Genomic DNA, 50,032 nt, shown 5'->3' on the forward strand with positions numbered 1-50,032 from the left:
ATTCTGCCCCTGACGCACGTGGGGCCCGGCCAGAAACAGGCCCGGAAACAGCGTCGAGCCGTCTTCCGGCGTCAGTTCCGGGTAGCCGGCCTCGCTCCAGCGGAAGAAGGCCGACAGCTGGACAGCGCCGCCGCCCGGGTGAAAGCCGGTGGCCAGCACCGGCGGATGTGGGCTGGTCCACTCCCGGCCGTCTTCGGCGCGTACCGTATAGCCCTGCTGCGGAGCTTTCTGGCGGCTGACGCCGCAAATATCGGCGTCCTCATAAATTTCCAGACGCGGATTTTTCATCGCGTCGTTCAGGCGCATGCGGGTGTAGGGCGACAGCGAAATGCTGGGATCGCTGATGTGGTTAGCCGACCACGGCGCGGAGCGGGTCAGCATCTTCACGCTGGCGCCGTTTTCCAGCAGGTTGACCGCGGCGTCAACGGCGCTTTCGTAGCCGCCGATCACGATATGCTCGCCGGGAGGACAGCTTTTCCAGCTGCTGACGTCCGCATAGTGGCGGCACAGGCTGGCTCCGGAAAAGCCCTGACGATCCGGGAACTGAAACTCGCCGGTGGCCCACACCAGGGTTTTGGTTTCCAGCGTTTCGCCGGTGTCGGTGGTTAAAAAAAAGTGCCCGGAGGCGAGCAGGGCGACATTGACCACCCGCGCCGGGGCCAGCACCGGGATGCGGTATTCGTCCACCACAGCCCGCAGGTAGCCTGCGTAGCTTTCACCGCCGGGATGCTCTTCGCCGCTGAACAGTGCCGGCGAGCTGTCGGGCGTGACGGCGTTGAGGTCCACCGGACCGAAGGGATTGGAGAAGAAAGAGGGCGTAATAAAACGCGTCTCCTGCGGCCAGCGCAGAAACGAGGCGCCGATGTCGGCACTGTCGATCACCAGCAGATCCTGAACGGCGGTGCGCCGCAGCATGGCGGCGATGCCGATACCCGCCGGACCGGCGCCGACGATAATCACTTCACGAGGTTGATTCATAGCGCTCCCTGAGGTTTTACCTAATGTTATAATATAACGATTGTTGATGGAAAGCGTTTTACCCCGCGCTGTCAGGGCCGCAGGCGCGCGTTTCCGCGCGGTGGATACTCAAGAAATTTGAAACATTGTGTTAAATAAATGATATTTATTCTCATTTTCAGCAGTGTAGAGTGAAGGATTGCGGTGCAGCTTTCCCTGCCGCCCGTTTCTGCGAACAGGAAAAATATCTTATGAAAAAGATCGGTTTTCTCTCCTTTGGCCACTGGACCCCGTCTCAGCAGTCCGGCACCCGCTCCGGCGGCGACGCGCTGCTGCAATCCATTGATTTAGCCGTTGCTGCCGAAGAGCTCGGCGCGGACGGCGCCTACTTTCGCGTGCACCACTTCGCCCGCCAGCTGGCCTCGCCGTTCCCGCTGCTGGCGGCGATCGGTGCAAAAACGAAGCGCATTGAAATCGGCACCGGGGTGATCGACATGCGCTACGAGAATCCGCTGTACATGGCCGAGAGCGCGGGGGCTGCGGATCTGATTGCCGGCGGCCGCCTGCAGCTTGGCATCAGCCGCGGCTCGCCGGAGCAGGTTATCGACGGCTGGCGCTATTTTGGCTTTGAGCCTGCGGAAGGCGAAACCGATGCCGATATGGCCCGCCGGCATACGGTAGAGCTGCTGGAGGCGCTGCGCGGAGAAGGTTTTGCGACGCCGAACCCGCAGCCGATGTTCCCGAATCCGCCGGGGCTGCTGCGCCCGGAACCCTATTCCGCCGGCCTGCGCGAGCGCATCTGGTGGGGCGCTATCTCCGACGCTACCGCGGTGTGGGCGGCGAAGCTTGGCATGAATCTGCAAAGCTCGACCCTGAAAAGCGACGAAACCGGCGAGCCGTTCCACATTCAGCAGGCGAAGCAGATCCGCGCCTACCGCGCCGCGTGGGCGGAAGCGGGGCACAGCTTTACCCCGCGAGTATCCGTAAGCCGCAGCATCTTTGCCCTGATGGACGATCGCGATCGCTACTATTTTGGCGCCAGCAGCGATTCCAGCGATCAGGTGGGCAACATCGACGAGAAAACCCGCGCCGTCTTCGGGCGCAGCTATGCGGCGGAGCCGGATAAGCTGATTGAGCAGCTCAATCAGGATGAGGCCATCGCTGAAGCGGACACGCTGCTGCTGACGGTGCCTAACCAGCTGGGTGTTGACTATAACGTTCACGTGATTGAGTCCATCCTCAAGCACGTCGCCCCGGCGATGGGCTGGCGCGATTAACCCTGTTTTAAAAGCGGCTTTGCTTGTGATTTAGCCAAAATCCTCGCAGGATAGGGTAAACCACAGGAGATAAGCATAATGAATTCAGCAGGTAGCGAACGTATTCTTTCCGCCAGTGAGTTACAGCAGTTTGTAGAACGCCTCTGGCGCTGTGCGGGCAGCGAAGAGCGCGAAGCCCGCCTGATTGCCGACCATCTGGTGTCGGCCAATCTGTCGGGACACGACTCCCACGGCGTCGGCATGATCCCCACCTACATCCGCTCCATTGCGGGCGGCTATCTCAAAATCAACCAGCACGCGCGCCTGACCAAAGATGCCGGCGCGGTGCTGACCTTTGACGGTCAGCAGGCCTTTGGCCAGGTAGCGGCGCGCGAGGCAATCGACGCCGGTATCGAGCGGGCTGCAAAACTGGGCCTCGCCGCCGTCGGCCTGCACAACGCGCACCATATCGGGCGGATCGGCTTCTGGGCGGAGGCCTGCGCCAGGGCCGGATTTATCTCTTTTCACTTCGTTAACGTTACCGGCGATCCGATGGTGGCGCCGTTCGGCGGCAGCGACCGCCGCTTCGGCACCAATCCCTTCTGTGCGGTATTTCCCCGCCCCGGACAGGCGCCGCTGCTGCTGGACTTTGCCACCAGCGCCATCGCTTTTGGTAAAACCCGGGTCGCGTGGCACAAGGGCGCAAAGGTCCCGGATAACGCGCTGATCGACAGCGAAGGCCGCGGCACCCGCGATCCGGCGGTGATGCACGAACCTCCCTACGGCGCGCTGCTGCCCTTCGGTCAGCACAAGGGCTATGCGCTGGCGGCGATGTGCGAAATTCTCGGCGGCGCGCTCTCCGGCGGCCGAACCACCTATACTGAAACCCTGCAGGGCAGCCACGACGCGATTTTTAACTGCATGACGACCATTATTCTCGATCCGCAGGCCTTTGATGCGCCGCAGATGCAGGACGAGGCGCAGGCCTTTATTGACTGGGTTAAAGCATCACCCCAAAGCGGCGAGCAGGCCATTCAGGTGCCCGGCGAGTGGGAGGAGGGCAACCGCCGCCGCCGTGAGCAGCACGGCATCCCCATCGATCACAGCAGCTGGCGCGAAATCCTCGCCGCGGCGCTGGAGGCGGGGATGCCCGCCGACGAGGTAGAACGCTACCGTTAATTTTTTCATTCAACAGGAGTGACAGATATGAGTACACGTCAACTGGGCAACACCGGATTTTCCATCGTGCCGCTGGTGTTCGGCGGTAACGTTTTCGGCTGGACTATTGATGAAAAAACCAGCTTCAGCGTGCTGGACGCCTTTCTTGACCACGGCTTTGACAGCATTGATACCGCCGACGTCTACTCGGCGTGGGCGCCGGGCAACAAGGGCGGAGAGTCAGAAACCATTATTGGCCGCTGGCTGAAGGCCAATCCCGGCAAGCGCGAGCGCATTAAGCTGTTTACCAAAGTGGGGGCCGATCTCGGCGCTCCCGGCCACAAGGGCCTGTCGAAAAAGTGGATCGAGCAGGCGATTGAGGATTCACTGCGCCGCCTGAATACCGACTATGTCGACCTCTATTTCTCCCACTGGCCGGATCCCGAAACCCCTTACGAAGAAACGCTGGACGCCTATCAGGCGCTGCTGAAAGCCGGGAAAGTGCGCGCTATCGGCGCGTCCAATCTCGACGCGCAGCAGCTCGGCGATTCGCTGGCGGCGGCTAAAAAACACAATTTACCTGCCTACCAGGTGCTGCAGCCGGAGTACAACCTCTACGATCGCGGCAGCTTTGAAGGCCCGCTGCGCGATCTGTGCATTGAAAACAATATCGGCGTCGTGACCTATTACAGCCTCGCCTCCGGCTTCCTCGCGGGCAAATATCGCACGAAGGCGGATCTCGCTCAGAGCAAGCGCGGGGAGGGCATTGAAAAATACCTGAATCCGCGCGGGGAGCGCATCGTGGACGCCCTGCGCAGCGTGGCGGAGGAGCACGGCGCGAAACCGGCAGAAGTGGCGCTTGCGTGGCTGATTGGCCAGCCGGGCGTTACCGCGCCTATCGCCAGCGCCACCAGCGTCGCCCAGGTTGAAAGCTTTGCGAAGGCCATCGCGCTGGCGCTGAGTCCGGCGCAGCGTGAGGCGCTGGAAAAAGCCGGTACGCAGGCGTGAGTCCGGACTACCGATGGCTCAACGAGCCCGACCGCTGGCAGGCTGAGAACGGCGTGCTGTCGGTTATTACCGATGAAGGCACCGATTTCTGGCGCACCACCTGGTACGGCTTCGAACGTTTCTCCGGCCACTTCTACGGCTGCGATGTCGAAGGAGATTTCACCTTTCAGGTTAAAATCTCCGCAGAGTTCAGCAAGCTGTACGATCAGGCTGGGATCATGCTGGTGCAGGACGAGCGGCACTGGCTCAAGGCCGGAATCGAGTACAACGACGGGGCGCCGGCCATCGGCAGCGTGCTGACGCTCGGGCATTCGGACTGGGCCACCGGTCCGTTTCCCGGCCGGGCGGACACCTTCTGGATGCGCCTCACCCGCAAAGGCGAGAGCCTGCGGCTGCAGTACTCAGCCGACGGCAAAAGCTGGCCGCTGCTGCGGCTGGCCCACTTTCCGGACGCGGGGCCGTGCCGGGGCGGCGTGATGTGCTGCACCCCCGAGCGCGCGGGGCTGGCGGTGCGCTTTGAGGATTTTGTGCTGGGCGAGCCGCTGGATAAGGCGCTGCATGATTTAACGTGACCCGTTTGAAGAGACAAGCCTGCGGCAGCGCAGGCTTTTTTATGCCAGCGTCGCAACGATGAAGCTAGCTGCTGGGCCGACAGGCCCTGAATAATCCAGGGTTGAGACGAATTGATGGAGTTTTTTAAAAGGGCAGGATTAAGTCTTATTACACCTGACTCCGGGCTCCATTATCTTTTAAATTACATGCTGCGCTGTCCGGCAGCGGCCCGGTGCATCTGGCGGCGTCGATATTGCATCTGAGAAAGATGACAAAATCACCGCTGTTGGCTCTATGGTGAGCGTGCAAGTAGTGTTGCTTAATGAATACAGGGCGATGATAGCAATGGTTATGAAGGAGAGCTGACTTTATATCGCTTTGAGCTATATAAAACGATCTGTATTACCGGATAAGAGGTTGGCTTGAGCGAGGTCGCGCCTGTTGCTGGGCGTATTACGGATAACCTTCCCCCGCTGAAAACCGGGAGCTTAGTGTTTCATCCGGTACATAAATCGAAGATCCGATGTCAATTTTCCTGGTGATTCCGAATGAAATTTTCTTGCCATTTGATAGAATTCATTATTCTATTATTTATACATTGATCGAGTGAGTGCCGCATGTCTAATCATCAAACGCAACTGTCCCTGTTGCAGGACGATATCCGTAGTCGTTACGACACATTGAGCAAACGTCTCAAGCAAGTGGCACGTTACATGTTGGATAACAGCAATAGCGTGGCGTTTGATACCGTGGTTTCCATTGCCGAACATGTTCAGGTACCGCCTTCCACCCTGATCCGCTTTGCCAATGCGTTTGGTTTCAGCGGATTCAATGAAATGAAGCAGGTCTATCGCCAGCATCTGATGGATGAAACGGTCAGCTATACTGAGCGTGCACGTCTTTTCCGCGAGGATCCAGCCAATGGCCCGGAGAAGCCGTCAGAAATTCTTAACATGTTCTCTATGGTCAATGTTCAGGCCTTGCAGCAGCTTTCCGCCCAGATTAAGCCTGAAGCGCTGGATAATGCTGTCGCGCTGCTATCTAAAGCTGAGACTATCTACGTTGTCGGCCTGCGCCGGTCATTCAGTGTGGCCTGCTACCTGACTTATGCCTTACGTCATCTGGAGCGTCGTGCATTTCTGATTGATGGACTCGGCGGCATGTTCACCGAGCAACTCAGCATGGTAAGCCCCAAAGATGTGGTGATTGCCATCAGCTACTCTCCTTACGCGCAGGAGGGCGTAGAGCTCGTGGAACTCGGTGCCAAACAGGGAGCGCGCCAGATTGCCATCACCGATAGCCAGGTGAGCCCCCTTGCTGCTTTCAGTGACGTGTGCTTTGTGGTTCGCGAGGCACAGGTAGATGGTTTCCGCTCCCAGATCGCTTCAATGTGCCTTGCCCAGACGTTAGTGATGTCATTAGCACTCAATGGTGCGGGAATGGCTACAGTGCAGGGGCCGGAGGTCGGGTAGGTACTGTGCATGATCTGTAACAATTTCAAAGAAATTGCCGCAGCGCCCTAACTGGCGTGAAGTTTCCTTTATTACACCGCTCCTGAGGCTGTCACCAGGTAACACTACGCTGGCCAGCCTTCATTTCGTTATATGTAATCGCGTTGTTGGAGTTATTGTTTCATGGTAGTATAAATTGGAATTTATATTTCAAATATGCCCTGCATTGACACATTTAATGACAGGGCGATACAGCGATTTCGTTTTACAGCGATGCAGGAGTATCTATGTTCAATATTGCGCTACTGGGGGCAGGCCGTATCGGCAAGCTCCATGCTGAGAACGTCGCAGCAAATAATGCCTCACGGCTGTATGCTGTGGTGGATCCGAACGAAGATAACGCCTGTAGCGTTGCACACCTGTTCGGTGCCCGCGTTCAGACATTGCAACAGGCTCTTGAGGATCCCAAGGTTGATGCGGTACTTATCGCTTCTGCTACTAACCAGCATGCCGAACAGATCGAAGCTGCTGCACGTCACGGTAAAGCTATCTTCTGTGAAAAGCCGATTGATTTGGATCTTGGGAGGGTGCGTGAGTGCCTGGCGGTAGCCGCACAACAGCAGGTTCCATTATTCATAGCATTCAATCGGCGTTACGACCCCCAGTTCGTCCAGCTCAAGGCGCGCTTTGATGCCGGTGAAATCGGAAAAGCCGAGTTGTTACTGATCGTCTCCAGGGATCCGTCACCACCACCAATCGGCTATATTGGTGTCTCGGGAGGCTTGTTCCGCGACATGATGATCCACGATTTTGACATGGCTCGCTTTATTTTGTCTGAAGACCCCGTCAGTGTTTACGCGCAGGGGAGTAACTTGGTCGATCCGGCGATTGGTGATGCAGGGGACATTGATACTGCGACTGTGGTGATGTCATTTCCTTCCGGAGCGCAGGCGACGATCGTCAATAGCCGTCGGTCAGGCTATGGCTACGATCAGCGCATTGAACTTCACGGCGCCAGAGGGCTGCTACGGGTGGACAATGTCCGCGAGGATACCGTAGAGCAGTGGAGCGCGGAGGGATGCATACGATCGACACTAAAGGAATCCTTCATGGAGCGTTATCGTGCCGCGTATCAGGCTGAATGGAAACACTTCGTAGACGTGCTGGCCAACCGCAGTGCAATTGGTTGCACGGGCCGCGATGGCGAAATGGCCTTATTTCTGGCTGAAATGGCGGCAGAATCGCTGTCTACCGGTCGAAAAGCGATCATCGCATAAGACTCTGCAGATCCGGGCGCACCCTGGTGTTCCCGGAATGAAGGGGCTGAACATAGGGAGCGTCAACAATCGCGCCTGTGCTTTGGCTGATCTCGGTTTCAACATCTTTTTCACTCCAGTGGCCGTCTTGCCAACACACTCAAAACAACAGAAAACCAGCCATTCCTGCAGCCGGATGTGGCCCATGCTGCCTATGATATCGAGCCTGGAGTATAAGGCGGCTACTTTTGACACTGCAGAGAGTCTGGACCAAAAAAACGCAGCCTTTTGAGGCTGCGTATGCCGATGGCGCTTTTATCTTTCTGGACGCGGATACTTATCTGAATTAACCCAGGCGTGATCCTTCTCCCAGGTGAATTGCCACTGGCGTACCGGGCCTGCCATCACATTGAGATAGTAGTTGTCGTACCCGGCGATAGTGGCGACCGGATGGTAGCCCCGGGGGACTTTAACGACATCACAATTATAAACGGCCATGCATTCATCCAGCGAGCGGTCGTCTGTGTAGACGCGCTGCAGGCAGAATCCCTGGGGTGGATCGAAGCGATGGTAGTACGTCTCTTCAAGTGCCGTTTCACATCCTGCAATTGCTGTATCGTGCTTGTGGCTGGGATATGAGCTGGTGTCTCCCTCGTTGGTATATACCTCCACCACCAGCAGGCTGTCTGCAGGGCTATCGTCGGGCAAGATATTGTGTACCAGGCGACGATTTCGCCCTTTGCCGCGCTGCTCAACACCCACCAGATCCGGTGAAATCAGGCGGGGTGGAAGGTTGCCGAATCCCGGAGCGCTACATACCGCCAGCTCCAGTTCACTTTCTGCCTTCACCCGGGCCGGGGAGTGGTGCGGGACATATACCGACCAGGCAGGAATGCGTTCAAAAGGACTCATGCGCTGACCGATACGCTCAAATGTCCCGGCGGTGGTTACCACAGTGGCAAGACCTGATACCAGCACCAGACAGCGCTCCAGATCGTCAGAGGGCAGAGTGATTTCCTGCCCGGGTTGTAGGCGGAAAAGATCGAATCCCACATATTTCCAACCGGCATTGGCTGGGGTAATGTGCTGGATCTGACCGTTGTCTTGCGTGGCGCATTTACTCAGCAAGGTAGCCATACTTTTCTCCTGCTATTTAATTCATGGTCCGGCGATTGCACATCATGCCGGACCATGATTGGTTTTAGCCCAACGTCGGCATGCTGAATTCCGAAACGGTCTGCTGACCGCTCGGCCAGCGAGTGGTAACCGTCTTCATGCGGGTGTAGAAGCGTACTCCATCCGGCCCATGGGCATTGAGGGCACCAAAGACAGACCGTTTCCAGCCTCCAAAGGAGTGGAACGCCATAGGGACGGGAACCGGAATGTTAACGCCAACCATTCCTGCCTCGACTGTCTGAACGAACTCCCGTGCGTAATGGCCGCTGGTGGTGAAAATGGCGCTGCCGTTGCCGAACTCATGCCCGTTGACGGTGGCGATGGCGGTTTCATAATCCGGCACTCGTACAATCCCCAATACTGGCCCGAAGATCTCTTCCCGATAAATGGTCATGTCTGGCGTGACGCTATCGAATAAGGTACCTCCGACGTAAAAGCCGTTGGGATGGCCTTCCACCTTATAGTTGCGGCCATCAATGATTAGCCTGGCGCCTTCCGCCACGCCTTTGTCGATATAGCCCAGCACCTTCTTCTGATGGGCCCTGGATACGACCGGCCCCATCTCGTTTTCTTTGTCGCCTTTAATGTTGCCAGGGCCCACGCGCAGGGCGGTAATCAGCGGCGTCAGTCGCGCGATGAGCTTGTCGGCAGTGTCGTCACCAACCGCGACCACCAACGGCAGCGCCATGCAGCGTTCCCCGGCTGAACCAAAAGCACCGCCCATAATGGCGTTGACTGTCGCATCCAAATCCGCATCCGGCATAACAATCGCATGGTTCTTCGCTGCGCCAAAGGCTTGTACACGTTTACCGTGGGCGCTGGCGGTTTTGTAGATATGCTCAGCAACACCGGAAGACCCGACGAAGCTGACCGCCTGAATGCGCGGGTCGGTCGTCAGTAAGCTGGCGACATCGTTGTTACAATGGACCACGTTAAAAACGCCATCGGGCAAACCGGCTTCTGTGAGCAGCTCAGCCAAACGTAGTGAGGCCGAAGGCACCGGAGCTGGCGGTTTCAGAATAAAGGTGTTCCCGCAGGCCAGGGCAACCGGGAACATCCACATGGGCACCATAGCGGGAAAATTGAAGGGAGTAATGCCCGCAACCACGCCCAGTGGTTGCATCAAGGAGAAGCTGTCGACCCCTCCACCCACGTTAGCGGAGTACTCGCCTTTAATGAGGTGGGGTATACCGCAGGCGAATTCGACGACTTCAATGCCGCGTGTCAGTTCACCGAGAGCATCAGAGTAGACCTTGCCGTGTTCGCTGACGATAAGTTCGGCCAATTCATCCCGGTGTTGCTCCAGCAGCGCCTTAAAGTGAAAAAGAATACGCGCCCTGCGTAACGGGGTGGTTTTCGCCCAGGCCGGAAAAGCGTTATGTGCAGCGGCAATGGCCCCCAGCATTTCTTGCTCTGTACTTTGAGACACTTGCCGGATGACTTTGCCCGTTGCCGGATTAGTGACCGGCAGCGTTTCACTATTGATGCTTTGGCAGATTTTGCCGTTTATGAAATTACCGACTGTTTCCATTTGTATTTACCTTAATAAAACGTTTTCCGAAGTGGGATGTATTTTTCGAGCATGGATAGTCAGGCCCCTCACCGTTCACTGCTCGTCAGGCCTGATGCGAATGTGACCACTCTAAGATTTTGAACTTAATATTTCAAATTAAAATGCATAAAATTTTTATTTAGTTTGGGTGGAATCTGTTTTTTAAGAAGGGAGCGATCGATATTTCCAGAGATTCACTTGTGAAAATAACAATCAAGATAATGAATTTAAAGGATATTTAATTGTTGCTCATGGTGTTTAGTGAAGTTTTTAGCCTACATAATATTTTTGATTTTATGATCGACATCTAAAAAACAATGCTCTCTAAATGATAAAAGAATTCTAGTTTTAAAAAATTAGAATCAAAATATCAGTCATTCTATGACTATCTATCTTTAGTAACAGCCCATGTCATTCGACATGATGGCGCGGAGGGGGCTCCATGTCTTACGATCACAAGTACAATTCCTGGTATGTGTACGCGCTATGCTGTAGCGCGGCGCTGGGTGGGATTATGTTTGGCTACTCCACGGGCGTTATTGCGGGTGCAGTGGATTCGATACAGAAGTTTTACAATCTCACGTCTTCTCAGATGGGGTGGGCAGTATCGAGCATTATTGTCGGGGCGGTCCTTGGCGCACTGTCAGCAGGTAAAATAGCCGATCGAATCGGTCGCAAGCCGGCGTTATTGGTGGCTGCGGTCATTTTTGTCATCGCCTCCTACATCCTGACAATCACGCCGTCATTTGCAATATTTTCGACCGCCCGCATTGTCAGTGGATTTGCCATCGGCCTGGCCGGCACGGTGGTTCCGATGTATGCGTCGGAAATCGCACCTGTGCCAATCCGCGGTAAAGCATCTGGTATATACAATCTGTCTGTAGTGGCGGGACAGCTGGTGGTTTTCATCGCTAACTTCTTCATCGCCAGGGGAATGACCGAGAGCTGGATGGTAACTGAGGGCTGGCGCTGGATGATGGGGGCGCAATTGGTACCATCGATCTTGATGCTTGTCGTTACCCTGTTCCTTCCTGAATCCCCCTATTGGTGCATCAAAAATGGACGGGGTGATAAGGCTGTGCGGGTGCTATCCCGAATTTATCCCGAATTCAATCAGGAGGAAGCCCGTCAGCTTTTCGAGCAAACGCCCTCCCAGAAGGGCCGAGCCGGATCTGGCAGGAAATCCCGTACCGCCATAGATACACCCGTGCTGAAATATATTCTGGTTGTCGGGGTGCTGATCGCGGTCCTGCAGCAGTTCACGGGCATCAACGTGATGAATTATTATGCGCCTGTCGTTTTGCAAAGCGCCTCCAGCAGTAAGGACGCGGTTCTGTTTCAGACTATTTTCATTGCGTTGTTCAACGGCATCGGCTCCTTGATTGGCATGAACCTCTTCGATCGCTACGGTCGGCTGCCGGTTATGAAAATCGGTACGGTAGGGGCGATTGTTGGTTTACTGCTGGCTTCATGGGGCATGTATTCCCATGACACCGGCTATATCACTATCTTTGGCATCCTGTTTTTTATGCTTCTGTTTTCTATGAGCTGGGGTGCAGGTGCATGGGTCCTGATCTCAGAAATCTTCCCGGAAAAGATCCGGGGTTTTGGCATGAGTCTCGCGGTCAGTATGATGTGGGTCGCCAACTTTCTGATCACCCAGTTTTTTCCCACAATCAACGACAATGCGTATCTGCAGCAGCAGTTTAATGGGGCGTTCTCGATGTGGATATTTGTAGTCTTCAACATCATTTGCTTCTGGTTCTTGCATCGTTACGTACCGGAAACCAAGGGCGTGGCGCTGGAAAATATCGAACAGTTAGCTCTGGAAAAAATGAACACACTGCAAGGTGAAGCTAAGCCAATCACAACGCCTAAATGAGTGACGTTTCTAATCCTCCCCGCGCGGCAGGCCGTATGCCGGGCTGCGGTGGACGGATTATATATTGATTAAGGCAGTATGCTCTGCCCAGGGCTCGTTCCATGTAGACATCAGGAGGGAAATGATAATGCGAATGTGTTTCTGTCGGCCCGATCACCTTATGACCGATCGACCCTCTCTGGCGTATGCCAGCAGAGTCGATCAGCATCAGGGCCCTTTTTCCCGATTTATGCATATGCATCCGGAAACCGTGGAACTTATTCTGATCACTGAAGGGGCAGGAGACTATTTTATCGGCAATCGGATATATCGCGTCAAACGTGGTGATCTCGTCATTTATAACAGTCTCGTGGTGCATGATGAATATCTTGAGGATGGTACATCTGTTGGCACGCTGTGCTGCGGTATCCGCAATATCGTCAAACGAGGTATGCGCCCGGGCGCGATTATTACGGACGGTACGATACCGGTATTCCCACTGTATCAACACTACGACAATGTATTCTCGCTAATGAATACCATCTTTGTCATGCTCAACAGTGAGACAGCGCAAAAGTACTCTATGGCACAGGCTCTTACGCAGGTACTGCTTGAGTATGTAAGCAGCAACATTCTGACAAAAGTTGATGACTGTACCGACCTCATGAACGGCACGCTGCCGGCCAGCATCAAAGATTTTATCGATTTACATTTTCATGAACCCATCCAACTGGGGACCCTCGCGCAGCAGTTTCGCGCAAGCCCTTTTTATATTTCGCATGAATTTAAAAAGACCTTTAGCTACTCGCCGATAGACTACTTAATAAAACGGCGGCTCGGCGAGGCCCAGACACTGCTTACTACGGCAGAGGAGCTGGGGATGGAAAATATTACCGAAGTTGCTTATCGGGTAGGCTTCGCCAACCTCAGTCATTTCAACAACTATTTCAAAAACAAGGTGGGGAAAACACCCGGGCAGTACCGCAACGAGTACCTGACGAAAAACCAGCGTCAAGTGCCGAGCAGTACGTTTTCCTGACGCGGCGTCCCCAGGGGGCATCATGGAAGAGAGCCCTGGGGGGATAAAACAATATTATGGGTAAGCCGAGAGCAATGTGTGACGGCGATCGGCATTTAAGGCGTAAATTAAACCAAGATCCATAAAGAATTACTGGTCTGTAAGAAATATAATTCTTCCATCTTACCCGCCATCACGAATTTCTTATTCAGCATCTGCGATGCATAACAATAAATTTAGATGATTACGATGAATAGAGAGGTAAAACATTATGTCTGATGTGCTTAAAAATATAAAATGGGGCATTGCGCCTATCGGCTGGCGCAATGATGATATTCCCGAGATCGGCAAAGAAAATACGTATAAACAAATTTTGAGCGATGCAAAAATTGCGGGTTTTGCAGGTACTGAAGTGGGAGGGTGTTATCCACAGGATCCTGCGGAGTTGAAAAAAGAACTGGATCTGCGGGATATGAAAATCCCAGGTCAATGGTTCTCATCTTTTATTATCAGGGATGGCATCGAGGCAGCTCGAAAGGCATTTGAAAAACATTGTGCCTATCTGGAAGCTGTGGCAGCAGACGTGGCGGTCGTCTCTGAGCAGACGTATAGCATTCAGGGCACGGAAAAATGCGTCTATACAGAAAAACCCTATTTCAGTGAACAGGAATGGGCGCTGTTATGCAATGGATTGAATGAATTAGGTCAAGTAGCTCAACAGCATCATCTTAAATTGGCCTTCCACCATCATATGGGGACAGGCATACAGACTCTGGCAGAAGTGGATCGCCTGATGGAAGCAACCAATCCAAAATATGTCCACCTGCTCTATGACACAGGCCATATTTATGTCTCAGACGGCGTAACCATGCCGCTGCTGACACGGCACTACGGGCGTATTGCTCATGTGCATTTTAAAGACGTTCGCAACAAAAACTTACGTAGCTGTCGGGACAGCCATAAATCATTCCTCGATTCGTTTCTGAATGGCGTATTTACCGTGCCTGGTGATGGAGATATTAATTTTCATGAAATCTTTTCCTCTCTGGTAGAACACGATTATAAGGGATGGATTGTGGTTGAGGCCGAGCAGGATCCTAAAATATACAACCCGCTGGAATATGCGCTGAAAGGTCGTAAGCATATCGATCTTTTACTGAAAAGATATATTTAATTTTATCAGTACGTGAAAGATTAAATTATTAAAGGAGAATATCACCATGGTATTAAAAGCAGGTGTTGTTGGTATTGGCATGATTGGCTCAGATCATTTGAGAAGGCTGTCAAATACCATTTCTGGCGTCGATGTGGTTGCCGTTTGCGATATCGTCGACGGAAAAGCAAAGGCAGCGTTGAAAAAATTTAATTTGGAGGCGCGCGACTATAAAGATTACCACGATCTGATTAAAGACAAGGAAGTCGAGGTAGTAGTAATCACGGCATCCAACGAATCGCACGCGGATATTGCCGTGGCGGCGCTGAATGCCAATAAGTACGTATTCTGCGAAAAACCACTGGCCATTAGTGCCGCTGATTGTGAAAGAGTCGTTGAGGCAGAGCGCAAGACCGGCAAGCGCATGCTTCAAGTCGGTTTTATGCGCCGCTACGACACAGGCTATATGCAGCTTAAGCAAATCATCGACAGCAATGAAATTGGTCAGCCGCTGATGGTACATGGCCGTCACTACAATGCCGGAACCGTCCCGGGGTACAAAACGCCGCAGGCCATCTATGAAACGCTGATCCATGAAATTGATGTGCTGCACTGGTTACTCAATGACAACTATAAGAGCGTTAAAGTCTACTTTGCGCGGCAGACCAGCAAAGCGGACGGCAGCGTGCTTAAAGATCCTCAAGTTGTCGTGTTGGAAACCGTCAAAGGGATCAACATCGTGGTGGAGGTGTTCGTCAACTGCCAGTACGGCTATGACATCCATTGTGACGTAACAGGGGAGCTGGGTATGGCGGAGTTACCGACCGTGGCTAGCGTTGCCGTGCGTAAAGGTGCCAAATACAGCACCGACATCCTGACGGACTGGAAGGAACGTTTTATCGATGCCTACGATACCGAATTTCAGGACTTCTTCGATCGCCTTAACGCGAAGCAACCTCCTGCTGGGCCCAGCGCATGGGACGGCTATCTGGCGGCAGTAACAGCAGATGCTTGCGTGAGGTCGCAGCAGAGCGGTAATACAGAATTCATAACGCTGCCAGCCAAGCCTGAACTGGCTTAAAAGTCACTAATACTGGTACTGGATGGGCATAAATATGCCCATCTTTTTTTTATCCTCAAGCTGAGGTTACACCTATGAAAGGCAGATGTTTTACCTCGGATCCGCAAGAGCAGTGTTATCACATCGAGAGTCAGGTGACATTTACTGACCGGGCGGATGGTGGTGAGCGTACGATTAATGTTTTCCCGCACCATCAATTCCAGCGCGTCGAGGGATTCGGCGGCAGCTTTACCGAGGCGGCAGGCGTGGTCTACAACACGATGCCAGAAGCAGTACGTGAAGAACTGCTCGAAGACTATTTCAGTGCGCAGGGCAATTGTTACAATCTGGCCCGCTTACCCATCCAAAGCTGTGATTTCTCGCTAGGCAATTACGCTTATGCCGGAAGTGCCGAAGATATCAAATATGGACGGCTGAACTTTGCGCGTGACCGACAGAATTTGATCCCATTTATTCGCGATGCGCTGGCGGTAAACGCCAACCTGGTGCTGATGGCCTCGCCCTGGAGTCCGCCGGCATTCATGAAAACCAGCGCTAATATGAACGGTGGCGGGCAGCTGCGGTTAGACGCCTATCCGCTATGGGCGGAGATGATCGTCCAGTTTCTGCTGGAGTATCGCCGGCAGGGCATCAATATACACAGGCTTTCAGTGCAGAATGAGCCCGTGGCGGTCAAACCGTGGGAATCGTGCCTCTACAGTGCGGAGCAGGAGACAGATTTTGCCGTGAATCATCTGCGACCGCTGCTGGAACGCCACGGTCTGGGAGATACCGAACTGTATATCTGGGACCACGACAAAGATGGGCTGGTGGATTGGGCCGAACGGGCCTTTGCCAATGAGGCGAGCCGTCGCGAGATTGATGGCCTTGCATTTCACTGGTACACCGGCGATCACTTCGCGCAAATCCAGCATCTGGCACGGCATTACCCGGAAAAGAAACTGTTGTTTACTGAAGGATGCGTGCCAATGGAGGAGGGCGCAGGGGGTCAAACGCGCCATTTTGATACATACCTGCACGATATGATTGGTAATTTTAAGGCGGGGTGTATGGGGTTTATCGACTGGAACCTGCTACTGGACGGCTCCGGCGGGCCGAACCATCCAGGCAACCTGTGTGAAGCTCCGATTCAGTTCGATTTGGACCGCGGTCAGCTGCGCCGCAACAGCAGCTACTATGGCATCGCACATTTCAGCCGTTATGTCAGGCCCGATGCACGAGTGATGCTGTCATCATCCTATGACGCTACCCTGGAGGAGGTTGGTTTTGTCCATCCTGATGGCGAGCGTGTCCTGGTGGTTTACAACCGCAGCGGTGAGATTCGCCAATGTCGGATAGTGGATGGTGCCCGGGAAACCATGTTGACGTTGAACGCGGGTAGCGTTTGCACCCTGGTCTGGCCTACACGAGAGGAGACAGATTATGAAACTTGGCTTTAACCAGGCCACTTGTATGATGAACTCTACGCTGGAGCAGGATATTCGCCTGGCGGAAGCCTGTGGCTATGATGTGATCGAGTTGCGTCTGGACATGCTGGCAGACTATCTGAAACAGCATGATATTAGCGAGCTGGCCGCTTTCTTCGCCACTAGCCACCTGAAGCCTTACGGCTACAACTCTCTGGAAAATATCAATTTCTGCGATGCTCGACGCTGGCAGGAAAAGCGCGCCCAGCTGGCTTTTGCCTGCAACGTAGCCTCAGCCATCGGCGGCGATTGTCTGGTCGTCGTACCCACCGTTCAGGCTGGCCTGCTCCCCTCACAGGCTGAAGTCATCAGCGACTCGGTGAAACGGCTGCGGGAATTGGCAGACTATGCTGGCGAGCATGGGATGCGGCTTGCCTTCGAGCCCATCGGCAGTGCGGATTGCTGCGTGCGCAGCCTGCCTCTGGCGATGGAGATCGTTGATGCCGTTGACCGTGACAATGTCGGTCTGGTAGTGGATGCATTCAACCTCTTCCTGTTTGATCAGTGGCAGGATCCAACGATACTGCGCCAGGTGCCGACAGAAAAAATATTTGTCTACCATATTGATGATGCTGACGATTTGCCGGCAGGCAAGTTAGATCACTGCCACCGTTTGTTTCCCGGTAACGGGGTCATTCCCCTGGCGGAGATTTCCCGGCAACTGATATCGCAGTGCTATACGGGGCCTTGCTCGCTGGAACTTTTCAATCCGGGATACTGGCGTATGGCGGCTCAGGATGTGTTTGCGATCGGCGCAAGCAAGACCCGCCCATTCCTCGGCGTGGACGCATAGCGCGGCTCTAAAATCGACCCTGGCAAAGCCAGGTGGGCGGCAGAGGGCCGCCCTTTGGCATTATCGGTTATCGTTATGGGACATCAGAATATGTACGGCTGCGGCGCCAAGCAAGGCGCAGGCCGCAGCACCCAGGAATACAGCAGGATAGCCGGCAAAGGTCGCCAGAATGCCCGCCAGGGGCCCGGTCAGTCCATAGGCGATGTCCTGAAAAGCGGAGTAGCCTCCCAGTGCCGTGCCGCGCGCCTGGGGATCGACGCGGCGTACGACATCGACGCCCAGCGCGGGGAAAATCAGTGAACACCCGCAGCCGGTGAGGCCGGCTCCCACCAGCGCCAGCCCGGCGGTCGGCGCTGCCCACAACAATAATAATCCTCCTCCCTCCAGCATCAGTGAATGGGTGGCCACCCTGACGCCGCCATACCGGTCTGGCAAGTGACCGAAGAGTAGGCGGGTGATGATAAAGGCGCAGCCGAAGGCCGTCAGTGTAAAGCCAGCATTACCCCAGAGTCGGGAGCTGAAGTACAGGGAAATAAAAGCGCCGATTGCGGCAAAGCCAATACCCTGCAGCGCTAATCCCAGTCCGGGACGCCAGATTTGCCCGATGATGCGCTTCAGCGCTACACGTTGTCCCCCGTGTGCGGCCACCCCGGGCACCCCTGCATTGAGCAAAAGGGCCAACACCGGAAGCAGTACAGTACTGATACCGAGGCAAGCAAGTCCCCAGCGCTGGTAACACAGCAGCCCCAGCGGTGCGCCTGCTGCCAGCGCACCGTAGGTTGCCATTCCGTTCCATGACATTACTTTGCCGGCATACGGTTGCCCTACCAAACCCATCCCCCAGGTGAGATTTCCGGTTAGCAATTGGCTTTCCCCCAGCCCCAGCAGCAGCCGGCCGGCGATAAGCAGCGAAAAGGCCAGCACGATACTTGTGGAGGGCACGAGGGCCGAAGCCAGATAGGCTACTCCTGCCAGCGAACAGCATCCAAGACCGAGGTGCGTAGATCGTTTTGCACCACGCCGATCGGCGCTTCGACCCGCCGGTCCGCGGGTAAGCAGCGTCGCCAGAAACTGGCTGCCGACCGCGACACCCACCAGGGTATCGTTGAGGCCCAGCTTTTGATGAACATAGAGTGGAATGACGCCCAGCGGCAAACCAACGGTCAGATACGCCAGGAACATGGCAATGCTGATACGTAACAGCTGCTGCTGCGGATGGACTGGCGCCTGAACAAGGGTATTCATGGTTCATCCTTATGCGCAGACTGAATACAGGGGGGCGTTTGCAAGGTATAAATCGGCACTGCCGGTAGCTCTTACGCGAGCGTACCGGCAGCGGCCTTGATCAGAGTGCTTATCATGAAAAGCACCCGGCTTGCTGGCGGCTTAGGCCTGTTTGGCTGGCCTATACTCGCGCCAGAATTGGATCAACGTCAGGTATTTCTGTTTCACGGCGTCGATAAGCTGCTCGTCGGTTATCTGCTGGGCCAGCCATTGGCGAGAAGGTTCACCGAAAATTGTCCGGCCCACGGCGAACCCTTTAATCCAGGGAAAATCTGCCGCGGTGGCGAATCCTTTTTTCAGCTCGCTTTCCGATGCGTCCAGCCCGAGGATCAGGATCCCCCGGCAGTCGGGATCGTATTGTTCGATCAGATGACTGATGATCTGCCAGCTTGATGCACTCTGCGCCGGCAATTTCCACCAGTCCGGTTGAATGCCCAACTGATAGAAATGTTCGATGATTTGCGCATAGTAGCGCTCATCCTTGTCGGGGACGTCACTGGGGAGGATCACTTCCAGCAGCAGTTCATGACCGGACTTGCAGCAGGCATGATAAATTTCATTAATCAGAGCGTCTTGTTCCAGGCGCAGCGCTTCTTCATCGTGAGGGTGATAAAAAACCAGACACTTGACCACGTGCTCCAGTGGCCAATCGATCAACTGCGAGCCGATATTGCCGTGCTCCAGGCGCAGGGGGCGAGAGTTAGGCAGTTCAATGGGACGTCCAATCCAACTGCCCTGGCCGGTGATGGAGTTGAGCGCTTCCTGACCAAAGGTCGTATCGGCTAAAATGCCGCTGCGATGCACCAGGTCAGTTTCCTGCGCGGTCTGTCGGGCGGCTTCGAGCAGCAAGTTCTTCAGTTGCGGGATCTCTTCTTCGCGGGCAGCCACCTCGTGCGCCATATCGACTAGCTGCTTACGATGATCGAAGGCGAATATGCACAGCTCCGGCCACTGTTGTTTGCGGGTGGTGACACGGTGCAGATGATTGAGGCGGGCATCCCGGTCCGGTTGTTTTACCGATTGTTCCCGTGACAGGTAGTCATCAAGTTCTTTTCTGGTGGGCATGGCTGGGGCGCAGCCGTGGCGGGAAACTACCAGCGCGCCGCAGGCGTTAGCGTAGCGGCAGGCCTGGTCCCAGCCTTCGTCATTGAGATAGCCACGCAGCAGGCCGGACATGAAGGCGTCGCCGGCACCCAGCACGTTAAGCACATCCACCCGCACGCCGCTATGTAACGCTACGTCGTCCCATGTACCGGGAATATCCCCTTCGAATACCGAACAGCCCAGGGCGCCGCGCTTGCACACCAGCGTCGCCTGGCTGACTTGCCGCACATTGCGCAGGGCGGCCAGCGTATCGGTGGTACCGCCGGCAATGTGAAATTCTTCTTCGGTGCCGACAATCAGATCGAAATGATGCAGGACGTCCTGTAGTTCGCGCGTCACCTTGTCAGAGGCAACAAAGCGGGTTTCGCCATCCCCAAGCGAGGTAAGTCCCCACAAGACGGGGCGATAATCGATATCCAGAGCCCGGCGCAGTCCATGCTTCTCTGCGTATTTCAGGGCAGTAAGCACTGCCGCGCGCGTATTGGGGTGCGACAAGTGGGTTCCGGTAATGGCCAGGGCGCGAGACGAAGCGATGTAATCCTCGCTGATGTCTTCGGGGGTCAGCGCCATGTCTGCGCAATTATCACGGTAGAAAATCAGCGGGAAGGTCTCCTGATCCTTGATGCCCAGCAGGACAAGGCCAGTGAGGCGAGTCTTGTCGGTGATGAGGTGGCTGGTATCGGCCCCCGCCCGCGTTAACTCCTCGCGTAAAAAACGGCCCATATGCTCATCGCCTACCCGGGCCAGCATCCCCGAGCGTAGTCCCTGGATAGCGGTCCCATAGGCTACGTTACCTGAAGATCCCCCGAGGTATTTGGCGAAGGTACTTTCGTCCTCAAGCCGCGCGCCAATTTGCTGACCGTACAGGTCTACAGCGATCCGGCCCAGACAGATGACATCCAGAGTTGGTTGAACCTTGCTCATAGGTAATGTCCTTAATAGGAATAGATGAATTTATTTTTCACATCGTAAGCTTTGTTATTTTCATTTTCAATGAAAATGGAATTTTTATGTGGATCTTTTTGTTGACCAAAATCACATATGGGCGTTAAACAGAAGCGGAACGAACATTGTTACCTTTAACAGAGGTGCTGGCTGACGGCACGCATGTTCAGGCATCGTTAGTGAGACAAAAGTTTCTCATCAAATATTGATCTCCTTCGCAATAAATGAAATATTAATTTTATATATTGTCCTTATGAAAAATATTGGCTGTAGCATGTTCACGGTATGCAGCCTTTACCCAGGCGAGGCTCCCGGAAAGGCTGGGACCAGGCTGAACGGCCAAAATGACAGGTGAAACTCAATGAAAACAATTCGGTTGACCATGGCGCAGGCTTTAGTGCGCTTTCTTGATAATCAGTACATTGCCGTTGATGGCAACGAGATAAAGTTCGTCAAAGGCATTTTCGCGATTTTCGGCCATGGCAATGTTTTGGGGCTGGGTCAGGCGCTCGAGGAGGACTGCGGTCAACTCAGCGTCCATCAAGGACGAAATGAACAAGGCATGGCCCACATCGCCACCGGTTTTGCTAAACAAAAGCTGCGTCAGCAGATTTTTGCGTGCACCTCCTCGGTCGGTCCCGGCGCGGCCAACATGATCACCGCTGCTGCTACCGCTACTGCCAACCGCATTCCCCTGCTGCTTTTACCGGGTGATGTATATGCCAGCCGACAGCCCGATCCGGTTCTGCAGCAAGTGGAACGGGACCACGATCTCAGTATCAGCACCAATGATGCGTTCCGTCCGGTAAGCAAATATTGGGATCGTATTAGTCGACCCGAGCAGTTAATGAGTGCCTGTCTCAGCGCGATGCGGGTACTGACGGACCCGGCAGAAACCGGTGCGGTTACGCTGTGCCTGCCGCAGGATGTGCAGGGCGAAGCATACGACTACCCGGACTATTTCTTTAACAAACGCGTTTACAGGTTTGAGCGGCGCAAGGCGACCGATGCGATGCTGGCGGATGCGCTCCAGCTCACCCTGACCCGGAAGCGTCCTCTTCTCATCTGCGGTGGCGGGGTGAAATATTCTCAGGCTGAGGCTGCTCTGCTGAAGCTGGCGGAACGTTTCCAGTGGCCGATCGCGGAAACTCAGGCAGGTAAAGGGGCGCTGGCTTCCGACCATCCCCTCAACGTCGGTGGCATTGGCGAAACAGGGTCGCTGGCCGCCAATATGTTAGCCAGAGAAGCCGACCTGGTCATTGGCGTTGGTACGCGTTATACCGATTTCACCACCTGCTCGAAGTGGGGATTCCAGAATCCTTCCGTGGCCTTTCTGAACATCAATATTAATCGCTTCGACGCCTTCAAGCTGGATGGTGTACAGCTACTGGCGGATGCGCGGGAGGCGTTATCTGCGCTGGAGTCTTGTCTTCATCAGCAGGGGTATCAATCGGCCTGGGGTGGGCAGATTGAAGAAGCCCGGCAGCAGTACCAGGCGGAAGTCGCGCGGGTATACGGCGTGGAGTACACCGGCGACGACTTTGTGCCGGAAATTGACGACCATCTCGATCGGGAGCAGGTGTTTAGCGAGTTCAAGCGATTAACGACATCCTTCCTGACCCAGACCCGCGTACTGGACATCATTAATCGGTCACTGCCGGCTAATGCCGTAGTGGTGGCGGCCTCGGGCAGCCTGCCAGGGGATTTACAGCGTGTCTGGCAGAGCCGTGGCGATAACGATTACCACGTAGAATATGGATACTCCTGCATGGGCTATGAGGTCAATGCAGCGCTTGGCGTCAAGCTGGCCCAGCCGGAGCGAGAGGTGTACACCCTGGTTGGCGATGGTGCTTTCATGATGCTGCACTCCGAGCTGATCACTTCTCTGCAGATGGACAAAAAGATCAATGTGTTGTTGTTCGACAACATGACCAACGGTTGTATCAATAATCTGCAGATGGAACACGGCATGGACAGCTTCTTCACCGAGTTCCGTTACCACAGCGAGGAGAGCGGTCGTCAGGAGGGTGGTCTGATTGCGGTAGACTTCGCAAAGATCGCCGAAGGGTATGGCTGCAAGAGTTACCGGGTTACAACTCTGGAACAGCTGCATGCTGCGCTTGAGGATGTGAAGCTGCAAACGGTATCGACCCTAATCGACATTAAAGTGTTGCCCAAGACGATGGTACACAATTATTTAAGCTGGTGGCGCGTGGGCGGAGCCCAGGTATCCCGCAGCGAGCGTATACAGGCAGTGGCGCGCATGTTGGCTGACAATATCGATAAAGCCCGACAATATTAATGGGCCTGAGGGAATCGAAAATAATACAAATTACGTTCGGCGTGGACGTGCCCGAGAATATACCGATTGGCAGAATAGTGTATCAGATAGTGAGTTAAGACTATCGGTATATTAAGAAATGACAGCATCTGCAGATTATTCCGCTCTACCAGCATCCAAAGGTAAGTCGGGTGAATGTGGCGGAATACCAGCGCGTACTGCATAAGGTCAGATAGAAATAGCGCATTCATTGCCGTGTACCGGTGGCCGGCGCCGGATGAGCAACACCGTCAGACGGCCGTAAAACGGGACGCGGCTGCTTGAAATGAAGATAGAGCGGGGCAGGCATTAATACCGAATTATCCGGTATTTCAACCGACTTGAATTCATCGGGAGATGCAGCGCTGCTTCTGAGAGAATTGCTACTCGTTATCGAGCGGTAGGCATCCATGCGAAGGTTAATCCTGCCCTGGGATTTTCACCAATGCAGGGATTGAGCGTTATAAATAAAACAGGAGACGGTTATTCATAACCGTAAACGGTACGCCGCACGCTGCGGCGAAGATAGATGAGCAGGCTAAGAGCCAAAGGATGGGATATGACATCTTCGACAACTGCTGTACCCTTGACATCGCTGTACGCGCCGGTAAGCGGGATCATATTGGAGCTTGAAAAAGTCAACGACGTGATCTTCTCCGAAAAGCTGGTAGGTGTCGGCATCGCTGTTTGCCCCGACGAGGGAGAATGCAACATCCGGGCGCCGGCTGACGGCACCATTGTCAATATTTTACCAGGCAATCATGCCTTTTTCATGAAGACCGACCAGAATATTGAGCTGTTAGTGCACTATGGCCTGAATACAGTTTCACTCAATGGTGACGGCTTCACGCGGGTGGCTGGCCCCGGTCAGCGAGTCAGGCGTGGGGATGTTATTTTACAGGTTGATCCCGAACGCTTAAAAAAGAAAGGCATCTCCACAGTGACGCCCGTAATTATCATGTCGCCGGAGCACTATAGCTACACAATGCAAGTGGGTAAGGTATGCGCCGGTGTCGATCCCATAATCTACGTCCGAACGCTTTAAGTGCTCAAAGCCAGCCGAAATCTATGGTCATCAGATTGTGCGAATGATAAGGACACCGCTTATATCTCTTAGCCTGAAACCTTATTTCTTTTTATCTCATTATCAATCAGTAGCATAACGATATCCCCCATTTGTTCGTAAATGAATAATTGAATTGTTATTAGCAAAATTTTACCCGCGAAAGACGTGACTTCGATTGGTTTTTGGTACATGAGGGTGAACGACTGATTAAGATGAGGTGTATTAGCCGCAATCCGATCGGGCAGGTGCCGGGAGTATGTCTATATTATGAGGGGAGAAGTACTTCCTCTTGAGAATCGCCGCCCCGCGGCGTTCAAACTGGTAAGGTTAATTTATCCCGCACCCCGGTCGCTTAAATCATTCAAGCTACCGGGGATCCACTCTCGTGCCGCCTGAAAGCAACTCGAATGATTTAGGGTATCAAACGCGTAATGTCATTACTCGTCGACGCCCTGCTCCTGGATTACGCGTAATCCGTTATCCGGCAGTTTAGTGGAGGTAAATGCCACTTTTCCGTTGCAGATGTCGACACCATAGGCTTCATCCACTGCGCCCTCATAGATCTTGTCATCGTTTTCAACCCGCCCGATTGGTTTACCAAACGTCGCCGTGGTCGCGGGGATATCTGCGCAGCTCCTGATACCCACATAGTCTTCGATGAAGCCGATAGCGTTACCGCTGGGATATCCGATGGAGGCGGGTGTGGCCCAGGAGCCAATCTGCGTTTTTTTACCGGTTGAGGTATCTTCAACTTCACCCAGCCAGATATTCTCGGTTTCGCTATGCTGCTGCAGCGAAGCTGTAAAATTATAGGTCACGCCCTGATGATAGGGGATTGAGACTGTATTACAGGTAATGCCGCCGATAGCAAGGTTGTCGGCACCTCCCGAGCAGTGTTCTTTATCAATAATGCGTGAACCTTTGCCGCCAAACAGTGAAAATACCACAAGCGCCTTACCACCAACCCGAGGCTGAATTCCATAGTAATAAGCTTCCCCATCTTTTGTCTGATGCTTGAAGGGGATGTACTGCGCATAATAGAAAGATTTTTTGCCATTGTCTGACTCTACCGTAATAGGATAGGTCAGCGTGGTGAATCCGCTCTTGCTACCGGGAATCGAGCTGGTGAAGTTTGTTACGTGAACGGCAAACTCTGTTTTCTGGAATGCTGCAGAAGCGCTTCCGGACAGCGCAAGTCCGGCAACCACGGCGGCGCCTGTGATAATCCTGTTCATTTTCATCTGTTTCCCCTGCTATAAATAGGTTAAATTTGAATAATCATTGAAAAAGAGTAAGTATATACAGCGTGCTTATGCGCACGCGCTATAAAATATAGTCGTACTGCTCTTATTTACAAGGGGGTTAATTAACCTGATATTTACTGCGGTTAATATCAACGATAACCAGAACTCCGATATTAATGCTATATCAGGATTGCATTAGTTATCCAGCATTCGAAATATTATATCTTTAGCGCTAATTTTTGCGATATTCTTACTTTTAAGGCGATTTTAACCCTAAGTTATCTACGGGATATAATAGGTACGTTTTGTCTTTAACGATTCTTTTATAAGATAATGACCTGTCATATGCATTATCGATATAAATATATTCGGTAGGATTATTATGTTAATTCACGAGTGTAGCGTTGTGAACATCGGGGGAATGGGGTTTTAACCTTGTACAGCGGTCTTAGCCGACAGTAAAAAAACCGGGCGTAAGCGCACTGAAAAAAGAGAGGTGGTTGAAGAAGCAAAAAGCCCGCTCGAAAGCAGGCTTTTTCAAATTTGGCTCCTCTGACTGGACTCGAACCAGTGACATACGGATTAACAGTCCGCCGTTCTACCGACTGAACTACAGAGGAATCGTGTGAACGAGGCGCATATTACTGTCAGCCCATTTTGGTGTCAACACTAAATTTAACCTGCTGATTCAATTGGCTAAATTTAGCGCATCCTGTGTTTTTAGTGAACTACGCGCGGATCAGGATTCATACCGCCGGAATTATCACGGATCCTCGCCAGCGGATCTTGCTGGTAAAAGTGGCAGAAACGCTGCCACAGCGCGGGAAAGCGCGGGGCGAAGAGCGCCGGGGCGCTGAAGAAGTATTCTGACAGGACGGCGAAACATTCAGCAGGATCGGTGGCGGCGTAGGCGTCAATGCTGGCGGCACTTTCGCCCACCAGCTCAATCTCTTCCTGAATATTGTCCATCGCCGCGTGCAGATCGTGCTCCCAGCCGGCGACTTCGCGCAGTGGGATCAGGGGAATGCCGCTGGCGCGGTCGCCGTTGCGCAGATCCAGCTTGTGCGCAACTTCGTGGACCACCAGATTAAAGCCGGACGCATCGAAGGAGTCCTGAATGTCCAGCCAGTTGAGAACGATAGGGCCCTGTTGCCAGCTCTGCCCGGACTGCACCACCCGCTGGCTGTGTACCAGCCCGATGTCGTCTTCCCACTCGTCATCCACCACGAAAGGTGCCGGGTAAATCAGTACTTCGTGAAAGCCATCGAGCCATTCGAAGCCGAGCTGCAGCACCGGCAGGCAAAAGAGCAGAGCGATACGGGCGCTCTGCACGGGTTCAAGAACCAGTCCCTGCAGCGGGACGAGACGCTTTTGCTGTAAAAAGCGGGCTGCCAGCTGCGTTAAGCGCGCCTGTTCGTCAGAAGAGAGGTTAATCAGAACGGGAATGGCCAGCGCCTTTTCCCACTCCATCTCCGCTTCCCGGGATGTTTCCTGTGCTTTCCACGGCCATTTAATCATCGCTTTGCTCGCAAACTCGTCACTTAAACGTAAATAGAACAACAGGGTCTGTTAAAACAGGAAAGAAGGCGTCATTATAGCAGCCGCTTCATCGGAGAGATGCCGGAGCGGCTGAACGGACCGGTCTCGAAAACCGGAGTAGGGGCAACTCTACCGGGGGTTCAAATCCCCCTCTCTCCGCCAATTTTTTTCTGCATTAACAAAATTATCTCATACCGTTATTTCGCATTCGACGCTGCCATTTTTACCATGTTACCTCGCGGCAGGCATCCTCTTTTATCCTTCCGGCTTCACACTATCAACAACATTACAGGCAGTTCCGTATCGGCGCACGGGCATGGCGTAAAAGCTGTTTTTTCATATGCATAACACCGGATGCAAAAATGACTCTTGACGGATGGCAGCGTGAAGGTACTGCGGCGTGCAGGCCTGTACCAGGTCGACAGGCACTGTTTACCGCCAGCCCACCCTAAATTGCCAGGTTTCGGCACAAGCTCACCTGTGCCCCGGGGATGAGATAATCGCCGTTACTCCATTGTGGAAAGCATATTGCTTAAAAAGAGCTTTTTAAACGCTCTTTTGATCTTCTTAAATCTAATTAACTTCTTAATGGTTTTAATCAGTGATTTATTTTTCCCGGCATTTTTAACCGGCGTCACCGTGCTCTCAAACTGGAAGTTGACACGGTTATTTTTTATGACGTCCTGAATACAGATCGCCGGCTCTAACTGATAAAAATGGCCAAATTTATTTAAATGGTTCAGGAAAAGTTCATCATCAATTGCTTTCAACGATTTTTTTCCGGCAAAGCTAGCTTTTAGCATCTCTGCGGTCTCTTTCTTGATGATATAACCCGCGGTGCCCCAGTTAGCTTCCCCCAGCCGGAACAATATCCGATTGTTAAGTGTATTACGCTGGCCGCTGACTTTAAAATTAATATCATTATATTTTTCGAGCTTAATAAGCCCGGCATCGTCGGGGATCCAGTCATCGCTGGAAAGATATAATCCGGCATCAGCGCTCAGGTGGATGTCATCTTCGAAAACGGCAATGTAAGGGAGATTTTCATCGATCATGATATCCCATACAGCGATGTGGCTAAGAAAACATGCTTTTTCGCTGGGTCGAATAGCAAAGCAGCCGTCGGACAGGCTCAGCGGTTTATCCTTTGCGTCAAAGTCCGCCGGAGTGACCGCATCAAAAAACTCAAATGCTACCGCGGCTTTTTTGAACTCTTCCTTTACAAAGCTTCGCCGCTCTTCGCTTTTATTCTTTAAGCTGATGACAATATTGCGCATGTAAATTTATCCATTCCGTTTAATTTGCTATCCATAGATCAAGAGCTGACAAGGCAGCCCGCGCTGTTGCGAATACCGGGCGCTATCTTAATTTATAAAAGGAGGAAAGAGAATGAGCGGCTGCAGCAGGCTAAAAAGGAAGAGTGTGTGATTTTGTTAATTTATTGTTTTATATGTTAAATGCGGTGATAAAGGATCGGCATACAGTCGGGGTAACGCCTCGCGCTCGCGGTGTGTAGCCTGCAAATCCTCGCCATCATGGGCGGACAGCGGTGCGTATCACCACTGTCGCCGGGCTTCTCCAGGTGGGTTCCGTTGCCGTTGAGGCTCTACTGTCCGGGCGCGCCCTACGGATAAACCACATTCAGCGTCGCCGTCGTGTTAATGGTGCCCTGAGTGAGCGTTTTGGGTGCCCAGGTGTAGTAATAAACCCCCATTGGGATTGAAAAGTTGTTCGATAGCGGCCCGCCTGCCTGGGCGATAAACAGCGCAGTGGCGTTACCCCGGTTGGTGGTTGAGCTGGAGATAGTGAGCGGATGCTGCGTGGCCTCACGTTTAACCAGCCGCAGCCCCACGCCTTTTGCCGACTGAGGAGAACTGTCAATAAGTACGGTAGGATCGCCTGAAAGCAGGGTATTACTGGATAAAAAGATCTCAATATTGCGATCGGTGGTACCGCCAGCAGCCAAATTGTCGCAGCGTATATTAAGTGTGAAGGGCGTATAGCCAGGACGCACCTGCGTCAGTACCTGATTTCTCCCCATGGTAGGCAGCACCACTGACATTCCCGGATTGGTGAAGGTACAGGTGGTTTGTTTCGGCGCGTAGCGGATGGTCATCGGCTGACCGTACATATCCCGGTCGTCGTAGGGCCAGTGGAAGCCATTGGTTAGCCACTGCAAAATTTTCCCCAGCTGTTTTAATGGCCACGTTAAGATCTCCCCAATATTCATGCCACTCAGATCGGTAACGAAAAGGACGTCGTTCATGACGATGCTATCGCCGGTGATATTTGTAATGTTTCCGCCTTTGCTCACCAGCGAGAAACGTATGGTCATCGGCGTATTCAGCTCGCTCGCACTGTGGCTGGAGCCTTTCAATTCCTTATTATTACTCAAGTCGTTAGTAATTTCGGCACGTACATAATATTTGCCGTTGCTAAATCCCAGGATGGTGGCGTAGTTACTTTGATCGCTCAATATTTTGGTATAGCCAAATTTGCTTTTGCCCGTGGTGCAGGTGAAAGAGCCGCTGTATTGCGTACTGATGTTATCTGTCCACTCCGGCGTCGCCGGGGTGAGTTTCTCTGATAAATCCACGCTGATCGGCGGCGCGTACTGAATACTTTTGCCGTGGCAGGTGGCGTAGCTGGCGCGGCTGAACGCCGCCAGGGCAAATATCATAAGAAGTCGCTTCATTTTTCTCCTCATAAATGTCAGGTGGCGCCCGTTATTTAGCTCCATGCCCTAAGGGCGAGGTGCTGCAGGCGTCCGTGCAGGTGGATGACGAGGAACTCCGGTCAGTATTCTTCGGGTAGAGAATTTACGGATACACAATGTTCAGTGTTGCCGTAGTGTTGATGGTGCCCTGGGTCAGCGATTTGGGCGCCCAGGTGTAGTAATACACCCCCATCGGGATCCCGACGTTGTTCGACAGCGGCGCGCTGGCGTTAACGCTAAATAACGAGGTAGCGCTGCCCCGGCTGGTGGTTGAGCTGGAAAGGACGACGGGGCTTAGCGGCGTATCGCGTTTCACTATCCGCAGCCCGACGCCCTGCGCCGATTGCGGTGAGCTGTCGATCAGCACGCTCGGATCGCCAGAGTGCAGCGTATTGCTGGATAAGAACACATCAATGGCGCGGTTGGCGGTGGAGTTGATATTCAGATTGTCGCAGCGCAAATCGATGGTGAAGGGCGTATAGCCGGGGCGGTTTTGCGTCACGATCTGCTTAATCCCCATTGTCGGCAGCACAACCGACACGCCGGCATTAGAGAAGGTACAAGTGGTGGGTTTTGGCGCGTAGGTGACGGTCATCGGCTGGCCGTACATATCCTGCTTTTTGTAGAAGACCCACTCATAGCCAGAGGCTAGCCATGAAATAATCAACATCTGCTGCATATTGCGCCATGAGGATTTATCACTAGCGCTTCGGCCGCTGAGGTCGGTAACGAGGAAAATGTCGCCAAGATTGTTAGTGTTCCCGGCCGCACTTTTGCTCATCCCTTGCTTATCCACGAGCGTAAACTGCACATTAATCGTTTGGCCCAGCTCTGATGCATTATGCAATCCCTTGCCGTTGAGGGTTTTATCACCAATATTGTCGGTGATTTTCGCTCTAACGTAATATTTACCATTATTGAATCCCAGGACCGTGGCGTAGGAATCGTTTGAACTTAGTAGTTCGGTATAACCAAATTCGCTGCTGGCGCTGCTGCAGGTAAATGAGCCGCTGAACTGAACGGGATAAGTACCTGTCCAGGTTGGTGAGGTCGGCGACAGCTTGTCGGAAAGATCGACGTTTATCGCCGGTGCGTGTTGAATCGCGTTGCCATAACAGGTGGCGTAGCTGGCACCGCTAAACGCAACCAGCGAAAATATCAGGTAAAATCGATACATTACTCTTCTCATAAATGGCAGATATTTGTCTGTCCATCCAGCCTCATCGCCGGATGATGTATCACGCACTGGCGTCCGTGCAGGCGCACTACCAGCGTCTCCGGGGCGCGGTCAGCTTTAATAAACAGGATCCCGGCCTGGCCGACGTAGCCCACCGGGCGTCCTGCGTCGTCCTGAACTTCTGAACCAAAGGGCAGGGGAGCGCCGTCCGACAGGACCGCGCGCAGCAGCCAGGACTGGCGGGCGTCGGTATCAAAGTGGACAACGTTAACAGCGCCGTCGTACGGCGCGGTGTTGGCAACGTTGCCAATCACGTCGGCCCCGGAGGCGCTATCGGTATTAGAAAGAGTGATGGCGTTTTTACGGTAAGGCGTGGCGTAAGGCACCAGCGCCAGGCCGTCCTTATTGGTGATGATGCTGGCGTCGCCGTTAATCATCAGCCCGCTGGCTTTCGGTGCGTCGACAATGGTTAAGGTGCTGCCCATTTCGTTAGACGCCAGCAGGTGCCAGGGGATTGCCACCAGGCTACCGCGGGCGCTCAGGCTGCCCTGATGATATTCATTTGATTCGCTGAATGAACCGCCCAGCGTCGAGAAGCTGGAACGATAGTTGGCGCTGGCACTGGCCATATTCTCGCCGCCGGTCTGATTAGAGCCGGTAAATGAATAGTTCAGCCGGTTTGAGTCCATCGCATTGCCGCTGACGGTGACGTTCGACTGCTGATAGTGGCCGTTATTGCTGGATACGCCGGTGGTGAGCCAGGCGTCACGGTCGAAAATCTTCAGCGGAATGTTCAGCGACAGATACAGACGCGTATCCTCCGGACTGTCACCGCTGTGGGTCCGGCTCAGGGAGAAGGAGTAGCTGGTGCGGCGAAACTCGTTCGAGTAGCCCACCTGAAATTCGCGGCTGGTTTGCGATTCGGTCCAGTAGTCGCGCTGGGTGCCGGAAACATAGAAGGTGCCCCAGTCGTTATTGAGCCGCTGGTTAAGGTTCAGCGTAAAGGTGTTTTTCGGGCGCGCCGAGCGTAGCGAATCCCGGGTATTTAAATCCAGCGCCGGGGCATTATTATCATCGCTGTCGTCGCCCCGATTGCCATCGTCGCGTCCATCGTGGGTCCGGGACCAGTCATCCTGATAGCGCCGGTAGTTATCGTGCGAGTAAATGGCGTCGCTAAAGCTGTAGTAGCCCCGGGTCGAGTAGCGGTAAGCGGCGAGCGTAAAGTTAGTGCCGGTATCATTGACGAATTTACTGAAGGCGACGCGCACGCTCTGGCCGGATTCGCTGCGGTCCTGCAGCTGGGTATTCGCCTGGGTCACGTCCAGCGAGACGGCACCCACCGGAAAGTTCCAGCCGGTGCCCAGCAGCCCGGCGCGGTAGTTGTTGCTGATAATGGTGCCGGTATAGCCGGTAACCAGGTTATTAAAGCCGTACTGCAATGTGCCCTGCACGAATTCGGGCTGGTAGCTGGTGTTGGTTTCGTGAACTTTCGCCGCCAGCAGGCTGTATTTGCTGACGCCTTCCTTCAGCATATTCGGCACGGCGGAGAAGGGAACGGTGAACGACTCCTCTTTGCCATCGGCGCCCTTGACGATCACCAGCAGATCCCCCGCCGAGCCGGTGGGCTGGATGCTGTCGATGGTAAACTCGCCCGGCGGCACGTTTTCCTGATAAATGATATTGCCGTTCTGCAGCACCTTCACCAGCGAGTTGCTGCGGGCCACGCCGTGCACCACCGGCGCAAATCCCTGCTGGGAGTTGGGCCGCATGTTAATGTCCGAGCTCAGAGAAACACCCCGTACGCGCAGGGAGTCAAACAGCGTGCCGGGGGAGTAAATATCGCCGATGAGCAGGTTCGATTTAATGGCGGCAATTGGCCGGCGAACGTAGCGGGTGTTGTTTTGCCAGTCGGCGCGCTGGCTGGAGTGTTTGCGGAACGTGCTGCTGTCGCGAAACTGCCAGCCGAAAAAGTTAAATCCCGAGTCCAGGCCGGTATAAAAATCATCGTCCGTATCGTGGTTGGCCCCTTTCTGCTGGGTGCGGTAGTAGGTCGAGTTGTAGGAGAGCATCAGCGCCGATACGCCCGGCTCCCACAGCTGCGGCGCGACGTAGCCCTCTTCGGAGTGCACCACGTGGGTCTGGGGCACGTGCAGGCGCACGCTCAGGGTGCCCGGATCGACCTGGTAGCTGCCGCCCTGCACCAGCGCGGAAAGCGTGAACTCCTTCGGCAACGCCCCTCCGGCGGCGGGCAGATCGATACCCAGCAGTGCGGCATCGCGCCGCTGCATGCGGATATCGTCTTTCGAAGTGCCGAACGCCAGCGCATAGTGGCCTTTCCACTCATCGTTAACGTAGATATCCATCTCCTGATTACCGGGCGGCATATCCAAATCGAGATTGAAGCGGGAAAGGTCTGACTCCGCAGACTTCCCGGCAAGCAGCTGGGGGTTAAACGTCACCGCGGCACTTTTTTGCTCCAGCAGGCACGAGCAAATCGCCAGCAGCATTAATTTGTGGCCTTGCAATTTCATTGCGCGTCATTCTCTTTATTGGCTGATGTCCCCGTCATAGGTCAGGCTGAATCCGGGCAGGCTCCCTCTATCCCGGTCACGGCTCCTGAAAGCGTCCGGGAAGCCGCTTATTTGCGCCTTGGTGCAACCCGAAGTATTCAGGGTATAAACCGGTGCGTTTTATAAGCGCCTAGATCATCCACGTAGAGCAGGCTGTATTTATGGCCGCTGTTGACAGGCATCAGCGAGGGCACATCAAGGCTTGAGAAGGGCGCCACCATCACCGAATCCTTCAGCAGCTTGTTGTCCTGGGCGTCCATAATGTTGGCGATGGTGATGTAGTAAGCGCTGGCGTTGCGCAGCGTAAACGTTCGGGCACCGTGGTTGACTTTCATCAGCTCAATCCCTTTATCCGCGCCGGCGGACAGCGCCTGGGGGCGATAAAAGAGCTTGATGCGAGATTTAACCGCGAGCTGAATGGTGTTTTTGCCCACCATATTCTCGGGCACCGGCGGAATATCCAGCACGTTCAAATAAAAAACCGATTCGCGATCGGCAGGCAGCGACGAAGGCAGTTTTTTTATCAGCAGCTGCTGTCCGCCGCCGCCGGCAACCTTAATAACCGGTGGGGTAAGCAAAAACGGCACGTGGGCCGTTTCGGGCGTTGAATCCAAGTCGCCATCATCGATCCACGACTGAACTAAAGACGGAGAGGTGCCGGTATTAATAAGTTGCACGCTGGTTTCTTTACTACTGCTACGATAAATAACACGCGTGCCGTTTATGACGATATTTGCGGATGCCGAATGACATACGGCAAATAGCAGGGCTAAAGTTGATAATACTCGCATTGTTAGCCTCAGGAAAAACCAGACCCGCAGCGGGTCTGGTGATGTTGTAATAGACAACGTTTAGATATAAGAGATGGTATAAATAACGTTGGAGCTCAGCTCGCCCACTTTTGCCGCGTCAGCGTTAGTTTTGTAGTAATAAACATCCAGAGTTAAGGTCTCGGAGTCCGGCGAGGCCTTATCGCCTTTCAGACCAGTATCAAAAACCTGGTTAAGCGGGATTGGCGTGGAGGAATCGGTCTTCGCCAGCGAGAAACCGACGTTGCGCGCCACGCTTGGGTCGTTCTCATTAACGGTGGTGTTCATCAGATATTTCCCGTCCGTGGAAATATTATTGGCGGAGGAAAAATACATCTTCAGGTTGGTTCCCGCCGCCCCGGATGCAGGCGTGCAGCCGGAGAAGGTCATGGAAATTGATTTTTTGTTTTTGGTAATTGGGCCGACGACGGTTCCCGCATCGGTGACGGAGATAGGACTCAGCGCGACGGTAAAGTCAGCGCTTTTACCGCCGTTAATGGTGCAGGTGGTATCAGTGATCGCGCCGCTGAAATTAATAACCCCACCCGCCGCGTTATCTTCCGCCGCTGCATAACCTGACAGGGCTAAAGAGGAAAATACCGTCGCGATAAGCGTTTTTTTAAGCATGATAGCTCCATTTGCATGTGACAAGTCAACGCACTTATTTGGCGTTAACAGGGTTGAGTAATTTATTAATGCGTAGCTCAGCGCTGAGCCCGTATTCATTAATGTGTTTGTAAATGATAAAGGCTGCCACCAAGTTTATTTTTTAACGAGCGAATGACGTTATAGATAGAATTCCGGTTGGCTTCCAGTTCATGGCAGATATCTTTAACGGCTATACCACGCAATAACCGCTGCAAAACCGACATTTCATATTCTGTAAGTTTTTTTCGACAGGTCTCTTTTGTTTGTAGCCCTATAATGGCTTTCTTGATCTTCCCGAAAATAACATTACGGTCATTATCACTATATAATACGGTAGTTATTGCCGGGCAGTGCCGCTGCCAGTAGGTTGCCAGGGCTTCCATCCGGCTGTCGGTAACCAGAGCCAGCCTTAGCGTGGACTGGCTCAGGTACGCAATCCAGTCGCTGTTGGAAAAGAGTGCAAGGTTGTGGAATGAAAAGTCCACAAAAATAAAACCACTGCCTAATACATTAATATCAGGACTAAGCAGTAGTGACGCAACGCCCTCATTAAGAAAATTGTTGTCATTGGGCCAGATGCAATATTGCCGCTCCAGACATTGATGTGAATGCAAAGTAGGAACGGGAAGTAGCTCACAATGTAATTGACAGCTTATGCAACGTAATTTTTTGCATTCAGGATTACACATTTTATTCTCACTTTAACTTCACGACAGTATTGCGTTCCAGGCATTGCCGCCGGATGCATATGTTAAGCTGAGTTCATTCATCATGGCAATGTAATCATATTTTGTTTACATGTGCGAGTTAGCACAAAAATTCCGAGAGCGTTCTTAATTAACAAAAAGAGCGATTGATTAAATCTCATTGTATTTACACAGGAAAAAGATAATGACGCTAAATTTAACCCATGATTTTTAAAACGTTCCAGGAATATTACACGGTCTTCTAAGAATATTACATGCGATATCAGCGGGCAGGCTTGGTTAAAATCAGCACGAATCGTCAAAAATATGTTACGGACCGGTAATATCGGCTAATGGAAGCAATGGCTGAAAAGCGGATGGGTTTTAGACACCTAATGAATAACTATGCGTGATATTCTAAGCGGATTTTTTCGCAGGTTATGGAGTGCTATAAGATAAATATTGATGGGATTTATAAAATCCCTGTGGAACTCCTTATTGGGAATTACCGTAATTATGCAGATAAAATTATGAAAGGTAATAAAATAACACTCTGCGGCACCGTTAAGTCGGGTACGCGCGGCAGCCTGCAACCCCGCAGGCTGCCGCCGTTAATTACAGCTCGCTGCGGCTCTGCCAGCGGGCCAGCCGGATCCGACTTCTGACGCCGAGCCCCAGCAGCGGCTCGGGCGGATTAACCGACGGCAGGCCGGTGACGTGCTGAATATCCTGCAGCAGCCCGGAGTCGTGCCCCTGGACGAAGTCCGCCAGCAGCGTGCCGGAGACGGTTCCCCAGGCCGCGCCGACGCCGTTATCGCAGGCGCAGGCGTAAACCCCGTCGTCGAGCTTGCCAAAGTAGTTGGTAAAGTTGCGCGAGATGGCGTACACCCCGCCCCAGGTGTGGCTGAACGGCACATCGGCCAGCTCCGGATAGCGGGTGAGAAACGCCGCCCGGTGATCCCGGCGCACCCGCTGGCGAACGGCGTCACTCACGCTGCGGCCGTAGCGCGGCACGTATTTGTAGGTATTGCGGATCATTAGCCGCCGATCCTGGGTCATCCGCACCGTAGTGCCGGCGTGGTCGGCGGGCGTCAGGCCCCAGTTGAGCTGCCCGCCGTAGCGGCGCATCTCGTCGTCGCTGAGCGGGCGGGTCCAGCTGGCGAAGGTCATTACCGGCAGCAGGCGGTTTTTCAGCCAGCCGAATTCGCGGGTAAAGACGCTGGTGCCGAGCAGCAGGACAGGCGCGGTAACTGAGCCGTTATCGCACTGCACCGTCCAGCGCCCGTTCTCCTTGCTGAGCCCGCGTACCGCCGTGTTTTCGCACAAGCGGACGTTCTCCGGCAGGGCGTCTGCCATACCGTGCACCAGCGCCGCCGGCTGCATCAGGTAGCAGCCCGGGGTGAAAATAGCCCGCTGGTAGTGTTTTGTACCCAGCACTGCTGCCAGCGTCTGGCCCTCCACCGCGTGCCAGGGCTCGCCCAGATCGCGCATCAGCGTTTCGAAATGATCCAGGTAGGCCATCCCGCGCTCGCCCACCGCGCCCTGATACTTGCCGGTGGCGGTCCACTGGCAGTCAATATTGTGCCGGGCGATGCGGCTCTCCAGCAGCGAAATGGCATAGCGGTTAAGGCCGAGGATCTTCTGCTTGTGCGCCGGATCCGGATGTTCAAGAGAGAACTTGTGCGGCAGATCGATAACAAATCCCGAGTTGCGCCCTGACGCGCCCTGGCCGACACCCTGGGCGTCCAGCAGCATAATTCTCGCCTGCGGCTCCTGCTCCGCCAGGCGGCGGGCAATCGCCAGCCCGGCGAATCCCGCGCCGATCACCACATAATCGGCGCGCTCCCGGGTGGTCAGTGGTGCGGTCGGCGCGCGCGGGCCCAGCGCCTGATACCAGCCGCAGTCGCTATCGTCGTTCGGTAAATGGATCATAAAAGTTCCTTGTCGGTTACAGAGGTTACGCTGTCGGCGCCGAGCAGCGCGGCCATCCACGCGCCGCGGTGCTGCTGTACGCTGCTGCCCAGCAGGGCGAAGCCGGTCACGGTGCCGCTGTCGTCATAGTGGAATGCCATCAGCTCGCTGCCGTGGCGCTCGCTGTGCCACTGGCCGGGCCGGGTCGCCGGGTGAAACGACAGCGGCATGCAGGGGGTTTTAACTATTGTCGGGCTCCAGGCGTGAGCGACCGGCGTCAGCAGGCCGGTGAGGCTTTTCGCCAGCGCCGGCACTACCTGATTTATTGGCGCGATATAGGGCCGCCAGCCGCCGGGAAACTCGGCGCAGTCGCCGAGGGCAAAAATAGCTTCGTCGCCGGTCTGGCCGCAGGCATTAACGCGGATCCCTTTGCCCACTTCCAGCCCGCAGCCGTCGGCCAGCGCGGTATTCGGCCGCAGACCCACGGCGCTGATGACCGCGTCGGTCAGCAGCCGCTGGCCGTTGCTCAGCGTCAGTTGCCAGGCGTCATTTTCGCCGCAGCGGGCGACGGCGGTGGCGGTAGTGTTCAGGCACCACTGCACCCCGAGCGCGCTCAGCGACTGCTGCAGCGCCTCGCCGACGTCCCGCGGCAGCTGGGTGGACATTGGCCAGCGCCCCAGCCCGACCACGGTGACGTCGTAGCCCGCCTGGGCCAGATCGTGGGCGAACTCGCAGCCGATAAGCCCGTCGCCGAGCAGGGTCACGTGGCGCTTGTCCGCCAGCGCCGTGCGAAAGCGCCGGTAGTCCGCCAGATTATTAATGCTGAGCAGGGCATCCGCATCGCCGGCGATTGCCGGGCGGATCGGGTCCGCGCCGGTAGCCAGCACCAGCCGACCGTATGGATATGCGCCGATGCTGGTCTCAATCTGCTTCGCCTGGCGATCGATGGCGTGAACCCGGGTGTGCGGATAGAGGCGCACCCCGAGCGCCTGCTCCCACTCGAGGGCGCTGTACTGCTGCAGGCCCTGCGCGGTCTTATTTTTCTCCAGCGCGCAGGAGAGCATCGGCTTGCTGTAAATTGCCCCGTCGTCGGCAGTGAAGACGGTGACGGGCAGCGTCGGCGACAGGGCGCGCAGGGCGGCGGCGAGCTGGTAGCCGGCGTGGCCGCTGCCGATTATCACTACCGGCTGCAGATCATCTGCCGGCGAAGGCGCAGCGGCCACTGCCGTAAGGGTTTGCGCCACTTCGTCGCTGATTTCAATCATCTCAAAGTCGGCCTTGCCCACCAGGCACTCCGGGCAGGCCCACGTCTCCGGCACGTCTTCCCAGGCGGTGCCGGGCGCGATGCCGTCTTCGGGCCAGCCCTGTTCCTCGTCGTAGATAAACCCGCAGATGATGCAGAGCCACTTTTTATGTGCCATGAAGATCTCCTACTGCTTTAGCGCCTGGCTCAGCAGGCTGATTTACTTGCCCTTTAAGCGCCGGGCAGCGCTTGAAAACCTGACGTACGCCAGTACGCTGCGCTGGCCGGCGTAAAACTGACTGCGGCATATACGCCCGTTGAGACAGGCTCCTGGAGCCGCCCCGGCTGCGGGCGGCGTAACAGAATCCGGCGCTATGTCCGCAGGCGGATAGCGATATTGCAGGTTTGCACGTAGCTGTAGATGGCTTCCTGGCCCTTTTCGCGCCCGAAGCCGGAGAGGCCGGTGCCGCCGAACGGTGTCTCTATGCCGCCCGCGAACCACTCGTTGATAAACACCTGTCCGGCCCGCAGCTGCCGGGCCATCCCGAGTGTCGCGTCCATGTTCTGGCCGAATACCCCCGCCACCAGCCCGAAGCAGGTGCCGTTGGCGATGGCGATTGCCTGTTCCGGGCTGTCGTAGGGGATAAGTACCAGTACCGGACCAAACACTTCCTGCTGGGCGATGGCCATCTCCGGCGTGGCTTCCAGCACCGTGGGCGCCACGAAGTAGCCCGGGCGATCCGGCGCGTAGCCGCCGGTAAGGCGGGTTGCGCCCTCGGCGCGAGCCATTTCGATCATTGACAGCACCTGCTGCTGCTGCCGGGCGGAGACCAGCGGCGTCAGGTCGGTGCCGGGCTCGTCGCCGCTGCCGATAACCAGGGACTCCGTCATCGCCACCACGGCTTTTTTCACCTCGGCATAGCGGGAGGCGGGCACCAGCAGTCTCGACATCGCCGAGCACACCTGCCCGGCGTTGAAGAAAATTCCCGTCCGCACGCTGTCCAGCAGCACGTCGAGATCCGCGTCCGGCAGCATCACCGCGGCGGATTTGCCTCCCAGCTCCATCACCGACGGCGTGGCTTTTTCCGCCGCCGCCCGCAGGATCGACTGCCCGGTCGCCACCGAGCCGGTGAACACAATCTGGTCCACCTCGGAATGGGTCGCCAGACAGTGGCCGACGGTTTTGCCCTCGCCGCACAGCAGCTGTACGCTGCCCGCCGGGAAGCCCGCATCGGCCACCGCGCGCACCAGCAGCGTCATCGCCAGCGGCGACAGCTCCGGAGACTTGATAACCACCGCATTGCCCGCCGCCAGCGCCGGGGCCAGGGAGCGGGCGCAGATCGACACCGGAAAGTTCCACGGCACGATCTGCACCGACACCCCGTGCGGCCGGTATTCGGTGAAATCAAGATACGCCTTGCCCAGCGGAATGGCGGTGCCCTCCAGCTTGTCGGCGATCCCGGCGTAATACTCGAAGTAGCGCGCCGCCTCGGTAAACTCGTCCCGGGCATCCTGCAGCCGCTTGCCGTTTTCCATGCAGCACACCCGCGCGCCCTCGTCGGCAATCTCGCGGATGGCGCGGGCGGCGTTCAGCATCCAGCCCACGCGCTCGGCGGGACGCACGTCGGTAAGACTGCGGCGATTAACGCAGGCGCGGGCGGCGGCCATGGCGCGATCCGCATCGGCCAGCTCTGCCTGGGCGACGGTGGCGCAGGGCTGGCCGCTGGCCGGGTTGTGTACCGTCAGCGCGCGCCCGGCATCGGTCCAGGCGTCGGCAATGTAGTTGAGAAAATGTTCCATCGATCAGGCCTCCAGCGCCGTTTTCACCTGGGCCGCCAGCCACTGCTGGAAGAAGTGGGTCGGGAGGTCCATCTCCGGGGAGAACACGCCGCCGCCGAAGCCGGGGGAGCGGCGTCCTTTCTGCATTCCTTCCACGGCGTCGATGTCCTCGCTGAACACCAGCTGCCAGGAGTCGATCACCGCCTTGCGGGATGGCGCAAATTCCGGGCCGCCGGCGGCGTCGCCGACGTAGAACAGGCGCAGATGCTCGATGCTTTGCTCGGCGCTGACCGGCTCAATCATCATCGCAAAGGCGTGATCGGCCTGAATGCCGAGCAGCACGTTGGGGAAAATAGCCACGTATTCGGCGTGGCGCAGCTTGTCCGCCGGCCACGAGGGGAACTGCGGCAGGCGCGTGCCGGCGGTTTCCGCCAGGTTATAGGCCCGGCTGCCCTGGCCGGCGAAGCGCTGGTCAAACAGGATGTTGTAGTGGTCTTCCAGCCGCGAGTAGCTGTTGAGGCTCGGGTGAACCCACGGCAGATGGTAGGCTTCGCAGTAGTTTTCCACCGCCAGCTTCCAGTTGCAGGCAACATCGATTTGCAGCCGATCGTGGCTCTGTGCCTGGCGCATCAGGCCGAGTCCCTCTTTGCCGAGGAATGTCTCCCAGCGCTGCTCCAGCGGGGCGATGTGCTGTTCGAAGCTTTCCGCGTCGCCGGAGAGGTTAACGAAGATCATCCCCATCCACTGGGCCGAGCGCAGCGGCTTGAGGCCGTGCTTTTCGCAGGCGAAGCGCGCATCTTTGTGGACCCCGGTGCCGCCGATGTGCGGCGTGCCCTTCAGGTTGCCGTCCAGATCGTACGTCCAGGAGTGGTAGGGGCAGCGGATCATTCCCTGAATGGTGCCCGCTTCCTGCACCAGCTTCATGCCGCGGTGGCTGCAGACGTTGTGGAATACCTGCAGCTCGCCCTGGCGGTTGCGCATAATCAGCAGCGGCAGATCCATAAAGTCCACCGGCTTGACGTAGCCTTTTTCCTGCACGTCGGCGCTAAAGCCGATGCAGGCCCAGGTGCGGCTGATGACGTTATCCCGCTCGAAGTGGAAATACTCTTTACTGACGTATGCCTGATTCGGCATGCCGGTGGACTCACTAATAGGCTGTAATACGCGATCGATAACGTTGACAGGAATAATATTGCGGTCGGGATTGCTCATAAAAAAGTCTCCATAAAAATAGTATTGCGGGCGTTTTTTACAGCTTGAGCACGCTGTTTTCATGGATTCTGTTTAACATTTCATTAGCATTCAACCGATTTATTTCTCGCTATTCATGAGAAAAACTCATGCAGCGCTTTTAATTAATTAGTGTTTATTTATCAGTTGTTTATTTGTAAAAGCTGCGGTTTTAGATACGAAATTGTCATTTCTGCATGAGTTATTATCGGTTGAAAAGGGGCAGGGCAATACTTAATCTCTGGTTGTTTTTAACATAAATATAACAATATGGTGAGCAACGTGAAGAGGGGTTAGCTATGCAAATTAAAACCGGTGGCGCAAACGGGATAAATCCTGTCGTAACCGCGACATCAATAATACTGGTTATCGCATTTGTCTTATTTTGCGCGATCGCCGCCGAGAGGGCGCTGGCCTATTTTGAAGCGGCTTCCGCGACGCTGCTTTTTAGTATGAAGTGGTTTTATATCGGCAGCGTGTCGGCGGTGGTGCTGTTTTTGCTGTATATGATGATGAGCCGCTACGGACACATCCGGCTGGGGAAAGATGATGAAAAGCCTGAGTTCAGCTACGGCGCGTGGATTGCGATGCTCTTTTCCGGCGGCATGGGTATCGGCCTGATTTTCTGGTCGGTGGCCGAGCCCATCTGGCACTACGCCAGCAATCCCTTTACGCCGCCGCTCAGCGACAGCTCGGCAAGCATGGCGATGCAGCTCACTTTCTTTCACTGGGGCCTGCATCCGTGGTCAGTGTTTATTATTGTCGCGCTGGCGCTGTCATACTTTTCCTACCGCAAGAACCTGCCCCTGACCCTGCGCTCGGTGCTCTATCCGTGGATCGGCGACAGGATCTACGGCCCCATCGGACACACCATTGATATTCTCACCGTGGCGGTGACGGCGTTTGGCATTTCGCAAACCCTGGGCATGGGCGTGCTGCAAATCAACAGCGGGCTGGGCAAGGTGTTCGGCATTCACCTGGGCAACGGCGGGATGCTGGCGATTATTGTGGTGCTCAGCACGGTCGCAGTGTCGTCGGTACTCTCCGGGGTGGGGAAAGGTTTCAAGCGGATGGCCGAGCTGAATATGCTGCTGTCGGTGGTGATGGTGCTGCTGGTGCTGTGGATAGGCCCGACGCGCTTTATTCTTAACTCGCTGCTGGAAAGTACCGGCAACTACATTCAGCACATTGTCGGCATGAGCCTGTGGACCGATGCCGAGCAGGATTCCCCGTGGCAGAACAGCTGGACCGCCTACTACTGGCCGTGGTGGATGACCTGGGCACCGTTTGTCGGCATGTTTATCGCCCGCATCTCCCGCGGGCGCACCGTGCGCGAGCTTATTGGCGGGGCGCTGATTGTGCCGACGCTTATCTGCTTTATCTGGATAGCGGCCTTCGGCGGCAGCGCCCTCAAGGTGGAACAGCAGGCGCGCCAGCAGCATCAGCAGAGCGTCGCCGCGGCAGCGCTAGCGGCGGGAGGCCATACTGAAGCCGCGGCGTTTACCGGCGGGCCGATTCTGAAAGCCACGAAGCAGGATACCACCGAGGCGGTGTTTGCCCTGTTCGAGCACCTGCCTTATCCGGCGGTGGGCACGCTGCTCAGCGTGATGATCTGCCTGCTGCTGGCGATGCACTTTATTATCACCGCCGACTCCGGGACGCTGGTGATGAGCATTCTCTGCGCCAGCGGCAACTGCGATCCGCCGAAGTCTATCCGGGTCATCTGGGGCGTGGGAGTAACGGCCATTGCCGCGGTGCTGCTGTACGCGGGCGGTTTCAAGGTGATGCAGGCGGGTTCTATTATTGCCGGTTTCCCGGTCTCCATTTTCATTCTGATCATGGGGGTGGCGCTGTTTAAAACCATTCGCCGGGAGCCGCTGGCGTGGAGCATGCTGCCGCCGCACGTTCACCCTTCGGCAGACCAGCTCGACGGGCCGCTGAAGCCCTGAACATAATGAGGAGGGGCGGCTCGCCCCTTTTATTCAGGCGACCGCGGCGGTGCCCTGCGCGAGCAGCCAGGCGCGAAACAGCTTTACGCTGGCCGGGACGAGACTTTTCTCTACCGGCTCCAGCAGGGAGAAGCTGGAGCGGGTGGCGTGAACCTGCGGCACCGGGCGCACCAGCGCGCCGGACTCCAGATAGTTATCCGACAGCCCGCCCCAGGCCAGCGCAATCCCCTGGCCGTTGAGAGCCGCCTGCAGAAGCATCGGATAGTTATTGATATTAATGCGGTTTTTAGGCCGGATGTTCGGCAGATCCACCGCGCTAAACCACTCGTCCCAGCCCAGCCAGTCGGCGTGGGCGTCCTCCAGACACAGCAGGGTTTTATTAAAAATCACCTCCGCCGGCTGCGCCGGGCCGCCGATTTTTTCGAGATAGCCCGGGCTGCACACCGGAAATACCTCTTCGGAGAACAGCGGCGTGGCTTTCATGTTTTGCGGCGGAGTTCGGCAGTAGAAGAGGGCGATATTGCAGTCCATCTGCCGCAGATCCTGAATGGTGTCCGACACCAGGATCCTGAGGTCGATATCCTCGTAGCGGCGCTGGAAGTCCGGTACTCTCGGCATCAGCCACAGCGCCGCCATCGCGTTTGTGGTGACCACCGTGACTTTGCGGTCTCCCTGCCATTTTTTAACGTCGCCGGTTACCGTTGAGATATCAATCAGCGAGTTGCTGATTGACTGATAGTAAAGGCTGCCGGTGGCGGTAAGGTTGATGGTGCGGTTAATGCGCATAAACAGGGCGGTGCCGAGATACTCTTCAAGCTGGCGTATCTGGCGGCTGACCGCGCCCTGGGTGACGTTAAGCTCGTTGGCTGCCAGGGTAAAACTCAGGTGCCGGGAAGCGGCTTCAAAGGCCACCAGGCTATTTAAAGGCGGTAGGGGTTTTATTTTCATTATCGGACCTGACTCATTTGCGCTGCGGCGAGCGCCTGCGCAGTGTGAAATATGACAAGGATGGACCTTCGTCGAATAAGCCATATTGTTTATGCAGTCTATTTTATTTTGCCTGGAGCGAATACCGGGGCAGCGGGAAATTATTTTGCGGCGAGATCGTTTTGTGATCCCAGTCCTGAAAGGCGGCGGCTTCACCGTAGTGCGCGATAAGCAAATAATTATAGCAGCCTGCTGAAGATGACTGAGGCTTATTATTCCCTGCTTTTAATATTGTTATTTGGGTGGCTATAGGCTTAATAAAAATAATGTTATTCCCCTTGTTCCCGGTTTTAAACTGCGGACGGTATTTTGTTCTAAACCGCGCCCGACGGTGCGTGCAGACTAAACCCGCTGGTTTTTATGCGTTATTCGCGGTATAACATCCTTCTGGATGTTTAGATGTCTAAATGGTCAAGGTTTACATGCACGAATCAGAACAGCAGGGCGGACAGCTCAAGCGCACCATGAAAACCCGGCACCTGATCATGCTCTCGCTCGGGGGCGTAATCGGTACGGGTCTCTTTTTTAACACCGGCTACATTATCTCTACTACAGGTGCGGCGGGCACGCTGCTGGCCTATTTCATCGGCGCCCTGGTGGTGTGGCTGGTGATGCAGTGCCTGGGCGAACTGTCGGTGGCGATGCCGGAAACCGGCGCTTTTCACGTTTACGCCAGCCGCTATATCGGCCCGGCGACCGGCTACACCGTGGCGTGGCTCTACTGGCTAACGTGGACCGTGGCGCTCGGCTCCAGCTTTACCGCCGCCGGGTTCTGCATGCAGTACTGGTTCCCGCAGGTGCCGGTGTGGATCTGGTGCGTGGTGTTTTGTGCGGTGATTTTCGCCCTTAACGTCATTTCCACGCGCATTTTTGCCGAAGGGGAGTTCTGGTTCTCGCTGGTGAAAGTGATCACCATCATCGCGTTTATTATTCTCGGCGGCGCGGCCATCTTCGGCATTATCCCGATGCAGGACGGCTCGCCGGCGCCGGGGCTGCGTAACCTCACCGCCGAAGGCTGGTTCCCCCACGGCGGATTGCCCATTCTGATGACCATGGTGGCGGTGAATTTCGCCTACTCCGGCACTGAGCTTATCGGCATTGCGGCGGGTGAAACCGAAAATCCGCAGCGGGTTATTCCGGTGGCCATTCGCACCACTATCGCCCGATTGATTATCTTCTTCATCGGTACGGTGTTCGTGCTGGCGGCGCTGATCCCCATGCAGCAGGCAGGGGTAGAGAAAAGCCCGTTTGTGCTGGTGTTTGAGAAAGTCGGTATTCCCTATGCCGCAGATATCTTTAACTTCGTGATCCTGACGGCGATTCTGTCGGCGGCCAACTCCGGGCTGTATGCCTCGGGCCGGATGCTGTGGTCTCTTTCCGCCGAGAAAACGCTGCCCGCCTGCTTCTCCCGGGTCACCAAAAACGGCGTACCGCTGGTGGCGCTGTCGGTGAGTATGCTGGGCGGCGTGCTGGCGCTGTTTAGCAGCGTGGTGGCGCCCGACACGGTGTTTGTGGCGCTGTCGGCCATTTCCGGCTTCGCGGTGGTGGCGGTGTGGCTGAGCATCTGCGCCTCGCACTATTTGTTTCGCCGCCGCCACCTGGCGGAGGGCAGGGCGCTCGACGAGCTGGCCTACCGCGCCTGGGGCTATCCGCTGGTGCCGGTACTGGGATTCATCCTGTGCCTGGTGGCCTGTATCGGGCTGGCGTTTGATCCGGATCAGCGCATTGCCCTGTGGTGCGGCATTCCCTTCGTGGCGCTGTGCTACGCTGCCTTTTATGTAACCCATTCCCGAAAACAGACTCAGGAGGAGCCGCAACGTGCCGCTGAATAATCCCCTAACGCCTATTCTTAACGCCCACCCTTTCGTGGTGCTCGACGGCGCAATGGCCACCGAACTGGAAGCGCGCGGCTGCAATCTGGCCGACAGCCTGTGGTCGGCGAAGGTGCTGCTGGAAGATCCGCAGCTGATTGCCGATGTGCATCTCGACTATTTTCGCGCCGGCGCCCGGGTGGCGACCACCGCCAGCTATCAGGCAACCCCTGCAGGCTTTGCCGCACGCGGCATTGACGAGGCGCAGTCCCGGGCGCTGATTGGTAAAAGCGTGGCGCTGGCCCGCCAAGCGCGGGAAGCGCGGCTGGCGGAAGATCCGCAGGCGGGCACCCTGCTGGTAGCGGGCTCCGTTGGCCCCTACGGCGCGTTCCTCGCCGACGGTTCCGAGTACCGCGGAGACTACCGGCGCAGCGAGCGCGAGTTTCAGGATTTCCACCGCCCGCGCGTGGAGGCGCTGCTGGATGCCGGTGCGGATCTGCTGGCCTGCGAAACCCTGCCGTCCTTCCCGGAAATTCGCGCCCTGGCGGCGCTGCTGGTCGACTACCCCCGCGCCCGGGCGTGGTTCTCCTTTACCCTGCGCGACAGCGAACACCTGAGCGACGGCACGTCGCTGCGCGACGTGGTGGCCGCGCTGGCGGCTTATGCGCAGGTGGTGGCGCTGGGCATCAACTGTATCGCGCTGGAGGATACTACCGCCGCGCTGCAGCACCTGAGTGGCCTGACGACGCTGCCGCTGGTGGTCTACCCCAACTCCGGCGAACACTACGACGCGGTAAGCAAAACCTGGCACCATCACGGCGAGCAGTGCGCGACGCTTGCCGATTATCTGCCCCGCTGGCGGGACGCGGGGGCGAAGCTTATCGGCGGCTGCTGCCGCACCACGCCGAAGGATATCGCCCGGCTGCGGGCGCACTGTTAATCGCGCTGCCGGGAGGTATCTCCCGGCACGTTTTTTTCATCGCTATTGCGGGCAAAGCTCATTTCAGCCTGCGCGCTAAATTATCCCGGTATTTAAACTGAATCTGCCTGGTTATATATTTAAATTTATAGCGACTTGTCGTAAGTCATTACCGGTGGCGGGTTTAATTAATAATAAAAATCATTTCACTCGCGACATAAAGTAAATAATTAACATCGTATTAACTGAATAACGTGCATTGATAACATTATATAAATCAGCTATTTATCATAGTGATATTTCTCCTCTCTTTTTGATAATCGGCAGCGATATCTCCCACCACGCCTATTTCTTTATCGCCGTATTTTTAGATTCACTTCACATATCTCACGCTTAAATACGCCTTCAGAGACAGGTGGCATAGCCATTGCTTTATTCAGGTATCTTTCCTTGCTAGTGGAGACTGAATAACATGGATACATTGCTGGTTGGCAATGAAGTGCCCCGCGTGGACGGGCTGGCGAAGGTCACGGGTAAAGCCGTGTACGGTGACGATATCGTCAAAAAAGATATGCTCTACGGCGTGTGCCGCTATGTGGATATCGCCGCCGGACGTATCGACTCGCTGGATTTGTCCGAAGCCGAGAAGGTACCCGGCGTGGTACGTATCGCCACCTGGAACGATATTCCCGGGCAGCGCAAGCTGGGCGCTATTGTGCAGGACCATCCGCCTATCATCGACGACGAAATCGCCTACCGCGGTGACGTCATTGCGGTGGTAGCCGCCGAAACCTATGAAGCCGCGTGCATCGCGGTGGATAAAATAAAAGTCGCCTATACCCCCTGGGAACCCATCACCTGCCCGGAAGAGGCGCTCAAGCCGGGCGCGCGCCTGATCCACAGCGAGCTGGGCAGCAACGTCATCAACCGCCACCACACCGCGAAGGGCGATATCGACGCCGGTTTCGCCGCCTCCACCCACATCTTTGAACGCGAATATGAAGTGGGCTTCCAGGAGCACGGCTATATCGAACCGGAAACCATTACCGCCTACCTCGATGATAATGAGCAGATCATGACCATCGAAGGCTCCATTCAGAACGCCCACCGCACCCGGGCGGTGATCGCCAAATACCTCGCGCTGCCGCAGTCTAAAGTCAACATCAAGCGCTCGGTGCTGGGCGGCTCTTTCGGCGGTAAAGACGATATTATTGATAACGTCTCCTGCCGCGCGGCGCTGCTGGTGCATCTCACCGGACGTCCGGTGAAGATCTCCTACAACCGCGAGCAGTCGATGCGCGAAAGCTACAAGCGCCACCCGTACAAGATGAAATACCGTATCGGGCTGGACGACGAGGCGCGCATCCAGGCCATCAAAATTGAGATTATCGCCGACGGCGGCAGCTACTGCGGGCAGACCATGTTCGTCACCTGGCGCAGCTCGGTGCAGGCGGCGGGCCCGTACAATATTCCTAACGTGCGCGTCGATCTGGTGGGCGTGTACACCAACAACAACTACACCTCCGCCTATCGCGGCTACGGCGCGCCGCAGGTTATCTTCGCCAACGAATCCCTGATGGACGACGTGGCGGCGGAAATGGGGCTTTCGCCGGTGGAACTGCGCCTGCGCAACGTGCTCAAGCAGGGCGATACCAGCATGGCCGGTCAGGTGTTCAGCGACCATACCGTTTCCGCACAGGAAGTGCTGGAAAAATCGCTGATCAAGGCGGAATACGAAGCGAAACGCGCCCACTATGAGCAGCTCAACGCCAAAGGCGGGCCGATCCGCTACGGCATCGGTTTTGCGCTCAGCCACCGCGGCTGCTCCCTGGGGGCAGAGGGGCTCGATGCCTCTTCCGCGCTGATTCAGGTCAACGCCGATGGCAGCGTTAACATTTCTACCTCGGTCTCTGAGAACGGCCAGGGCCTGCAAACCACCATGTCCCTGCTGGCGGCGGAAGCCTTCGGCATCGGCCTTGAGCAGGTGATGTTCAGCGAACCGGCCACCGCCATGATCGCCGACGGCGGTTCGACCGTGGCGTCACGCGGCACGCTGATGGGCGGCCAGGCGATCCTCAGCGCGGCCAACAAAATCAAGCAGCGCATGGCGGACGCAATCAAAGAGACGCTCAAGGTCGACGGTATCGACGACATCGCCTGGGAAAATGGCAAGGTCTTCAGCCGTAAAGATCCCTCTCTGAGCCTGAGCTTCCAGCAGGTGGTGGACATGACCAAAGCCACCGGTGCCAACGTCTCGGCCTACGGCTGGCACGTGGCGCCGGATATCCACTGGGACGAAGAGAAAGGCTGCGGCAGCCCGTACTTCACCTGGGTGTACGGCTGCCAGGTGGCGGACA

At 55.4% G+C, this 50,032-nt stretch carries 37 protein-coding genes and 2 tRNA genes; 19 read left to right on the plus strand and 20 right to left on the minus strand.

Translation table 11 applies throughout. From position 1 onward, the window contains the following. Positions 1 to 978, minus strand: a 978-nt coding sequence (locus tag QZ766_RS04040) for an NAD(P)/FAD-dependent oxidoreductase (protein ID WP_297197595.1), incomplete at its 3' end; no start/stop codon positions are given. Between the two features lie 230 nt (positions 979 to 1,208). Between QZ766_RS04040 and QZ766_RS04045 the strand changes: the two genes are divergently transcribed. The 6 genes from QZ766_RS04045 to iolG all read left to right on the plus strand — a co-directional run bounded on the left by QZ766_RS04045 (position 1,209) and on the right by iolG (position 7,659). Then, complete coding sequence (locus QZ766_RS04045) at positions 1,209 to 2,234, plus strand: LLM class flavin-dependent oxidoreductase (protein WP_297197598.1); 1,026 nt, start codon at positions 1,209 to 1,211, stop codon at positions 2,232 to 2,234. A gap of 78 nt (positions 2,235 to 2,312) precedes the next feature. Continuing rightward, positions 2,313 to 3,392, plus strand: coding sequence for a malate/lactate/ureidoglycolate dehydrogenase (locus QZ766_RS04050; RefSeq protein WP_297197601.1), 1,080 nt, complete (start codon positions 2,313 to 2,315; stop codon positions 3,390 to 3,392). Positions 3,393 to 3,419: 27 nt separating this feature from the next. Continuing rightward, a complete protein-coding gene (locus QZ766_RS04055) occupies positions 3,420 to 4,379 on the plus strand; it encodes an aldo/keto reductase (RefSeq protein WP_297197604.1) in 960 nt (319 codons plus the stop codon). Beyond that, positions 4,376 to 4,951, plus strand: coding sequence for a DUF1349 domain-containing protein (locus QZ766_RS04060; RefSeq protein WP_297197606.1), 576 nt, complete (start codon positions 4,376 to 4,378; stop codon positions 4,949 to 4,951). The genes QZ766_RS04055 and QZ766_RS04060 overlap by 4 nt, the downstream gene beginning before the upstream one ends. A 597-nt stretch (positions 4,952 to 5,548) precedes the next feature. Further along, positions 5,549 to 6,403 carry a MurR/RpiR family transcriptional regulator gene (locus tag QZ766_RS04065; RefSeq protein ID WP_297197609.1) on the plus strand — a complete coding sequence of 285 codons (855 nt, stop codon included), beginning with the start codon at positions 5,549 to 5,551 and terminating at the stop codon, positions 6,401 to 6,403. Positions 6,404 to 6,669: 266 nt separating this feature from the next. Continuing rightward, on the plus strand, positions 6,670 to 7,659 hold the full coding sequence (iolG, locus tag QZ766_RS04070) for an inositol 2-dehydrogenase (RefSeq protein ID WP_297197613.1): 990 nt from the start codon (positions 6,670 to 6,672) through the stop codon (positions 7,657 to 7,659). Between the two features lie 294 nt (positions 7,660 to 7,953). On the opposite strand, the gene iolB is transcribed toward iolG, so the two are convergent. Together iolB and QZ766_RS04080 are read right to left on the minus strand one after the other, a co-directional pair. Continuing rightward, on the minus strand, positions 7,954 to 8,775 hold the full coding sequence (gene iolB / locus QZ766_RS04075; protein ID WP_297197616.1) for a 5-deoxy-glucuronate isomerase: 822 nt from the start codon (positions 8,773 to 8,775) through the stop codon (positions 7,954 to 7,956). Positions 8,776 to 8,839: 64 nt separating this feature from the next. Next, on the minus strand, positions 8,840 to 10,345 hold the full coding sequence (locus QZ766_RS04080) for a CoA-acylating methylmalonate-semialdehyde dehydrogenase (protein ID WP_297197618.1): 1,506 nt from the start codon (positions 10,343 to 10,345) through the stop codon (positions 8,840 to 8,842). Between the two features lie 463 nt (positions 10,346 to 10,808). Here QZ766_RS04080 and QZ766_RS04085 point away from each other — a divergent pair, with 463 nt between their 5' ends. From QZ766_RS04085 to QZ766_RS04110, 6 genes are all read left to right on the plus strand, one after another. Next, positions 10,809 to 12,248: a sugar porter family MFS transporter gene (locus QZ766_RS04085; protein ID WP_297197621.1), complete on the plus strand. Its 1,440-nt coding sequence runs from the start codon at positions 10,809 to 10,811 to the stop codon at positions 12,246 to 12,248. A gap of 160 nt (positions 12,249 to 12,408) precedes the next feature. After that, entirely contained in the window at positions 12,409 to 13,266 is an 858-nt protein-coding gene (locus QZ766_RS04090; protein ID WP_297197623.1) for an AraC family transcriptional regulator, read from the plus strand. A gap of 250 nt (positions 13,267 to 13,516) precedes the next feature. Beyond that, positions 13,517 to 14,419 carry a myo-inosose-2 dehydratase gene (iolE, locus tag QZ766_RS04095; protein WP_297197626.1) on the plus strand — a complete coding sequence of 301 codons (903 nt, stop codon included), beginning with the start codon at positions 13,517 to 13,519 and terminating at the stop codon, positions 14,417 to 14,419. Positions 14,420 to 14,465: 46 nt separating this feature from the next. After that, on the plus strand, positions 14,466 to 15,479 hold the full coding sequence (locus QZ766_RS04100) for a Gfo/Idh/MocA family oxidoreductase (protein ID WP_297197629.1): 1,014 nt from the start codon (positions 14,466 to 14,468) through the stop codon (positions 15,477 to 15,479). A 74-nt stretch (positions 15,480 to 15,553) separates the two neighbouring features. Beyond that, positions 15,554 to 16,918, plus strand: a complete 1,365-nt coding sequence (locus QZ766_RS04105; RefSeq protein WP_297197632.1) for a glycoside hydrolase family 30 beta sandwich domain-containing protein — start codon at positions 15,554 to 15,556, stop codon at positions 16,916 to 16,918. Further along, positions 16,899 to 17,738, plus strand: coding sequence for a sugar phosphate isomerase/epimerase (locus QZ766_RS04110; RefSeq protein WP_366509361.1), 840 nt, complete (start codon positions 16,899 to 16,901; stop codon positions 17,736 to 17,738). The genes QZ766_RS04105 and QZ766_RS04110 overlap by 20 nt, the downstream gene beginning before the upstream one ends. A 60-nt stretch (positions 17,739 to 17,798) precedes the next feature. Here the strand turns inward: QZ766_RS04110 and QZ766_RS04115 are convergent, their stop codons facing one another. Together QZ766_RS04115 and iolC are read right to left on the minus strand one after the other, a co-directional pair. Then, positions 17,799 to 18,983, minus strand: coding sequence for an arabinose transporter (locus QZ766_RS04115; protein ID WP_297197637.1), 1,185 nt, complete (start codon positions 18,981 to 18,983; stop codon positions 17,799 to 17,801). Between the two features lie 141 nt (positions 18,984 to 19,124). Then, complete coding sequence (gene iolC, locus QZ766_RS04120; RefSeq protein ID WP_297197640.1) at positions 19,125 to 21,050, minus strand: 5-dehydro-2-deoxygluconokinase; 1,926 nt, start codon at positions 21,048 to 21,050, stop codon at positions 19,125 to 19,127. A gap of 382 nt (positions 21,051 to 21,432) precedes the next feature. Between iolC and iolD the strand changes: the two genes are divergently transcribed. Both iolD and QZ766_RS04130 read left to right on the plus strand, forming a co-directional pair. Continuing rightward, positions 21,433 to 23,373 carry a 3D-(3,5/4)-trihydroxycyclohexane-1,2-dione acylhydrolase (decyclizing) gene (gene iolD / locus QZ766_RS04125; protein WP_297197644.1) on the plus strand — a complete coding sequence of 647 codons (1,941 nt, stop codon included), beginning with the start codon at positions 21,433 to 21,435 and terminating at the stop codon, positions 23,371 to 23,373. A gap of 577 nt (positions 23,374 to 23,950) precedes the next feature. Next, complete coding sequence (locus QZ766_RS04130; protein WP_297197647.1) at positions 23,951 to 24,436, plus strand: glucose PTS transporter subunit IIA; 486 nt, start codon at positions 23,951 to 23,953, stop codon at positions 24,434 to 24,436. A gap of 458 nt (positions 24,437 to 24,894) precedes the next feature. On the opposite strand, the gene QZ766_RS04135 is transcribed toward QZ766_RS04130, so the two are convergent. From QZ766_RS04135 to mtfA, 3 genes are all read right to left on the minus strand, one after another. After that, a complete protein-coding gene (locus tag QZ766_RS04135) occupies positions 24,895 to 25,698 on the minus strand; it encodes a hypothetical protein (RefSeq protein ID WP_297197650.1) in 804 nt (267 codons plus the stop codon). A gap of 547 nt (positions 25,699 to 26,245) precedes the next feature. Further along, a tRNA-Asn gene (locus tag QZ766_RS04140) sits at positions 26,246 to 26,321 on the minus strand. A gap of 100 nt (positions 26,322 to 26,421) precedes the next feature. Next, complete coding sequence (gene mtfA, locus QZ766_RS04145; protein WP_297197653.1) at positions 26,422 to 27,219, minus strand: DgsA anti-repressor MtfA; 798 nt, start codon at positions 27,217 to 27,219, stop codon at positions 26,422 to 26,424. Between the two features lie 93 nt (positions 27,220 to 27,312). Here mtfA and QZ766_RS04150 point away from each other — a divergent pair. Further along, a tRNA-Ser gene (locus QZ766_RS04150) sits at positions 27,313 to 27,402 on the plus strand. 344 nt (positions 27,403 to 27,746) lie between these two features. Here QZ766_RS04150 and QZ766_RS04155 read toward each other — a convergent pair. The 11 genes from QZ766_RS04155 to QZ766_RS04205 form a co-directional block, all read right to left on the minus strand. Then, the gene (locus tag QZ766_RS04155) at positions 27,747 to 28,517 is read right to left on the minus strand and encodes a glycosyltransferase family 25 protein (protein ID WP_297197656.1); all 771 of its coding nucleotides are present in this window, start codon (positions 28,515 to 28,517) and stop codon (positions 27,747 to 27,749) included. 347 nt (positions 28,518 to 28,864) lie between these two features. Further along, positions 28,865 to 29,935: a fimbrial protein gene (locus QZ766_RS04160; RefSeq protein ID WP_297197659.1), complete on the minus strand. Its 1,071-nt coding sequence runs from the start codon at positions 29,933 to 29,935 to the stop codon at positions 28,865 to 28,867. Between the two features lie 124 nt (positions 29,936 to 30,059). Continuing rightward, positions 30,060 to 31,133, minus strand: a complete 1,074-nt coding sequence (locus tag QZ766_RS04165; protein ID WP_297197662.1) for a fimbrial protein — start codon at positions 31,131 to 31,133, stop codon at positions 30,060 to 30,062. Positions 31,134 to 31,141: 8 nt separating this feature from the next. Then, positions 31,142 to 33,664: a fimbria/pilus outer membrane usher protein gene (locus QZ766_RS04170; RefSeq protein WP_297197664.1), complete on the minus strand. Its 2,523-nt coding sequence runs from the start codon at positions 33,662 to 33,664 to the stop codon at positions 31,142 to 31,144. 137 nt (positions 33,665 to 33,801) lie between these two features. Next, positions 33,802 to 34,494, minus strand: a complete 693-nt coding sequence (locus QZ766_RS04175; RefSeq protein ID WP_297197697.1) for a molecular chaperone — start codon at positions 34,492 to 34,494, stop codon at positions 33,802 to 33,804. 60 nt (positions 34,495 to 34,554) lie between these two features. Beyond that, positions 34,555 to 35,139: a fimbrial protein gene (locus QZ766_RS04180; protein ID WP_297197667.1), complete on the minus strand. Its 585-nt coding sequence runs from the start codon at positions 35,137 to 35,139 to the stop codon at positions 34,555 to 34,557. Between the two features lie 98 nt (positions 35,140 to 35,237). Next, positions 35,238 to 35,849, minus strand: coding sequence for a hypothetical protein (locus QZ766_RS04185; protein ID WP_297197670.1), 612 nt, complete (start codon positions 35,847 to 35,849; stop codon positions 35,238 to 35,240). A gap of 612 nt (positions 35,850 to 36,461) precedes the next feature. Next, complete coding sequence (locus tag QZ766_RS04190) at positions 36,462 to 37,778, minus strand: FAD-binding oxidoreductase (protein WP_297197672.1); 1,317 nt, start codon at positions 37,776 to 37,778, stop codon at positions 36,462 to 36,464. Then, positions 37,775 to 39,178: an FAD-dependent oxidoreductase gene (locus QZ766_RS04195; RefSeq protein ID WP_297197675.1), complete on the minus strand. Its 1,404-nt coding sequence runs from the start codon at positions 39,176 to 39,178 to the stop codon at positions 37,775 to 37,777. Before QZ766_RS04195 ends, QZ766_RS04190 begins: the two co-directional genes overlap by 4 nt. Before the next feature lie 194 nt (positions 39,179 to 39,372). Continuing rightward, positions 39,373 to 40,800, minus strand: a complete 1,428-nt coding sequence (locus QZ766_RS04200; protein WP_297197677.1) for an aldehyde dehydrogenase family protein — start codon at positions 40,798 to 40,800, stop codon at positions 39,373 to 39,375. Positions 40,801 to 40,803: 3 nt separating this feature from the next. Continuing rightward, entirely contained in the window at positions 40,804 to 41,991 is a 1,188-nt protein-coding gene (locus QZ766_RS04205; protein ID WP_297197680.1) for an SRPBCC family protein, read from the minus strand. A 317-nt stretch (positions 41,992 to 42,308) separates the two neighbouring features. On the opposite strand from QZ766_RS04205, the gene QZ766_RS04210 reads away from it, so the two are divergent. Continuing rightward, positions 42,309 to 43,958 carry a BCCT family transporter gene (locus QZ766_RS04210; RefSeq protein WP_297197683.1) on the plus strand — a complete coding sequence of 550 codons (1,650 nt, stop codon included), beginning with the start codon at positions 42,309 to 42,311 and terminating at the stop codon, positions 43,956 to 43,958. Positions 43,959 to 43,991: 33 nt separating this feature from the next. Here the strand turns inward: QZ766_RS04210 and QZ766_RS04215 are convergent, their stop codons facing one another. Continuing rightward, on the minus strand, positions 43,992 to 44,906 hold the full coding sequence (locus QZ766_RS04215; protein WP_297197686.1) for a LysR substrate-binding domain-containing protein: 915 nt from the start codon (positions 44,904 to 44,906) through the stop codon (positions 43,992 to 43,994). 461 nt (positions 44,907 to 45,367) lie between these two features. Between QZ766_RS04215 and mmuP the strand changes: the two genes are divergently transcribed. The 3 genes from mmuP to QZ766_RS04230 form a co-directional block, all read left to right on the plus strand. Continuing rightward, positions 45,368 to 46,777: an S-methylmethionine permease gene (gene mmuP, locus QZ766_RS04220; RefSeq protein ID WP_297197689.1), complete on the plus strand. Its 1,410-nt coding sequence runs from the start codon at positions 45,368 to 45,370 to the stop codon at positions 46,775 to 46,777. Next, a complete protein-coding gene (gene mmuM / locus QZ766_RS04225; RefSeq protein WP_297197691.1) occupies positions 46,764 to 47,696 on the plus strand; it encodes a homocysteine S-methyltransferase in 933 nt (310 codons plus the stop codon). The genes mmuP and mmuM overlap by 14 nt, the downstream gene beginning before the upstream one ends. A gap of 451 nt (positions 47,697 to 48,147) precedes the next feature. Next, on the plus strand, positions 48,148 to 50,032 hold a 1,885-nt coding region (locus tag QZ766_RS04230), incomplete at its 3' end, for a xanthine dehydrogenase family protein molybdopterin-binding subunit (protein ID WP_297197694.1).

It is taken from the genome of uncultured Pluralibacter sp. (assembly GCF_913775985.1).
Classification (GTDB): domain Bacteria; phylum Pseudomonadota; class Gammaproteobacteria; order Enterobacterales; family Enterobacteriaceae; genus Pluralibacter.

Bases quoted from the DNA above. Each gene is read 5' to 3' on its own strand.
- QZ766_RS04045 (WP_297197598.1), top strand. From the start codon at position 1,209: ATGAAAAAGATCGGTTTTCTCTCCTTTGGCCACTGGACCCCGTCTCAG.
- QZ766_RS04050 (WP_297197601.1), top strand. From the start codon at position 2,313: ATGAATTCAGCAGGTAGCGAACGTATTCTTTCCGCCAGTGAGTTACAG.
- QZ766_RS04055 (WP_297197604.1), top strand. From the start codon at position 3,420: ATGAGTACACGTCAACTGGGCAACACCGGATTTTCCATCGTGCCGCTG.
- QZ766_RS04065 (WP_297197609.1), top strand. From the start codon at position 5,549: ATGTCTAATCATCAAACGCAACTGTCCCTGTTGCAGGACGATATCCGT.
- iolG (WP_297197613.1), top strand. From the start codon at position 6,670: ATGTTCAATATTGCGCTACTGGGGGCAGGCCGTATCGGCAAGCTCCAT.
- iolB (WP_297197616.1), bottom strand. From the start codon at position 8,775: ATGGCTACCTTGCTGAGTAAATGCGCCACGCAAGACAACGGTCAGATC.
- QZ766_RS04080 (WP_297197618.1), bottom strand. From the start codon at position 10,345: ATGGAAACAGTCGGTAATTTCATAAACGGCAAAATCTGCCAAAGCATC.
- QZ766_RS04085 (WP_297197621.1), top strand. From the start codon at position 10,809: ATGTCTTACGATCACAAGTACAATTCCTGGTATGTGTACGCGCTATGC.
- QZ766_RS04090 (WP_297197623.1), top strand. From the start codon at position 12,409: ATGACCGATCGACCCTCTCTGGCGTATGCCAGCAGAGTCGATCAGCAT.
- iolE (WP_297197626.1), top strand. From the start codon at position 13,517: ATGTCTGATGTGCTTAAAAATATAAAATGGGGCATTGCGCCTATCGGC.
- QZ766_RS04100 (WP_297197629.1), top strand. From the start codon at position 14,466: ATGGTATTAAAAGCAGGTGTTGTTGGTATTGGCATGATTGGCTCAGAT.
- QZ766_RS04105 (WP_297197632.1), top strand. From the start codon at position 15,554: ATGAAAGGCAGATGTTTTACCTCGGATCCGCAAGAGCAGTGTTATCAC.
- QZ766_RS04115 (WP_297197637.1), bottom strand. From the start codon at position 18,983: ATGAATACCCTTGTTCAGGCGCCAGTCCATCCGCAGCAGCAGCTGTTA.
- iolC (WP_297197640.1), bottom strand. From the start codon at position 21,050: ATGAGCAAGGTTCAACCAACTCTGGATGTCATCTGTCTGGGCCGGATC.
- iolD (WP_297197644.1), top strand. From the start codon at position 21,433: ATGAAAACAATTCGGTTGACCATGGCGCAGGCTTTAGTGCGCTTTCTT.
- QZ766_RS04130 (WP_297197647.1), top strand. From the start codon at position 23,951: ATGACATCTTCGACAACTGCTGTACCCTTGACATCGCTGTACGCGCCG.
- QZ766_RS04135 (WP_297197650.1), bottom strand. From the start codon at position 25,698: ATGAAAATGAACAGGATTATCACAGGCGCCGCCGTGGTTGCCGGACTT.
- mtfA (WP_297197653.1), bottom strand. From the start codon at position 27,219: ATGATTAAATGGCCGTGGAAAGCACAGGAAACATCCCGGGAAGCGGAG.
- QZ766_RS04155 (WP_297197656.1), bottom strand. From the start codon at position 28,517: ATGCGCAATATTGTCATCAGCTTAAAGAATAAAAGCGAAGAGCGGCGA.
- QZ766_RS04160 (WP_297197659.1), bottom strand. From the start codon at position 29,935: ATGAAGCGACTTCTTATGATATTTGCCCTGGCGGCGTTCAGCCGCGCC.
- QZ766_RS04165 (WP_297197662.1), bottom strand. From the start codon at position 31,133: ATGTATCGATTTTACCTGATATTTTCGCTGGTTGCGTTTAGCGGTGCC.
- QZ766_RS04170 (WP_297197664.1), bottom strand. From the start codon at position 33,664: ATGAAATTGCAAGGCCACAAATTAATGCTGCTGGCGATTTGCTCGTGC.
- QZ766_RS04175 (WP_297197697.1), bottom strand. From the start codon at position 34,494: ATGCGAGTATTATCAACTTTAGCCCTGCTATTTGCCGTATGTCATTCG.
- QZ766_RS04180 (WP_297197667.1), bottom strand. From the start codon at position 35,139: ATGCTTAAAAAAACGCTTATCGCGACGGTATTTTCCTCTTTAGCCCTG.
- QZ766_RS04185 (WP_297197670.1), bottom strand. From the start codon at position 35,849: ATGTGTAATCCTGAATGCAAAAAATTACGTTGCATAAGCTGTCAATTA.
- QZ766_RS04190 (WP_297197672.1), bottom strand. From the start codon at position 37,778: ATGATCCATTTACCGAACGACGATAGCGACTGCGGCTGGTATCAGGCG.
- QZ766_RS04195 (WP_297197675.1), bottom strand. From the start codon at position 39,178: ATGGCACATAAAAAGTGGCTCTGCATCATCTGCGGGTTTATCTACGAC.
- QZ766_RS04200 (WP_297197677.1), bottom strand. From the start codon at position 40,800: ATGGAACATTTTCTCAACTACATTGCCGACGCCTGGACCGATGCCGGG.
- QZ766_RS04205 (WP_297197680.1), bottom strand. From the start codon at position 41,991: ATGAGCAATCCCGACCGCAATATTATTCCTGTCAACGTTATCGATCGC.
- QZ766_RS04210 (WP_297197683.1), top strand. From the start codon at position 42,309: ATGCAAATTAAAACCGGTGGCGCAAACGGGATAAATCCTGTCGTAACC.
- QZ766_RS04215 (WP_297197686.1), bottom strand. From the start codon at position 44,906: ATGAAAATAAAACCCCTACCGCCTTTAAATAGCCTGGTGGCCTTTGAA.
- mmuP (WP_297197689.1), top strand. From the start codon at position 45,368: ATGCACGAATCAGAACAGCAGGGCGGACAGCTCAAGCGCACCATGAAA.